Origin of the sequence: Streptomyces longwoodensis (assembly GCF_001514125.1) — a bacterium.
GTDB lineage: Bacteria > Actinomycetota > Actinomycetes > Streptomycetales > Streptomycetaceae > Streptomyces > Streptomyces longwoodensis.
The window spans coordinates 1,648-58,774 of the sequence record NZ_KQ948556.1; the positions used below are offsets into that span (position 1 = coordinate 1,648).

General features: G+C 72.6%; 51 protein-coding genes (1 of these 51 cut by a window edge). 35 read left to right on the plus strand and 16 right to left on the minus strand.

The annotated features are described in order from the left end of the window. Positions 1–265 precede the first annotated feature (265 nt). A complete protein-coding gene (locus tag AQJ30_RS21595; protein ID WP_245727012.1) occupies positions 266–1,873 on the minus strand; it encodes an ATP-binding protein in 1,608 nt (535 codons plus the stop codon). Between the two features lie 113 nt (positions 1,874–1,986). On the opposite strand from AQJ30_RS21595, the gene AQJ30_RS21600 reads away from it, so the two are divergent. Together AQJ30_RS21600 and AQJ30_RS21605 are read left to right on the plus strand one after the other, a co-directional pair. After that, the gene (locus AQJ30_RS21600) at positions 1,987–3,135 is read left to right on the plus strand and encodes a glycoside hydrolase family 18 protein (RefSeq protein ID WP_107119656.1); all 1,149 of its coding nucleotides are present in this window, start codon (positions 1,987–1,989) and stop codon (positions 3,133–3,135) included. Between the two features lie 43 nt (positions 3,136–3,178). After that, positions 3,179–4,156: a phosphotransferase family protein gene (locus tag AQJ30_RS21605; RefSeq protein ID WP_211279056.1), complete on the plus strand. Its 978-nt coding sequence runs from the start codon at positions 3,179–3,181 to the stop codon at positions 4,154–4,156. Here the strand turns inward: AQJ30_RS21605 and AQJ30_RS21610 are convergent. From AQJ30_RS21610 to AQJ30_RS21625, 4 genes are all read right to left on the minus strand, one after another. Then, entirely contained in the window at positions 4,131–4,907 is a 777-nt protein-coding gene (locus tag AQJ30_RS21610) for a succinate dehydrogenase/fumarate reductase iron-sulfur subunit (RefSeq protein WP_067236619.1), read from the minus strand. The genes AQJ30_RS21605 and AQJ30_RS21610 overlap by 26 nt on opposite strands. Beyond that, positions 4,904–6,916, minus strand: a complete 2,013-nt coding sequence (locus AQJ30_RS21615) for a fumarate reductase/succinate dehydrogenase flavoprotein subunit (protein ID WP_067236621.1) — start codon at positions 6,914–6,916, stop codon at positions 4,904–4,906. The genes AQJ30_RS21610 and AQJ30_RS21615 overlap by 4 nt, the downstream gene beginning before the upstream one ends. A gap of 80 nt (positions 6,917–6,996) precedes the next feature. Beyond that, positions 6,997–7,833, minus strand: a complete 837-nt coding sequence (locus AQJ30_RS21620) for a hypothetical protein (protein ID WP_067236623.1) — start codon at positions 7,831–7,833, stop codon at positions 6,997–6,999. 17 nt (positions 7,834–7,850) lie between these two features. Beyond that, entirely contained in the window at positions 7,851–8,141 is a 291-nt protein-coding gene (locus AQJ30_RS21625; protein ID WP_067236625.1) for a hypothetical protein, read from the minus strand. 359 nt (positions 8,142–8,500) lie between these two features. Here AQJ30_RS21625 and AQJ30_RS21630 point away from each other — a divergent pair, with 359 nt between their 5' ends. The 12 genes from AQJ30_RS21630 to AQJ30_RS21685 all read left to right on the plus strand — a co-directional run bounded on the left by AQJ30_RS21630 (position 8,501) and on the right by AQJ30_RS21685 (position 25,455). Next, positions 8,501–10,864 carry an ABC transporter family substrate-binding protein gene (locus AQJ30_RS21630; protein ID WP_067236627.1) on the plus strand — a complete coding sequence of 788 codons (2,364 nt, stop codon included), beginning with the start codon at positions 8,501–8,503 and terminating at the stop codon, positions 10,862–10,864. A 227-nt stretch (positions 10,865–11,091) separates the two neighbouring features. Continuing rightward, positions 11,092–13,008: a translational GTPase TypA gene (gene typA, locus AQJ30_RS21635; RefSeq protein WP_067236630.1), complete on the plus strand. Its 1,917-nt coding sequence runs from the start codon at positions 11,092–11,094 to the stop codon at positions 13,006–13,008. A gap of 397 nt (positions 13,009–13,405) precedes the next feature. After that, complete coding sequence (locus AQJ30_RS21640) at positions 13,406–14,446, plus strand: ABC transporter permease (protein WP_067236631.1); 1,041 nt, start codon at positions 13,406–13,408, stop codon at positions 14,444–14,446. Between the two features lie 111 nt (positions 14,447–14,557). After that, positions 14,558–16,366, plus strand: a complete 1,809-nt coding sequence (locus AQJ30_RS21645; protein ID WP_067236634.1) for an ABC transporter substrate-binding protein — start codon at positions 14,558–14,560, stop codon at positions 16,364–16,366. Between the two features lie 95 nt (positions 16,367–16,461). Next, positions 16,462–17,442, plus strand: a complete 981-nt coding sequence (locus AQJ30_RS21650; protein ID WP_067236636.1) for an ABC transporter permease — start codon at positions 16,462–16,464, stop codon at positions 17,440–17,442. A gap of 9 nt (positions 17,443–17,451) precedes the next feature. Next, positions 17,452–18,513 (plus strand): ABC transporter ATP-binding protein, encoded by a 1,062-nt coding sequence (locus AQJ30_RS21655; protein ID WP_067236639.1) that lies wholly within the window; start codon positions 17,452–17,454, stop codon positions 18,511–18,513. 13 nt (positions 18,514–18,526) lie between these two features. Next, a complete protein-coding gene (locus AQJ30_RS21660) occupies positions 18,527–19,651 on the plus strand; it encodes an ABC transporter ATP-binding protein (RefSeq protein ID WP_067236641.1) in 1,125 nt (374 codons plus the stop codon). A gap of 212 nt (positions 19,652–19,863) precedes the next feature. Continuing rightward, positions 19,864–21,492 carry a peptide ABC transporter substrate-binding protein gene (locus AQJ30_RS21665; protein ID WP_067236644.1) on the plus strand — a complete coding sequence of 543 codons (1,629 nt, stop codon included), beginning with the start codon at positions 19,864–19,866 and terminating at the stop codon, positions 21,490–21,492. A 6-nt stretch (positions 21,493–21,498) separates the two neighbouring features. Beyond that, positions 21,499–22,422, plus strand: a complete 924-nt coding sequence (locus tag AQJ30_RS21670; RefSeq protein WP_067236647.1) for an ABC transporter permease — start codon at positions 21,499–21,501, stop codon at positions 22,420–22,422. Further along, on the plus strand, positions 22,415–23,395 hold the full coding sequence (locus tag AQJ30_RS21675; protein ID WP_067236650.1) for an ABC transporter permease: 981 nt from the start codon (positions 22,415–22,417) through the stop codon (positions 23,393–23,395). Before AQJ30_RS21670 ends, AQJ30_RS21675 begins: the two co-directional genes overlap by 8 nt. Positions 23,396–23,402: 7 nt before the next feature. Continuing rightward, entirely contained in the window at positions 23,403–24,377 is a 975-nt protein-coding gene (locus AQJ30_RS21680; RefSeq protein ID WP_067236653.1) for an ABC transporter ATP-binding protein, read from the plus strand. Next, a complete protein-coding gene (locus AQJ30_RS21685; RefSeq protein WP_067236656.1) occupies positions 24,370–25,455 on the plus strand; it encodes an ABC transporter ATP-binding protein in 1,086 nt (361 codons plus the stop codon). Before AQJ30_RS21680 ends, AQJ30_RS21685 begins: the two co-directional genes overlap by 8 nt. Before the next feature lie 159 nt (positions 25,456–25,614). On the opposite strand, the gene AQJ30_RS21690 is transcribed toward AQJ30_RS21685, so the two are convergent. Next, positions 25,615–27,759 carry a S9 family peptidase gene (locus tag AQJ30_RS21690; RefSeq protein ID WP_067236658.1) on the minus strand — a complete coding sequence of 715 codons (2,145 nt, stop codon included), beginning with the start codon at positions 27,757–27,759 and terminating at the stop codon, positions 25,615–25,617. Positions 27,760–27,944: 185 nt separating this feature from the next. On the opposite strand from AQJ30_RS21690, the gene AQJ30_RS21695 reads away from it, so the two are divergent. The 8 genes from AQJ30_RS21695 (at position 27,945) to AQJ30_RS21730 (ending at position 35,655) form a co-directional block, all read left to right on the plus strand. Beyond that, a complete protein-coding gene (locus tag AQJ30_RS21695; protein WP_067236661.1) occupies positions 27,945–28,139 on the plus strand; it encodes a hypothetical protein in 195 nt (64 codons plus the stop codon). 72 nt (positions 28,140–28,211) lie between these two features. Beyond that, positions 28,212–29,078: an N-acetyl-1-D-myo-inositol-2-amino-2-deoxy-alpha-D-glucopyranoside deacetylase gene (gene mshB / locus AQJ30_RS21700; protein WP_067236662.1), complete on the plus strand. Its 867-nt coding sequence runs from the start codon at positions 28,212–28,214 to the stop codon at positions 29,076–29,078. After that, positions 29,075–29,485, plus strand: coding sequence for a DUF6113 family protein (locus AQJ30_RS21705; protein WP_067236665.1), 411 nt, complete (start codon positions 29,075–29,077; stop codon positions 29,483–29,485). Before mshB ends, AQJ30_RS21705 begins: the two co-directional genes overlap by 4 nt. 154 nt (positions 29,486–29,639) lie before the next feature. Further along, the gene (locus tag AQJ30_RS21710; RefSeq protein ID WP_067236668.1) at positions 29,640–32,081 is read left to right on the plus strand and encodes a hypothetical protein; all 2,442 of its coding nucleotides are present in this window, start codon (positions 29,640–29,642) and stop codon (positions 32,079–32,081) included. 97 nt (positions 32,082–32,178) lie between these two features. Next, on the plus strand, positions 32,179–33,150 hold the full coding sequence (locus AQJ30_RS21715) for an ABC transporter ATP-binding protein (protein ID WP_067236670.1): 972 nt from the start codon (positions 32,179–32,181) through the stop codon (positions 33,148–33,150). Then, the gene (locus AQJ30_RS21720) at positions 33,147–33,887 is read left to right on the plus strand and encodes an ABC transporter permease (protein ID WP_067236673.1); all 741 of its coding nucleotides are present in this window, start codon (positions 33,147–33,149) and stop codon (positions 33,885–33,887) included. The genes AQJ30_RS21715 and AQJ30_RS21720 overlap by 4 nt, the downstream gene beginning before the upstream one ends. Further along, positions 33,884–35,044, plus strand: a complete 1,161-nt coding sequence (locus tag AQJ30_RS21725) for a sensor histidine kinase (protein ID WP_067236675.1) — start codon at positions 33,884–33,886, stop codon at positions 35,042–35,044. Before AQJ30_RS21720 ends, AQJ30_RS21725 begins: the two co-directional genes overlap by 4 nt. After that, positions 35,041–35,655, plus strand: a complete 615-nt coding sequence (locus AQJ30_RS21730; RefSeq protein WP_067236677.1) for a response regulator transcription factor — start codon at positions 35,041–35,043, stop codon at positions 35,653–35,655. Before AQJ30_RS21725 ends, AQJ30_RS21730 begins: the two co-directional genes overlap by 4 nt. A gap of 60 nt (positions 35,656–35,715) precedes the next feature. On the opposite strand, the gene AQJ30_RS21735 is transcribed toward AQJ30_RS21730, so the two are convergent. Both AQJ30_RS21735 and AQJ30_RS21740 read right to left on the minus strand, forming a co-directional pair. Beyond that, positions 35,716–36,567, minus strand: coding sequence for a transglutaminase-like and tetratricopeptide repeat-containing protein (locus tag AQJ30_RS21735; protein WP_067236680.1), 852 nt, complete (start codon positions 36,565–36,567; stop codon positions 35,716–35,718). Beyond that, complete coding sequence (locus AQJ30_RS21740; protein ID WP_079084179.1) at positions 36,554–37,561, minus strand: GNAT family N-acetyltransferase; 1,008 nt, start codon at positions 37,559–37,561, stop codon at positions 36,554–36,556. The genes AQJ30_RS21735 and AQJ30_RS21740 overlap by 14 nt, the downstream gene beginning before the upstream one ends. Positions 37,562–37,702: 141 nt before the next feature. Between AQJ30_RS21740 and fdxA the strand changes: the two genes are divergently transcribed. Continuing rightward, a complete protein-coding gene (fdxA, locus tag AQJ30_RS21745; protein WP_067236684.1) occupies positions 37,703–38,023 on the plus strand; it encodes a ferredoxin in 321 nt (106 codons plus the stop codon). Between the two features lie 147 nt (positions 38,024–38,170). Beyond that, the gene (locus AQJ30_RS21750) at positions 38,171–39,271 is read left to right on the plus strand and encodes a bifunctional succinyldiaminopimelate transaminase/glutamate-prephenate aminotransferase (RefSeq protein ID WP_067236687.1); all 1,101 of its coding nucleotides are present in this window, start codon (positions 38,171–38,173) and stop codon (positions 39,269–39,271) included. A 143-nt stretch (positions 39,272–39,414) separates the two neighbouring features. Here AQJ30_RS21750 and AQJ30_RS21755 read toward each other — a convergent pair whose 3' ends face one another. Together AQJ30_RS21755 and AQJ30_RS21760 are read right to left on the minus strand one after the other, a co-directional pair. After that, positions 39,415–39,864, minus strand: a complete 450-nt coding sequence (locus AQJ30_RS21755) for an ATP-binding protein (RefSeq protein WP_067236688.1) — start codon at positions 39,862–39,864, stop codon at positions 39,415–39,417. 302 nt (positions 39,865–40,166) lie between these two features. Then, on the minus strand, positions 40,167–41,162 hold the full coding sequence (locus AQJ30_RS21760; RefSeq protein ID WP_079084180.1) for a VldE C-terminal domain-containing protein: 996 nt from the start codon (positions 41,160–41,162) through the stop codon (positions 40,167–40,169). A 92-nt stretch (positions 41,163–41,254) separates the two neighbouring features. Here AQJ30_RS21760 and dapE point away from each other — a divergent pair, with 92 nt between their 5' ends. Continuing rightward, positions 41,255–42,367 (plus strand): succinyl-diaminopimelate desuccinylase, encoded by a 1,113-nt coding sequence (dapE, locus tag AQJ30_RS21765; RefSeq protein ID WP_067236691.1) that lies wholly within the window; start codon positions 41,255–41,257, stop codon positions 42,365–42,367. Positions 42,368–42,458: 91 nt separating this feature from the next. Next, on the plus strand, positions 42,459–43,217 hold the full coding sequence (locus AQJ30_RS21770) for an LOG family protein (protein ID WP_067236693.1): 759 nt from the start codon (positions 42,459–42,461) through the stop codon (positions 43,215–43,217). A gap of 57 nt (positions 43,218–43,274) precedes the next feature. Here AQJ30_RS21770 and folP read toward each other — a convergent pair whose 3' ends face one another. After that, positions 43,275–44,135 carry a dihydropteroate synthase gene (folP, locus tag AQJ30_RS21775; RefSeq protein WP_067236696.1) on the minus strand — a complete coding sequence of 287 codons (861 nt, stop codon included), beginning with the start codon at positions 44,133–44,135 and terminating at the stop codon, positions 43,275–43,277. 144 nt (positions 44,136–44,279) lie between these two features. Between folP and AQJ30_RS21780 the strand changes: the two genes are divergently transcribed. Both AQJ30_RS21780 and AQJ30_RS21785 read left to right on the plus strand, forming a co-directional pair. After that, positions 44,280–44,642 carry a DivIVA domain-containing protein gene (locus AQJ30_RS21780; protein ID WP_211279064.1) on the plus strand — a complete coding sequence of 121 codons (363 nt, stop codon included), beginning with the start codon at positions 44,280–44,282 and terminating at the stop codon, positions 44,640–44,642. After that, positions 44,639–45,226, plus strand: a complete 588-nt coding sequence (locus AQJ30_RS21785) for a DNA-3-methyladenine glycosylase I (RefSeq protein ID WP_067236702.1) — start codon at positions 44,639–44,641, stop codon at positions 45,224–45,226. The genes AQJ30_RS21780 and AQJ30_RS21785 overlap by 4 nt, the downstream gene beginning before the upstream one ends. A gap of 30 nt (positions 45,227–45,256) precedes the next feature. Here AQJ30_RS21785 and chcB read toward each other — a convergent pair whose 3' ends face one another. After that, positions 45,257–46,060 carry a 2-cyclohexenylcarbonyl CoA isomerase gene (chcB, locus tag AQJ30_RS21790; protein ID WP_067236705.1) on the minus strand — a complete coding sequence of 268 codons (804 nt, stop codon included), beginning with the start codon at positions 46,058–46,060 and terminating at the stop codon, positions 45,257–45,259. Between the two features lie 384 nt (positions 46,061–46,444). Here chcB and AQJ30_RS37070 point away from each other — a divergent pair, with 384 nt between their 5' ends. Beyond that, entirely contained in the window at positions 46,445–46,612 is a 168-nt protein-coding gene (locus AQJ30_RS37070; RefSeq protein WP_003966491.1) for a DUF3117 domain-containing protein, read from the plus strand. Positions 46,613–46,732: 120 nt separating this feature from the next. Here the strand turns inward: AQJ30_RS37070 and AQJ30_RS21795 are convergent, their stop codons facing one another. After that, positions 46,733–47,431 (minus strand): O-methyltransferase, encoded by a 699-nt coding sequence (locus AQJ30_RS21795; protein WP_079084181.1) that lies wholly within the window; start codon positions 47,429–47,431, stop codon positions 46,733–46,735. Positions 47,432–47,594: 163 nt separating this feature from the next. Here AQJ30_RS21795 and sigE point away from each other — a divergent pair, with 163 nt between their 5' ends. The 5 genes from sigE to AQJ30_RS21820 all read left to right on the plus strand — a co-directional run bounded on the left by sigE (position 47,595) and on the right by AQJ30_RS21820 (position 53,105). Continuing rightward, on the plus strand, positions 47,595–48,389 hold the full coding sequence (gene sigE / locus AQJ30_RS21800; protein ID WP_211279058.1) for an RNA polymerase sigma factor SigE: 795 nt from the start codon (positions 47,595–47,597) through the stop codon (positions 48,387–48,389). Beyond that, positions 48,386–49,414 (plus strand): anti-sigma factor family protein, encoded by a 1,029-nt coding sequence (locus AQJ30_RS21805; protein ID WP_067236712.1) that lies wholly within the window; start codon positions 48,386–48,388, stop codon positions 49,412–49,414. Before sigE ends, AQJ30_RS21805 begins: the two co-directional genes overlap by 4 nt. A 127-nt stretch (positions 49,415–49,541) precedes the next feature. Beyond that, positions 49,542–51,527 (plus strand): S1C family serine protease, encoded by a 1,986-nt coding sequence (locus AQJ30_RS21810; protein ID WP_079084182.1) that lies wholly within the window; start codon positions 49,542–49,544, stop codon positions 51,525–51,527. A gap of 201 nt (positions 51,528–51,728) precedes the next feature. Continuing rightward, on the plus strand, positions 51,729–52,160 hold the full coding sequence (locus AQJ30_RS21815; protein WP_067236714.1) for a sec-independent translocase: 432 nt from the start codon (positions 51,729–51,731) through the stop codon (positions 52,158–52,160). 285 nt (positions 52,161–52,445) lie between these two features. Beyond that, complete coding sequence (locus AQJ30_RS21820; protein ID WP_067236716.1) at positions 52,446–53,105, plus strand: hypothetical protein; 660 nt, start codon at positions 52,446–52,448, stop codon at positions 53,103–53,105. Positions 53,106–53,204: 99 nt separating this feature from the next. On the opposite strand, the gene AQJ30_RS21825 is transcribed toward AQJ30_RS21820, so the two are convergent. From AQJ30_RS21825 to AQJ30_RS21835, 3 genes are read right to left on the minus strand one after another with little or no spacing between them, the layout of a single operon-like run. Continuing rightward, complete coding sequence (locus AQJ30_RS21825) at positions 53,205–54,338, minus strand: Mrp/NBP35 family ATP-binding protein (protein ID WP_067236718.1); 1,134 nt, start codon at positions 54,336–54,338, stop codon at positions 53,205–53,207. A gap of 43 nt (positions 54,339–54,381) precedes the next feature. Then, the gene (locus AQJ30_RS21830) at positions 54,382–55,002 is read right to left on the minus strand and encodes a DUF1003 domain-containing protein (RefSeq protein WP_067237296.1); all 621 of its coding nucleotides are present in this window, start codon (positions 55,000–55,002) and stop codon (positions 54,382–54,384) included. Further along, positions 54,992–56,362 carry a magnesium transporter MgtE N-terminal domain-containing protein gene (locus AQJ30_RS21835; RefSeq protein ID WP_079084183.1) on the minus strand — a complete coding sequence of 457 codons (1,371 nt, stop codon included), beginning with the start codon at positions 56,360–56,362 and terminating at the stop codon, positions 54,992–54,994. Before AQJ30_RS21835 ends, AQJ30_RS21830 begins: the two co-directional genes overlap by 11 nt. 276 nt (positions 56,363–56,638) lie before the next feature. Here AQJ30_RS21835 and AQJ30_RS21840 point away from each other — a divergent pair, with 276 nt between their 5' ends. Continuing rightward, a protein-coding gene (locus AQJ30_RS21840) for a hypothetical protein (protein WP_067236720.1) crosses the window boundary here: on the plus strand, positions 56,639–57,127 show its 5' portion. Its footprint extends 258 nt past the window's final position; 489 of the gene's 747 nt are visible here — the first part of the coding sequence; the start codon lies at positions 56,639–56,641; its stop codon lies beyond the right edge, outside the window.

Below are 57,127 nucleotides of genomic sequence, written 5' to 3' on the forward strand. Positions count from 1 at the left end.
CCGACAGCCCCTGGAACTGGGAGTGCACATCACTGCCCGTGTCCCGGACGTTTCCCGCGTCCTTCTTCAACGCGGCATGGTCGAGCTCCAGTTGGAACAGGTTCCCCGTGAACTGAGGGATCTCGTCGGGCTTGATCACGCGTTCTTCACCCCCGTGCGTCCGACTCGCCTCACCGGACAACTCGCGTCAAGATCAGATCATCATACAAAGAAGTGCACGGGGTGCCTCGGAGTCGTCACCACTTCGCTACAACGTGCGTGAGATTCACGCCATTTGACCGTCGGGGCGCTGCTGCGCCCCAGCCGACTGGTGGCCGCGCAGGCGTACGTCCTGCTCCGCCGACGCCCGCGCCTCCCGCGCCAGGTCGTCCGCGCGGACCCGGTCGGCCTGCGTCGCCGCGTTCCCGCGCGCGAACAGACGCCGGGCCTCCGCCAGACGCGTCCGGGCCGTGAGCCGCACGCCCTCCCGGTGCGTCACGAGGAACGCCTCCGCAGCGGCCAGGGAGTCGGCCGCCGTCAGGTGCGCCGCGGCCGCCAGCACCCCCGATTCGCCGGCGGACAGGGGCTCCGTCGCCCGTACGACGCGCCGCAGCAGCTCCAGGGGGTCGTACGGCCGTCCCGACGTCACCTCCGCGCGTACGGCGGCCAGGACCGCGTCGGCGTGCAGCAGCAGCGGAGCCGCGTGCGGGGCGCCCCCCGATGCAGCGGGCGCGCGGTGGGCCGCCAGTTCCGCTTCCGCTCCGGTCAGCGCCGCCGGGACCAGCCGGGCCGCCTCGGTCAGGTCCCGCGCCAACCGGTCGGTCTCGGCCAGGAACACCCCGGCCCGGGCGATCGCGCCCTCGGCCGCGCGCAGGTGCCCGGTGGCCTCGGCGGGGCGACCCAGGTCGCTCGCCTGCCGGGCGCCGTTGAGCTCGGTGGTCGCCAGCACCAACCGGTCCTTGGCGAGTTCCGGGTACCCGGTCACCGCGTCGAGGGCGGCCGGCGCGTACCGGGCGTGGAGCGCGGACAAGGTGGCCTCCACCGCCGGTGTACGGGCGGTCAGTTCACGGAACCGCGCCTCCGCGACCTCCAACGCCTCAGCCAGCCGCGCCGCTTGGACCGACCATGGCGCCGACCCCGCGTCCAGGGTCCGGACCACCTCCTGGCACCGGCCCGCGATCCCGGCCAGCGCGTGCCGCCGCTCCGCCGCGTCCGCCGGTACGCCCTCGTCGTACCGCTGCCGCATCGCGTACGCCGACGCCAGTTCCGCCTCGGCGTCGCGCACGGCCCGGGCCCAGGGGGCCACCGCCTCCGGGCCCCCGCGCGCCTCCGCGGAGGCGAGTTCCTCGCGGGCCGCGAGCAGCCGGTTCTCCGCGTCGACCAGCCCCGGTACGCCGTCCCCGTCGCCCTCTCCGCCCCCGTGCCCGGGTGCCGCCGCCTCGCCGTCCCCGTGTGCGGGTGCCGCAGCCTCCGCGTCCGCCGCCCGTGGGGCACCCGGCCTCCCCGCACCCGGTGCCGTACGACTCCGGGCCCGGCGCCTGCGGCGTACGTAGCCGTAGCCCGCCAGGGCGCCCGCCGCGCCCACCACCGCCACGGGCAGGACCAGGTCCGCCCCGGACGTCTCGTCACCGTCCGTCGCGTCTGTCGCGTCGGTCGCGTCTGTCGCGTCGGTCGCGTCGGTCGCGTCGGTCGCGTCGGTCGCGGCAGCCGTGCCCACCGTGCCGCCTGCAGGTGAGGGCGTAATGATCGCAACCGGAGCGTCCGCGGGCGGCGTCATCCCCGGCAACACCAGCCACACGAACCCGGCCGCACCACCGAGCGCGGCGTGCGCCGCCCGCACGGCCAGGTGCGGCCCGGCACGCCGCGGCCGGCCTCGGAACAGGGGCGACGTCACATTCGGGAGCGTAGGGCCGTGGCCACGGCCCCGCGACCGGGGTACGGCCGGGCGGCGGCGGGCCCGCGCACCCGGGCGGGACGGTGGACCGGGCGACAGGGGAGGGACACCGGGTGGAACGGCCGACGGAGACAGGGGCACCGGCGGAGGCGTCGGCAGCGGCAGCGACGGGAGCCGCAGCGGACGCCCCGGCAGCAGCGTCACCCCCTGCCGAGGGCCCCACCGGCACACCCACCGCCCCCCGCCGCGCCTGGCCCCGCCGGGCCCGTCGCACCGCCCTCGCCCTGCTCCTCCTCGTCCTGCTCCCCCTCGTCGCCTCCCAGATCGCCCTGCGCGTCACCTACGCCGGCGACCCCGCCGACGGCACCCGCACCCGGGGCCGGGACGCCCTCTGGCTCGGGCACGCCTGGGTCGACGGGCGCAAGGGCGACGCCGACGTGGCCGCGCTGGCCGAGCGGCTCGCGGGCACCGGGGTCAAGGACCTCTACGTGCACGCGGGACCGCTGGAACACGACGGCACGCTGCCCGCCTCGCTGTACCCGAAGGCCCGTTGGCTGGTGGGCGCGGTGCACCGGGAGATGCCCGGGGTGCGGGTGCAGGCCTGGCTCGGGGACGTGCTCGCCACCGAGGGGCCGACCGGGATGCGGCTGGCGGACGCCGGCACCCGCGCCCACGTCGTCCGGTCCACCCGGCAGGTCCTCGACGCCGGTTTCGAGGGCGCCCACTTCGACCTGGAGCCGCTGCACTCGGGGGACCGCCACTACCTAGGCCTGCTGGACCGGCTGCACGCCGTGACCCGCGCGCGGAACGTCCCGCTGTCCGTCGCCGCCCACCAGATCGACCCGCTGCCCGGCTTCCACTCCTTCTGGGGCACGGTCGCCGGGCACCCCAAGTGGTGGTCGCAGGCGTTCTTCGGCGAGGTCGCGCACCGTGTCGACCAGATCGCCGTCATGTCGTACGACACCCTGCAGCCGCTGCAGAGCACCTACGGCGGCTACGTCGCCCAGCAGACCTCGCTCGCCCTGGAGGTCACCCCGCCCGGCACCGACCTGCTGATGGGGCTGCCCTTCTACCACGAGAACCGCTTCGGCCACTGGAACCACGCGGAGACCGCCCGGGCCGCCGTCCGCGGCGCCCGCCTCGGCCTCTCCCGCACGGACGCCGGCCGCGCACGGTTCGGGGTGGCCCTGTACGTCGACTTCGCGGCCACGGACTCCGACTGGGCGGCGTACCGGGAAGGTTGGTGCGACCGGGCCGGGTGAAAACGAGGGGCGCGGCCGGGCCCGGGCCGTGAGACTCAGGGGCATGGACCGCGTACGACGCCACCTGACCGCCGCCGACCTGGCGCCCCTCGCCCGCACCGCCCTGGGGCCACGGCGCACCCTCGACGGCGTCGAGCGGCTGCGCGGCGGCAGCAGGAAGGGCGTGTACCGGCTGCGCTGCGACGACGGCGCGACGGCCGTCGCGTACGTGTGGTCGCCGGAGGAGGACTACTGGGACCACGGCGGACACCCGGACCCCCGGGACCCCTTCTCGGCGGCCTCCGGGCCCGCCCTGTTCGCTGCCGCCCACGACCGGCTGACCGCCGTGGGTGTGCGCACGCCCCGCCTGCTGCACCTCGGCACGGACGCGGCCGTCGTCGAGGACGTGACCGGCGGCAGCCTGGAGGAGGTACTCGCCCGCGACCCGGCCGCAGCCGCCGCCACGCTGGGCCGGCTCGGCGAGGCGGTCCGCGCCCTGGGCGCCCACGCGTCGGCGGCCTACGGGAAGGTCGCCGTCGTCGACGCCGGCGGCTCCTCGCACGGGACGTCCTGCGTCCAGGTCGTACGGGACCGGGCGCTGCGGGACGTCGAGGAGGCGGCCGGGCGCGACCCGCGGATCGCGGCCGTGCGGGAGGAGGCGGCCGAGCGGCTCGGGCACCTCGCCGCGGCGGTGCGCCCGCGCACCCGGCACGCACTGGTGCACGGCGAACTCGGGCCCGACCACGTACTCGTGGCCCCGGACGGCGCCCCGGTCCTCATCGACGTCGAGGGGCTGATGTACTTCGACGTCGAGCAGGAGCACGTGTTCCTGGAGCTGCGCTTCGGGCCCCACTATGACCGGCTGCGCGTCCCCGGGCTCGACGGGGACCGGCTGCGGCTGTACCGCCTCGCCCTGCACCTGTCGCTGGTCGCGGGCCCGTTGCGGCTGCTGGACGGCGACTTCCCGGACGCGGGGGCGATGCGGGGCATCGCGGAGTTCAACCTGCGCCGGGTGCTCAGCCTCCTGCGCCCCGTCTCCTGATCTTCGAGCCGAGCCAGACCAGGGGGTCGTACTTACGGTCGACGGCGCGTTCCTTGAGGGGGATCAGGGCGTTGTCGGTGATCTTGATGCCCTCGGGGCAGACCTCGGTGCAGCACTTGGTGATGTTGCAGTAGCCGAGGCCGTGGACCTCCTGGGCCGCGCGTTCGCGGTCCAGGCCGGTGTCCGCGGCCGCGTCCAGCGGGTGCATGTCGAGTTCGGCGACCCGCATCAGGAAGCGCGGGCCGGCGAAGGCCGTCTTGTTCTCCTCGTGGTCGCGCACCACGTGGCAGGTGTCCTGGCACAGGAAGCACTCGATGCACTTGCGGAACTCCTGCGGGCGGTCCACGTCCTCCTGCATCATGCGGTACTCGCCGGGGCCCAGCCCGGCGGGCGGCACGAACGCCGGGACCTCCCGCGCCTTCCGGTAGTTGAAGCCGACGTCCGTCACCAGGTCGCGGACCACGGGGAAGGCCCGCAAGGGGGTCACCGTGACCGTCTCGGCCCGGTCGAAGACCGACATGCGGGTCATGCACATCAGCCGCGGGCGCCCGTTGACCTCGGCCGAGCACGAACCGCACTTGCCGGCCTTGCAGTTCCAGCGGACGGCCAGGTCGGGGGCCTGGGTGGCCTGGATGCGGTGGATGACGTCCAGCACCACCTCGCCCTCGTCGACCTCGACCCGGTAGTCCTCCAGGCCGCCGCCGTCCACGTCCCCCCGCCACACCTTGAATCGAGCCTGGTAGCCGCTCACTCGTACAGCTCCTCCTCGGCGAGGTACTTGACCAGCTCCTCCTTGTCGAACAGGGCGAGCAGGTCCGGGCGGACGGGTTCGGTGGTCTCGCGGGTGAGGCGGATCCGGCCGCTCACCGGGTCGGCGGCGGTGAGTCCGCCCGTCGGGTCGGTGGCGGCGAGGCCGCCCGTGCCACCGGTGGCCGCGAGGCCGCCCGTCGGGTCGGTCAGCGTGCACAGCAGGTTGATCCGGCGCCAGGCGCGGTCCATGGCCGGGTGGTCCTCGCGGGTGTGCCCGCCGCGCGACTCGGTGCGCTCCAGCGCGGCCCGCGCCACGCACTCGCTGACCAGCAGCATGTTGCGCAGGTCCAGGGCGAGGTGCCAGCCCGGGTTGAACTGGCGGTGCCCCTCGACGCCGGCCCGGCGCGCCCGCACCCGCAGCTCGGCGAGCTTGACCAGGGCCTGCCGCATCTCGCCCTCCCGGCGGATGATGCCGACCAGGTCGTTCATGGTCTGCTGGAGCTCCTGGTGCAGGGTGTAGGGGTTCTCCGGGGGGCGCCCGCCGGCCCCGGCGTCCTCGTGCGCGGCGTCGGCCTCGGCCTCGGCGGAGAACGGCCGTAGGGCCTCGGCCGCCGCCGCGTCGACCTGCGCGTCGTCGGCCCGCGGACGGGCCCCGGCCAGTGCGGCCGCGTACTCGGCGGCGTGCCGGCCCGCCCGCCGGCCGAAGACCAGCAGGTCGGACAGGGAGTTGCCGCCGAGCCGGTTGGAGCCGTGCATGCCGCCCGCGACCTCACCGGCCGCGTACAGCCCCGGCACCCCGCGGGCCGCCGCCGAGTCGGAGTCGACCGCGATGCCGCCCATCACGTAGTGGCAGGTCGGCCCGACCTCCATCGCCTCGGCCGTGATGTCGACGTCGGCCAGCTCCTTGAACTGGTGGTACATCGACGGCAGCCGCCGCCTGATCACCTCGGCGGGCATCCGGGTGGACACGTCGAGGAAGACGCCGCCGTGCGGGGAGCCCCGCCCCGCCTTGACCTCGGCGTTGATGGCGCGGGCGACCTCGTCGCGGGGGAGCAGCTCGGGCGGCCGCCGGTGGTGGTCCGGGTCGTCGTACCAGCGGTCGGCCTCCTCCTCCGTCTCGGCGTACTTCTCCTTGAAGACGTCGGGGACGTACCGGAACATGAACCGGTCGCCCTCGGAGTTGCGCAGCACCCCGCCGTCGCCGCGCACGGACTCGGTGACGAGGATGCCCTTGACCGACGGCGGCCAGACCATGCCGGTCGGGTGGAACTGCACGAACTCCATGTTCAGCAGCGGGGCGCCCGCGAGCAGCGCCAGCGCGTGCCCGTCGCCGGTGTACTCCCAGGAGTTGGACGTCACCTTGAACGACTTGCCGATGCCGCCCGTGGCGATCACGACGGCCGGTGCCTCCAGGACGAAGAAGCGGCCGGACTCCCGCTCGTAGCCGAAGACGCCCGACACGCGGTCGCCGTCCTTGAGCACCCGGGTGACCGTGCACTCCTGGAAGACCTTCAGCCGGGCCTCGTGGTCGCCGGTCTCCCGGAAGTCCTCCTGCTGGAGGGCGACGACCTTCTGCTGAAGGGTGCGGATCAGTTCCAGGCCCGTGCGGTCGCCGACGTGCGCGAGGCGCGGGTACTCGTGCCCGCCGAAGTTGCGCTGGGAGATCCGCCCGTCCTTGGTGCGGTCGAACAGCGCGCCCCACGTCTCCAGTTCCCACACCCGGTCCGGGGCCTCCTGGGCGTGCAGTTCGGCCATCCGCCACTGGTTGAGGAACTTCCCGCCGCGCAGGGTGTCGCGGAAGTGCACCTGCCAGCTGTCGTGCTCGTTGGCGTTGGCCATGGCGGCGGCGATCCCGCCCTCGGCCATCACCGTGTGCGCCTTGCCGAACAGCGACTTGCAGACCACCGCCGTACGGCAGCCCCGCTCGCGGGCCTCGATGGCGGCCCGCAGACCGGCACCGCCGGCCCCGACCACGACGACGTCCCACTCCTGGCGGTCGACCACGGACATCAGCAGGCCCCACTCACTAGACGCACCGGACACACGGGTGACGGACGGGAACGCGCACTGTGCTCACGGGAAATTGCTCACTAGAAGAAACGCGGATCGTCGAACGCCCCGGACGCGACGAGCCAGACGTAGAGGTCGGCGAGCGCCACGCTGACCAGCGACGCCCAGGCGAGCAGCATGTGCCGGGCGTTCAGCCGGCCCACGAACTGCCACATCCGGTAGCGCACGGGGTGCCGGGAGAAGTGCTTGAGCTTGCCGCCGACGATGTGCCGGCAGGAGTGGCAGGACAGGGTGTACGCCCAGATCAGCACGATGTTGGCCAGGAACACCAGGGTGCCCAGGCCCATGTGGCCCCAGGCGTAGTGCTCGTCGCGGAAGGCGAGCGCGGTGTCGTAGGTGAGGATCCCGGCGACGACGACCGCCGCGTAGAAGAAGTACCGGTGCAGGTTCTGCAGGACCAGCGGGAAGCGGGTCTCGCCGGTGTACGTCCGGTGCGGCTCGGCCACCGCGCAGGCCGGGGGCGAGGCCCAGAAGCCCCGGTAGTAGGCCTTGCGGTAGTAGTAGCAGGTCAGGCGGAAGCCCAGCGGGAAGACCAGGATGATGATCGCCGGGGAGATCCCCCACCAGCCGCCGAACACCTCCCAGTTGGGCCCGGCGTGCATCGGCCTGCACCGCTCGGCCAGGCACGGCGAGTAGAACGGCGACACGTAGGGCGCCGCGTAGTAGTCCGAGTCCGCGAAGGCCCGCCAGGTCGAGTAGACGACGAAGGCGAGCAGACCGGCGGTGGTGGCGGCGGGCGCCAGCCACCACCGGTCGGTGCGCAAGTGGGGGGCGGCGATCGCGGCGCGCGTGGCGCCGCGGACACCGCCCCGCGCCCGGGCGGGTTCGGTGGCAGGGGGTTCCGTACCAGTGGCCACGGGTGACTCCGGTCGGCTCAGGGGGCGCGACGGTCGCGGGCGCCGAGTCCCTCGTCGTCCGAGTCCGTCCACAGGCTGACGTCGTAGGGGGTGTCGGAGATGGTCACGAGCTCCGGGACGGCGGCCACGACCGGGGTCGCGGCGGCCTGCCGGAGCAGGGCGACGCTCTCGCGCAGGTGCTGGGCGTCGGTGCGGACGCGGCGGATCTCCAGACCGCCGCCACCGACCTGTTTCTCGAGTCGGCCGACCGACCGGAGCAGCTCGTCCATGCAGCGCTGGATCGAAGCCAGGTCGTCGTTCACGGACATGACGTGCACCTCATTTCCGCGGGCCCGGGGCCCTGGACGGGGGGCGTTCATGCGCCTGAGAGTGTCGCGCGTCACACCGGCCGCTGGGAAGGGACGTGCAGCGAAATAGGGGGCGTACGGGTGTGCACCGGCTGGATACCGCGCCTGCGGGGCCGAAGGGTGTTGCGCCGCACGGGTGGCGTTCCGCCCCGCCCCGCCGTGTCGCCGCCGTCCGCTGAACCCTTTCCTCTTCACTCGCCGACGTACGCCGATAGATCTGATCAGCTCCATATACCGCCAAAAGTGATCACCCACTTGATCAAAAGACCCGGCAGCACGCCCGGGAAGTCCCGAACACCGCGGAGCCGGAGGTAGCAGAGATGTCCCACGACGGCCTCGGACCGCGCGCGGTCATGCGCTCGGTCACCTTTCTGACCGCGACCGTGCTCGCGGTCCCCCTGCTGGCCGCCTGCGGCTCCGACGACCAGGCCGGCAAGCCCCTCGCCGCCCAGGACATCGCCTCGGCCGCCCGCGCCCGGGTCGCCGACGGCGGCACGCTGCACTGGGCCGTCGACGACGTGCCCGAGACCTTCAACTCCTTCCAGGCCGACGCCGACGCCACCACCAACCGGGTCGCCCAGGCCGTGCTCCCGGCGATGTACCGCCTCGACGCGGCCGGACGGCCCCGGCGCGACGCCGACTACCTGGAGTCCGCCAAGGTCGTGGACACCGAGCCGAAGCAGGTCGTCCTGTACCGGCTCGACCAGCAGGCCGTCTGGAGCGACGGCCGCGAGATCGGCGCCGCCGACTTCGCCGCCCAGTGGCGCGCCCTGTCCGGCAAGGACAGCGCCTACTGGACCGCCCGCAACGCCGGCTACGACCGCATCGAGAAGGTCGAGCGCGGCCGCAACGACCTGGAGGTCCGGGTCACCTTCGCGCGCCCCTACGCCGACTGGCGCTCGCTGTTCTCGCCGCTGTACCCCAAGGACGTGATGGGCACGCCCGACGCGTTCAACGACGGGGCGCGCCGCACGCTGAAGGTGACGGCCGGGCCGTTCGCGCTCCGCAAGGTCGACCGCAAGGCCGAGACGGTCACCCTCGCGCGCAACCCGCGCTGGTGGGGGCGGCCGGCGAAGCTGTCCGAGATCGTCCTGACGGCCGTGCCCCGTGAGGACCGGGCGTCCGCCCTGGCCGCCGGGAAGCTGGACCTCGCCGAGGTCGACCCGGCCGACGCCCGCCGCATCGAGACGGCGGCGAAGGGATCGGCGGGCGCGGACGCGTCGGCGCCGGGAGCCGGCGGGGGGACGGGCGGGGCGAAGAAGAGCGACAAGAGCGAGAAGAGCGGGAAGAGCGGAAAGGCCGACCCGAGCGAGAAAAGCGGGAAGGCCGACGACGAGCAGCAGACGGACGACGAGCAGCAGTCCGACGAGAAGAAGACCGACGGCGAGAAGAAGTCCGACGGCGACAGGACCGACGGCGAGAAGAAGAGCGACGACGGCGACGACCAGGAGGGCTCCGACGGCAAGGCCTCCCGTGCGGCGGCCGCCCAGGACGCCTCGCGCGACCTGGAGGTGCGCCGCTCGCTGGAGCCGGCGTACACCCAGCTCGCCCTGAACGGCTCCGAGGGCCCGCTCGCCGACGAGCGGGTGCGCCGGGCCGTGGCCCGGGCACTGGACCGCAAGGAGCTGGCGAAGCTGGTGCTCAGGCCCCTGGGCCTGCCCGCCGAGCCGGTCGGCAGCCACCTCGCCCTGTCCGGCCAGTCGGTCTACGCCGACAACAGCGGCGCGCTCGGCGGCCAGGACACCGCCGAGGCGCGGGCCCTGCTCGGGGACGCCGGCTGGGTGCCGGGCGGCCCGGTCGACGAGGTGAAGACGGAGAAGGCGGCCGGGGGAGAGGGCGAGAAGTCCGACCGGGGCGCGAAGAGCAGCAGCTCCCCGAAGGCCGGCAAGAAGGACGACGCGGACGACGACGAGGGGACGTACATCGTCGGCGAGGACGACAAGGGGCACCGCGCGGGCGGCGGGGACGGCAAGGACCAGCGCAGCGGGAACGACGGGCGGCACCTCGCCCAGGACGGCCGGCAGTGGGTCGGCCGGGAGCTGCGGCAGGGCGGCGTGGCCGGCGCCTACGCCCCGAAGGGCACCGCCGCGCCGGCCGGCTCGGCTTCGGGGGTGCTCGCCAAGGACGGCAAGGCGCTGAACCTGCGATTCGTGCTGCCCTCGGGCGAGGGCTCCGAGACGCTGCGGGCGGTCGCCGAGCGGATCTCCTCGATGCTGGTGAAGGTCGGCATCCGCACCCAGATCACCAAGGTGTCCGAGGCGAGCTACTTCAAGGACCACATCGCGTCCGGGCAGTACGACCTCGCCCTGTACTCGTGGCCCGCGAGCGCCTTCCCCGCGACCGACGCGCGGCCGATCTACGCCAAGCCCGTGCCGGCCGCGGACGGGTCGCTGACCGTGGAGCAGAACTACACGCGGGTCGGCACCGACCAGGTGGACCAGCTGTTCGACCGGGCCGTCGCCACCCTGGACGAGGACGCGGCGCGGGACCTGCTGCGCAAGGCGGACAGCCGGATCTGGGCGGCGGCAGGATCGATTCCGCTGTATCAGCGGCCGCAGCTGGTGGCCGCCCGCAAGGGCCTGGTGAACGCGGGCGCCTTCGGGTTCGGGACGCCGGTGTACGAGGACATGGGCTTCCTGAAGAAGGGCGCGGTGCGGGACGTGGCGAGCCCGTCGCAGAAGTAGGCATCAGCGGGGAGCGCCCCAGGTCGAGGGGTGCTCGGGGCCGGTCGTACCGGCTCGGGCGGGGCCGTCCTGCGGGCGGCCCCGCCCCGGCGTCACCGGGCCAGGAAGCCCCTGGCGCGATCGCCCCGTACCATGGGGTGAGGCCGTGGCACGTTCAGCCCGGCAGGGCCCGCGCCCCACAGACGTACGCGCCGGGCTTTCCTCACACTCCGGGAGTACGCCACCTCATGGCAGTGACCGCAACACGTCACGACATCCGCAACGTCGCCATCGTCGCGCACGTCGACCACGGCAAGACGACCATCGTCGACGGCATGCTGAAGCAGGCCGGTGCCTTCGCCGCCCACCAGCTCGACTCGGTCGACGACCGGATGATGGACTCGAACGACCTGGAGCGTGAGAAGGGCATCACGATCCTCGCCAAGAACACGGCGGTGAAGTACCACCCCAAGGACGGCGGGGAGCCCATCACGATCAACATCATCGACACCCCCGGCCACGCCGACTTCGGTGGCGAGGTCGAGCGCGGTCTGTCGATGGTCGACGGCGTCGTGCTGCTCGTGGACGCGTCCGAGGGCCCGCTGCCGCAGACCCGCTTCGTGCTGCGCAAGGCGCTCAGCCAGCGGCTGCCGATCATCCTGTGCATCAACAAGACGGACCGTCCGGACGCCCGGATCGACGAGGTCGTCAACGAGACGTACGACCTCTTCCTCGACCTGGACGCCGACGAGGAGCAGATCGAGTTCCCGATCGTCTACGCGTGCGGCCGGGACGGCGTCGCCTCCCTGACCAAGCCCGCCGACGGCACCGTCCCCGGTGACTCGGACAGCCTGGAGCCGTTCTTCTCGACGATCCTGGAGCACATCCCCGCTCCCACGTACGAGGAGGACGCCCCGCTCCAGGCGCACGTCACCAACCTGGACGCCGACAACTTCCTCGGCCGCATCGCGCTGCTGCGCGTGCACCAGGGCGAGCTGAAGAAGGGGCAGACCGTCGCCTGGATGAAGCGCGACGGCTCCGTGCAGAACGTGCGGATCTCCGAGCTGATGATGACCGAGGCGCTCACCCGCAAGCCCGCCGAGAAGGCCGGCCCGGGTGACATCTGCGCCGTCGCCGGCATCCCGGAGATCATGATCGGCGAGACGCTGGCCGACCCCGAGAACCCGGTGGCCCTGCCGCTGATCACGGTGGACGAGCCCGCCATCTCGATGACCATCGGCACCAACACCTCCCCGCTGGTCGGCCGTGGCGGCACCGGCAAGGGCGCGGACGCCAAGGCGGCCGTCAAGGACCGCAAGGTCACCGCCCGCCAGGTCAAGGACCGGCTCGACCGCGAGCTGATCGGCAACGTCTCGCTGCGCGTGCTGGAGACCGACCGCCCGGACGCCTGGGAGGTCCAGGGCCGCGGTGAGCTGGCCCTCGCCATCCTGGTCGAGACGATGCGCCGGGAGGGCTACGAGCTGACGGTCGGCAAGCCGCAGGTCGTCACCAAGGACGTCGACGGCAAGGTCTACGAGCCGGTCGAGCGCATGACGATCGACGTGCCCGAGGAGCACATGGGCGCGGTCACGCAGCTCATGGGCGTGCGCAAGGGCCGGATGGACAACATGTCCAACCACGGCTCCGGCTGGGTCCGCATGGAGTTCGTGGTGCCCTCGCGCGGTCTGATCGGCTTCCGCACGGAGTTCCTGACCCAGACCCGCGGCACGGGCATCGCCCACTCCATCCACGAGGGCCACGAGCCCTGGTTCGGCACGCTGACCACCCGCAACAACGGCTCGCTGGTCGCGGACCGCTCGGGTGCCGTCACGGCGTTCGCGATGACGAACCTCCAGGAGCGCGGCGTGCTCTTCGTGGAGCCCGGCACCGAGGTGTACGAGGGCATGATCGTCGGTGAGAACTCGCGTGCCGACGACATGGACGTGAACATCACCAAGGAGAAGAAGCTCACCAACATGCGGTCGTCCACGGCCGACGTGGCCGAGTCGATCGTGCCGCCGCGCAAGCTGTCGCTGGAGCAGTCCCTGGAGTTCTGCCGCGACGACGAGTGCGTCGAGGTGACCCCGGAGGCCGTGCGCATCCGCAAGGTCGCGCTGGACCAGCGTGAGCGCGCCCGCGCGGCGAGCCGCGCCAAGCACGGCTGAGCCGAGCCCCCGCAACGAGTCGTACGACCCGGTTCTCTCCCTGGGAGAGGGCCGGGTCGTCGGCGTACCCCGGGGCGGGGCGGAGGGGGTCGACGGAGACGCGACGGACGACTGATGAGTAACCGTCCGGAAATCGGTGACCGGCCGATCGTGTTTCGGACATGTGAACGCAAATTGCCTCCGTTATGCCCGATTTGACGTTTGTTCATCTCGCATGTCAAGCGCGCGTAGGTGTCAGTCTCCGCAATTTTTGCTCAAAATGTGGACCGTAGGGAGATCCCTATGTCTTCCGCCCTTGACGCGCGTTGAACGTTTTGGCGACAGTTCCCCCAAACCACAGAACCTGCCGGTATCTGTGCTGCGCTCAACTCTCCTACCCCGCGGGGGAAGAACACACATGACCAGTCCAACCAAGGCCGAGGGCCCCGGGTCTGCGGTCGCCTTGGACCCCGAGGTGGCGTCGACGGCCGCCGAGACCGACAAGGGCAAGGAACTCGTCGGTCGTTCCCCCGGCCAGTTGATGTGGATCCGCTTCAAGCGGGACCGCGTCGGCGTGATCTCGGCCTGTGTCGTGGTCTTCTTCTTCGTGGTGGGCCTCCTGGCGCCCGTCATCTCGAAGCTCTACGGCAAGGACCCGTACACGGTGTTCGCCGACGAGCGCCCGGACCTGTTCGACAGCGCGGGTGTCCCGCTGCAGCCCAACGGCGGCATCAGCGGCGAGTTCTGGTTCGGTCTCGAACCCGGCAACGGGTACGACGTCTTCACCAAGCTGCTCTACGGCATCCGGAACTCGCTCGGCATCTCGGTGGCCGTCACCCTCGCGACGGTCCTCACCGGCGTCCTCCTCGGTGTCATGGCGGGCTACATGGGCGGCAAGGTCGACTTCGTCGTCAGCCGGGTCGTCGACTTCCTCCTCGCCTTCCCCGCGCAGCTGTTCTTCATCGCCAGCATGCCCGTCGTGGTCTCGCTCTTCGTCGACCCCAAGGACGAGACGCCGGTCTACGTCCGGGTGGTTGCGCTGATCGCCGTGCAGTGGGTCCTGGGCTGGATGAGCCTGGCCCGCATCCTGCGCGGCACCGCGCTCTCGCTGGCCGGCCGCGAGTTCATCGAGGCGGCCAGGGTGAGCGGGGCCTCGCCGTGGCGGATCATCCGCAAGGAAGTCCTGCCCAACGTGGTCACGCCGATCCTCGTGCAGTCCACGTACATGCTCCCGGCCTTCGTCACGGCCGAGGCCGGCCTCTCGTTCCTCGGCGTGGGTCTCGTCGAGCCGACGCCCGACTGGGGACAGATGTTCTCCAAGGCGTCCACCGAACTCGTGATGCAGAACGACATCACGTACATGTTCTTCCCGGGTATCTCCATGATCATCTTCATCGTGGCGTTCAACCTGCTCGGGGACTCGGTCCGCGACGCCTTCGACCCCAAGACGGCTCGCTGACCGACGGGATGGGCATCCTGCCCGAACCAGTTCGCGGCGGCGATCTCGCCGCCGCGGACGACGCTTCATTTCATCGCAGTTGTGACACATGGATGGGTGGGAAACCGAGTGATGGGTAAGGGTGGACGCCACACGTACGCCGCCATCTCCGTGCTCGCGGCCGGAGCGCTTGCGCTCACCGGCTGCAGCTCCGGTGGCAGCAAGGGCGGGGCCAGCAACGAGAAGGACACGGAGAACGCCAAGCGGCAGCAGTCCTCCATCGAGTTCGGCAAGGCGCAGGACTCGGTCGGTCCGGCTGCCGAGGTGCCCGGCGCCAAGGCGGGCGGCACGGTGACCGTCCTGCAGCGGGACTCCTACGCCCACCTCGACCCGGCGCAGATCTACGTCTCCGACGAGGGTTCCCTCTCCTCGATCATCCACCGCGGTCTGACCGGCTACAAGGCGACCAGCGACGACGGCGCCAAGCACGAGGTCGTCGGTGACCTCGCCACCGACAGCGGCACCACCACCGACGGCGGCAAGACCTGGACGTACAAGCTGAAGGACGGCGTCAAGTGGGCCGACGGCACGCCGATCACCTCGGCTGACGTCCGCCACACCTTCGAGCGCCTCTTCGCGCCGTTCATCTCCAACGGCCCGACGTACATCCAGCAGTGGATGGCCAACACCCCGGGCACCGAGTACCGCGGCCTCCTCAAGGGCGGCCCGTACGGCGGCAAGCACCTGCCGGACACCGTCCTCGCGACCCCGGACGACAAGACGATCGTCTTCAAGTTCCAGGAGCCGAAGCCGGACCTGCCGTACGCGCTCGCCATGGCGGGCTACTCCGTGGTGTCGCAGAAGAAGGACACCAAGGAGAAGTACGACAAGGCCCCGATGACCGCCGGTCCCTACAAGATCGCGGACTTCAAGTCGGGCAAGTCCATGACGCTGGTCAAGAACACGAACTGGGACCCGAAGACGGACCCGATCCGCCACCAGTACGTCGACCAGTTCAACTTCCTCTTCAACAAGCAGTACGAGGACTCCACCAAGACGCTGCTCGACGACTCGGGCGTCAACGCGACCTCGATCAGCTTCAACAACCAGGTCGACGCGGGCAACCTGTCCAAGGTCCTGGCCGACCCGAAGCTGAAGTCCCGCGTGGTCTCCGGCTACCAGCCCTACGTCGGCCAGATGGACATCAACATGTCCCAGCCGGAGATGAAGGACAAGAAGGTCCGCGAGGCCATCGCCTACGCGCTGCCCATCTCGCCCTTCGTCCGCGCCTACGGCGGTGCCCAGGCCATGGAGGTCGCCGGCGGTCTGATCAGCCCGACCGTCTCCGGCTACAACCCGAGCTTCGACCCGTTCGGCAAGAAGAAGAAGCCGGCCGGTGACCCGGTGAAGGCCAAGGCGCTCCTGAAGGAGGCCGGCAAGGTCGGCATGAAGCTGACCTTCGGCTACATCAACACCCCGGAGGGCCAGCAGTACTCCACCGCCATGGCGGCGGGTCTGCAGAAGGCCGGCTTCAACGTCCAGCGCCAGGAGATCCCGGCCGAGACGTACTACGACCAGATCGGCAAGGTCAAGAACAACTTCGACATCTACCACACCGCGTGGGGTGCCGACTGGCCGAGCGCCTCGACGGTCGTCCCGCCGCTGTACGACGGCCGCGTCATCCAGGACGGCGCCGCCAACTACGCGCACATCAACGACCCGAAGGTCAACGCGGACATCGACCGGGTCAACAAGATCACGGACCCGGTCAAGGCCGCTGAGGAGTGGAACAAGGTCAGCGAGTACATCGTCAAGGATGTCGTCTCCAACATCCCGACGGGCTACTACAAGCAGACCCAGATCGCCGGTTCGAAGGTCGGCGGCCTCGTGTACGACGACGTCCTCGGTGGCGTCGACCCGCGCAGGCTGTTCGTGAAGTAACCGACTCCACCTCCCACGGTGCCTGTGGGCGCCCCGCCGTCCGGCGGGGCGCCCCCTGACCGCACAGCCTTCCCACGCCCGAAAGCTGCCTCCTGATGCTGCGCTTCATCTTCCGCCGGACACTCGGCGCCGTCGTGATCCTGGTCCTGTTGACCGTGGTCGCGTTCCTGCTCTTCTTCGGCATGCCACGCGATCCGGCGCTGCTGATGTGCGGCAAGACCTGTACACCGGACGCCCTGGCCAACATCCACAAGACGCTGGGGATCGACAAGTCGATCCCGGAGCAGTTCTGGATCTTCCTCCAGGGCCTCTTCGTGGGCCGGGACGACTTCGCCCAGGGCCCCTGCCCCGCCCCGTGCTTCGGCTACTCGTACCACACCAACGAGAACGTCTGGACGACCCTCATCGACCGCCTGCCGACCACGGTCTCGCTGGCCATCGGCTCCGCCGTCCTCTTCCTGCTCGTCGGTCTCGGCTCGGGTCTGCTCGCGGCCTGGAAGCGCGGCACGGTCGTCGACAAGACCTTCACGGCCGGCGCGATGGTCCTCAGCTCCATGCAGATCTACTTCCTCGGCCCGCTCGTCCTGGCCCTGCTGGTCTTCCAGATGCACCTGTTCGACCAGCCGACGTACACGCCCTTCACGGACAACCCCGCGGACTGGTTCACCGGGCTGATCATCCCCTGGGCCGTGCTCTCGACGATCTTCGCCGCTCAGTACACTCGTATGGCGCGCTCGTCGATGATCGAGCAGCTCCAGGAGGAGCACGTGCGGACCGCCCGCGCCAAGGGCATGTCCCGCGGCTACGTGTTCTTCCGCTACGCCTGGCGGGGTTCGCTCATCCCGATCGTGACCATCTTCGGCATCGACATCGGCTCGCTGCTGGGCGGAGCGATCATCACCGAGTTCACCTTCGGCCTGCCGGGCCTCGGGCGGCTGGCCGTGGAGGCGGTGAACTTCAGCGACCTCCCCCTGCTGCTGGGAGTGATGCTGTTCTCGGCCGCCATGATCCTTCTGTTCAACATCATCGTCGATGCGTGCTACGCGTTCATCGACCCGCGCGTGCGGCTGTCCTAGGAGCTCTCTGTGACCACTCTCACCAAGGAATCGGGGGCTCCCACCTCGGCCGACGCCGGGGCCTTCCTCTCCGTGCGCGACCTGCGCGTCCAGTTCAGGACCGAGGACGGCATCGTCAAGGCGGTCGACGGGCTCTCCTTCGACCTGGAGCGGGGCAGGACCCTCGGCATCGTCGGCGAGTCGGGCTCCGGCAAGTCGGTGACGAACCTGACCATCCTCGGTCTGCACAACCCGCAGTTCGCCACCATCGACGGTGAGATCGTGCTGGACGGCCAGGAGCTCATCACCGCCCGCGAGCGGGAGCTGGAGAAGCTCCGCGGCAACAAGATGGCGATGATCTTCCAGGACCCGCTGACCGCGCTGTCCCCGTACTACACGGTGGGCCGGCAGCTGTCCGAGCCCTTCATGAAGCACAAGGGCGCCTCCAAGAAGGAGGCGAGGGACCGCGCGATCGAGATGCTGACCAAGGTCGGCATCCCGCAGCCCAAGGTCCGCTTCGACGACTACCCGCACCAGTTCTCCGGCGGCATGCGCCAGCGCGCCATGATCGCCATGGCGCTGATGTGCGACCCCGACCTGCTGATCGCCGACGAGCCGACCACCGCGCTCGACGTGACCGTGCAGGCGCAGATCCTCGACCTGCTCAAGGACCTCCAGCAGGAGTTCGGCTCCGCGATCGTCTTCATCACCCACGACCTCGGCGTCATCTCCAAGATGGCCGACGACCTGCTGGTGATGTACGCGGGCCGGGCCGTGGAGCGGGGCAGCGTGAAGGAGGTGCTGGGCGCGCCCCGGCACCCGTACACCTGGGGCCTGCTCAGCTCGATGCCGCGGCTGAACAGCGACATCCACCAGGCGCTCACCCCCATCCCGGGCTCGCCGCCCTCGCTGCTCAACCCGCCGTCGGGCTGCCCCTTCCACCCGCGCTGCGCCTTCCGGTCGGAGGTCCCGGGCACCCTGTGCACCGACAGCCGGCCGCCGCTCGGCGAGGGGCGGGCCGCCGCGTGCCACCTGACGGCGGAGCAGAAGCAGTCCATCTTCATCGACAAGATCCAGCCCCGGCTGCGCTAGGGAGATCCGAGACATGAGCGACAACCTCACCCTCCCCGCACAGCAGGGCTCCGCCGACGCCGGTTCTCCGTCGACCGAGACGCTGCTGAAGGTCGAGGGGCTGACCAAACACTTCCCCATCTACGGCGGCTTCCCGATCCGGCGCAAGGTCGGCGCGGTCCAGGCCGTCGACGGCGTGGACCTCTCGGTCGGCGTCGGCGAGAGCGTCGGCCTGGTGGGCGAGTCCGGCTGCGGCAAGTCGACGACGGGCCGGCTGATCACCCGGCTCCTGGAGCCGACCGCCGGCCGGATCACCTACGCCGGACAGGACATCACGCACGCCTCGCGGCGGGAGCTGGCGCCGGTGCGGTCCGAGATCCAGATGATCTTCCAGGACCCGTACTCCTCGCTGAACCCGCGGCAGACCGTCGGCACGATCATCAAGTCGCCGATGGAGGTCAACGGGATCGACCCGGCCGGCGGGCGCGAGAAGAGGGTCCGCGAGCTGCTGGAGCTGGTGGGCCTCAACCCCGAGCACTACAACCGCTTCCCGCACGAGTTCTCCGGCGGCCAGCGGCAGCGCATCGGGGTCGCGCGGGCGCTCGCCCTCAACCCCAAGCTGATCATCGCCGACGAGCCGGTCTCCGCGCTGGACGTGTCGATCCAGGCGCAGGTCGTGAACCTGCTGCAGAAGGTCCAGGACGAGCTGGGCATCGCCTTCGTGTTCATCGCGCACGACCTGGCGATCGTCCGGCACTTCTCGCAGCGCATCGCGGTCATGTACCTGGGCAAGGTGGTCGAGGTCGGCGACCGGGACTCCATCTACAACCGCCCCCGGCACCCCTACACCCACGCCCTGCTGTCCGCGGTCCCCGAGGTCGAGATCGACGGCGAGGACGACGGCCGTGAGCGCATCCGGCTCTCGGGCGACGTGCCCTCCCCGATCCAGCCGCCGTCCGGCTGCCGCTTCCGCACCCGGTGCTGGAAGGCGCAGGACAAGTGCGCGACGGAGGAGCCCCCGCTGGTCCAGCTGTCCGGCAACCGGGGCGGCCACCTGACGGCGTGCCACTTCCCGGAGGACCCGACGACCGAGGACCGCGGCGAGGACATCGTCCTGGACCCGGCCCTCGCGGCCCTCGAGGACGACGCGACGCAGTAACGCACCGGACCGCGCGCGGGGCGCGCGGACGGCACACGTGGGGCCGGGGAACACTCCCCGGCCCCACGTCGTGTTCTGCGGGCCTTCCCGCTTCCCCTGGTTCCTCCCCGTGACCGCCGAATGGCCGAGGCGCGCATGCGAGGCACCCCCTTTGCGCCGATATTGGCCGATAAGGCAACGGTGGAGATCGGTGGACCCAAGAGGAGGCATCCATGCGCGGAGCCAGGCACGCCAGGTGGGCCGCGGGCGCGGCGGCGGTCGCCCTGGTGGCGACGGGTTGCGGGGGCGGGGGTGGCTCCGGCGGCAGCGACAGCGGCGCGGTGCTCAGCGCCTCCTGGGGCGACCCGCAGAACCCGCTGGAGCCGGCCAACACCAACGAGGTGCAGGGCGGCAAGGTGCTCGACATGCTCTTCCGCGGGCTGAAGCGGTACAACCCGGAGACCGGGGCGGCCGAGGACATGCTCGCCGAGAAGATCGACACCACCGACTCGCAGAACTTCACCATCACCGTCAGGGACGGCTGGACGTTCAGCAACGGCGAGAAGGTCACCGCCAAGTCCTTCGTCGACGCCTGGAACTACGGCGCCAGCCTGAAGAACAACCAGAAGAACGCCTACTTCTTCGGCTACATCGAGGGCTACGACAAGGTCCACCCGGACAGCGGCAAGCAGACCGCCACCACGCTCTCCGGGCTGAAGGTCACCGGTGACCGCACCTTCACCGTCAAGCTGACCCAGAAGTTCTCGACGTTCCCCGACACCCTCGGCTACGTCGCCTTCGCCCCGCTGCCCCAGGCGTTCTTCTCCGACCACTCCGGCTGGCTGTCCAAGCCCGTGGGCAACGGGCCGTACACCATCCAGTCGTACACCAAGGGCTCCCAGATGGAGCTGCGCACGTGGGCGGACTACCCCGGCGACGACAAGGCCGACAACGGCGGCGTCACCCTCAAGGTGTACACCGACAACAACACCGCCTACACCGACCTGCTCGCCGGCAACCTCGACCTCGTCGACGACGTGCCCGCCGCCCAGCTGAAGAACGCCAAGAACGACCTGGGCGACCGCTACCTCAACACCCCGGCCGGCATCATCCAGACCCTGGCCTTCCCGTTCTACGACCCGCAGTGGAACAAGGCGGACTCGGACAAGGTCCGCAAGGGCCTGTCGATGGCGATCAACCGCAAGCAGATCACCGAGACGATCTTCCAGAAGACCCGCACCCCGGCCACCGACTGGACCTCACCGGTGCTCGGCAAGGACGGCGGCTTCCAGGACGGCCTGTGCGGCGACGCCTGCGACTACAACCCCAGCGAGGCCAAGAAGCTCATCCAGGAGGGCGGCGGCCTACCCGGCGGCCAGGTCAAGATCTCGTACAACGCCGACACCGGCTCCCACCAGCAGTGGGTGGACGCCGTCTGCAACTCCATCAACAACGCGCTCGGCAACACCAAGGCGTGCGTCGGCAACCCGATCGGCACCTTCGCCGACTTCCGCAACCAGATCACCGAGCGCAAGATGAGCGGCCCGTTCCGGGCCGGCTGGCAGATGGACTACCCGCTGATCCAGAACTTCCTCCAGCCGCTCTACTACACCAACGCCTCGTCCAACGACGGCAAGTGGTCCAACAAGCAGTTCGACCAGCTCGTCAACCAGGCGAACTCCGAGACCGACACGGGCAAGGCCGTGCAGACCTTCCAGAAGGCCGAGGAGGTCGTCCGCGACAACATGGCCGCCATCCCGCTCTGGTACCAGAACGGCAGCGCCGGCTACTCGCAGCGGCTGTCCAACGTCAAGCTCAACCCGTTCTCGGTCCCCGTCTACAACGAGATCAAGGTCGGCTGATCCGCCATGGGGCGCTACGTCGTCCGGCGGCTGCTCCAGATGATCCCCGTGTTCATCGGGGCCACGCTGCTGATCTTCCTGATGGTCAACGTGATGGGCGACCCCATCGCGGGCCTGTGCGGCGAGCGGCAGTGCGACCCCGCCACCGCCGCCCAGCTCAAGAAGGAGTTCGGCCTCGACAAGCCCGTGTGGCAGCAATACCTGACCTACATGGGCAACGTCTTCACCGGCGACTTCGGCACGGCCTTCAACGGCCAGGAGGTCACCGAGCTGATGGCGTCGGCGTTCCCGGTCACCATCCGGCTGACCATCGTGGCGATCCTCTTCGAGATCGTCATCGGGATCACCCTGGGCGTCATCACCGGGCTGCGCCGCGGCAGCCCGGAGGACACCGGCGTCCTGCTGCTGACCCTGGTCGTCATCTCCGTGCCCACCTTCGTCACCGGCCTGCTGCTCCAGCTGCTGCTGGGGGTGAAGTGGGGCTGGATCAAACCGTCGGTCTCACCGGAGGCGACGTTCAGCGAGCTGATCGTGCCCGGCCTGGTCCTCGCCTCCGTCTCCCTCGCCTACGTCACCCGCCTGACCCGCACCTCCATCGCGGAGAACAAGCGGTCCGACTACGTGCGCACGGCCATCGCCAAGGGCCTGCCGCGCCACCGGGTCGTCACCCGGCACCTGCTGCGCAACTCCCTGATCCCGGTGGTCACGTTCATCGGCACCGACGTGGGCGCGCTCATGGGCGGCGCGATCGTCACCGAGCGCATCTTCAACATCCACGGCGTCGGCTACCAGCTCTACCAGGGCATCCTCCGCCAGAACACCCAGACGGTCGTGGGCTTCGTGACCGTCCTGGTGCTGGTCTTCCTGGTGGCGAACCTGGTCGTCGACCTCCTGTACGCCGTTCTCGATCCGAGGATCCGCTATGCCTGAGCAGCCGTACGAGCCGGAGGGCGCGATCGCCGGGACCGGCATGGGCGGCGCCATGGACCTGGGCGCCAGCGAGGCCGTCAGCCTGGAGAAGACCCCCGGCGGACCGGACGGCACCGGGCCGGCCGACAAGCCGCGCTCGCTGTGGTCCGACGCCTGGCGCGACCTGCGGCGCAACCCCGTCTTCATCATCTCCGTCCTCGTCATCCTCTTCCTGGTCTTCATCTCCCTGTGGCCCGGGGCCATCACCTCCGGCAGCCCGCTGAAGTGCGACCTCGCCAAGGCCCAGCAGGGCTCCGGGCCGGGCGCGCCCTTCGGGTACAACGGCCAGGGCTGCAACGTCTACACGCGCACCGTGTACGGCGCCCGCACGTCCGTCACGGTCGGCGTCCTGGCGACGCTGGGCGTGGCGGTGCTGGGCAGCGTGCTGGGCGGGCTCGCCGGGTTCTTCAGCGGGTCCTGGGACTCGCTGCTGTCCCGGATCACCGACATCTTCTTCGCGATCCCGGTCGTCCTCGGCGGCCTGGTGCTGCTGTCGGTGGTCACCAGCAACACCGTCTGGCCGGTCATCGGGTTCATGGTGCTGCTCGGCTGGCCGCAGATCTCCCGCATCGCCCGCGGCTCGGTCATCACCGCCCAGCAGAACGACTACGTCCAGGCCGCCCGTGCCCTCGGCGCCTCCAACTCCCGGCTGCTGCTGCGGCACATCGCGCCCAACGCCGTGGCCCCCGTGATCGTCGTGGCGACCATCGCGCTCGGCACCTACATCGCGCTGGAGGCGACCCTGTCGTACCTCGGCGTCGGCCTGAAGCCGCCCAGCGTCTCCTGGGGCATCGACATCTCGGCGGCCTCGCCCTACGTCCGCAACGCCCCGCACGCCCTGCTGTGGCCCTCGGGCGCCCTGGCCGTCACCGTCCTGGCGTTCATCATGCTCGGCGACGCGGTGCGCGACGCCCTCGACCCGAAGCTGAGGTGACGGCGCCATGCTGCTCGAAGTGCGCGACCTGCACGTGGAGTTCCGCACCCGGGACGGGATCGCCAAGGCCGTCAACGGGGTCACCTACGCGGTCGACGAGGGCGAGACCCTGGCCGTGCTCGGCGAGTCCGGCTCCGGCAAGTCGGTCACCGCGCAGGCCGTGATGGGCATCCTCGACATGCCGCCGGGGCGGATCACCGGCGGCGAGATCCTGTTCAAGGGCCGCGACCTGCTCACGCTGAAGAAGGACGAGCGGCGCGCGGTGCGCGGCGCCGAGATGGCGATGATCTTCCAGGACGCGCTGTCCTCGCTCAACCCCGTGCTGTCGGTGGGCGACCAACTCGGCGAGATGTTCGTCGTGCACCGGGGCATGTCCCGCAAGGACGCCCGCGCCAAGGCCGTCGAGCTGATGGACCGGGTGCGCATCCCGGCGGCCAGGGAGCGGGTCAAGCAGTACCCGCACCAGTTCTCCGGCGGCATGCGCCAGCGCATCATGATCGCCATGGCGCTGGCCCTGGAGCCCGCGCTGATCATCGCCGACGAACCGACCACCGCGCTCGACGTCACCGTCCAGGCCCAGGTCATGGACCTGCTCGCGGAGTTGCAGCGCGAGTACCGGATGGGGCTCATCCTCATCACCCACGACCTCGGCGTCGTCGCGGACGTCGCCGACCGCATCGCCGTGATGTACGCGGGCCGGATCGTGGAGTCGGCGCCGGTCCACGACATCTACAAGGCGCCGGCCCACCCCTACACCCGGGGCCTGCTCGACTCCATCCCGCGCCTGGACCAGAAGGGCCAGGAGCTGTACGCCATCAAGGGCCTGCCGCCCAACCTGATGCGCATCCCGCCGGGCTGCCCCTTCCACCCGCGCTGCCCGATGGCGCAGGACGTGTGCCGCACGGACGTGCCGCCGCTGTACGAGGTCTCCGGGACGCGGGGCAGCGCCTGCCACTTCTGGAGGGAGTGCCTGCATGCCTGAGCCGATTCTGGAGGTCGACGGGCTCGTCAAGCACTACCCGCTGACGCAGGGCGTCCTGTTCAAGAAGCAGATCGGCGCGGTCAAGGCCGTCGACGGCGTCGACTTCGCCCTCGGCCGGGGCGAGACGCTCGGCATCGTCGGCGAGTCGGGCTGCGGCAAGTCCACGGTCGCCAAGATGCTGGTCCACCTGGAGCGGCCGACGGCCGGGGTGATCCGGTACAAGGGCGAGGACGTCACCAAGCTGTCCGGCCGCGCCCTGAAGGCCGTCCGCCGCAACATCCAGATGGTCTTCCAGGACCCGTACACCTCCCTCAACCCCCGGATGACCGTGGGCGACATCATCGGGGAGCCCTACGAGATCCACCCCGAGGTGGCGCCCAAGGGCGACCGGCGCCGGCGGGTGCAGGAGCTGCTCGACGTCGTCGGGCTCAACCCCGAGTACATCAACCGCTACCCGCACCAGTTCTCCGGCGGCCAGCGCCAGCGCATCGGCATCGCCCGGGGCCTCGCCCTGCGCCCCGAGGTGATCGTCGCCGACGAGCCGGTCTCCGCGCTGGACGTCTCGGTGCAGGCGCAGGTGATCAACCTGCTGGCCGGTCTGCAGAAGGAGTTCGACCTCTCCTACGTCTTCATCGCGCACGACCTGTCGATCGTCCGGCACATCTCGGACCGGGTCGGGGTGATGTACCTCGGCCGGATCGTGGAGATCGGCACCGACGAGCAGATCTACGACCACCCCACCCACCCCTACACCCAGGCGCTGCTGTCCGCGGTGCCGGTGCCCGACCCCGAGGCGCGCGAGCACCGGGAGCGGATCATCCTCGCCGGTGACGTGCCGTCACCGACCAACATCCCGTCCGGCTGCCGCTTCCGCACCCGCTGCTTCAAGGCGCGGGAACGGTGCGCCCAGGAGGTGCCGCTGCTCGCGGTGCCGGAGGCGTTCCGCGGGGCGGCGGGGCCCGCGGTCCACCCCTCGGCGTGCCACTTCGCCGAGGAGAAGCAGGTGGTGCCCCCGGAGACGGACCCGGGGGGCGACCGCTTCCTGCCCCCGGCGGACGGGCCCGGGCGGTCTGCGTAGCTGGTGGCCCGGGGTGCGCCCGGTGCTTAACACGCAGGCAACTCCGCCGACCCGGCACCGATATGTGCACGCGTCACGCTGGACGGCGTACGGCCGTGCGGGTGCCGTAACGGGCCGGGGACGCAGCCATGTCGTCCCCGGCCCGTGCCGTGCCGGGGCTCAGCCCGCCGACAGGCCCAGCGCGCGCCTGAGGAAGTCCACCTGGAGCAGCAGCAGGTTCTCGGCGACCTGTTCCTGCGGGGTCATGTGGGTGACGCCGGACAGCGGGAGCACCTCGTGCGGGCGGCCCGCGGCGAGCAGGGCCGAGGACAGCCGCAGGGAGTGCGCGACCACCACGTTGTCGTCCGCCAGGCCGTGCACGATCATCAGCGGGCGGTGCGGCTCGGCCGCCTCGGACAGCCCGTCGTCGGTCACCAGCGAACTGCGCGCGTACGCCGCCGCGTCGGTGGCCGGGTCGCCCAGGTACCGCTCGGTGTAGTGGGTGTCGTACAGCCGCCAGTCGGTCACCGGGGCGCCCGCGACGCCGGCGTGGAAGACGTCGGGGCGGCGCAGGACCGCGAGGGCGGCCAGGTAACCGCCGTACGACCAGCCGCGAACGGCCACCCGGGAGAGGTCCAGAGGGTAGTGCTTCGCGAGGTCCTGGAGGGCCTCGACCTGGTCGTCCAGGGACACCGTGAAGTCGCGGTGCACCGCCTTCTCCCAGCCGGGGGAGCGGCCCGGGGTGCCCCGGCCGTCGGCGACGACCACCGCGAAGCCCTGGTCGGCGAACCACTGCGAGGTCAGGTGGGCGTTGTGCGCCGCGACGACGCGCGGGCCGTGGGGTCCGCCGTACGGGTCGAGCAGAACCGGCAGGGAGGTGTCACCGGGGTAGTCCGTAGGCATAAGCACGGCGCACGGGACGCGGCGTGCGCCCCCCTCGGTCAGCGTCACGCGCGGAGTGAGGCCGGGATCCACCGCTTGGGAGGCCACCGTGGCGACCGGCTCGCCGTCCCGCAGCACCCGCGCCCGGCTGCCGGGCCGGTCCAGCGTCGCCGACACCAGGACCGTGACCCGCCCGGAACGCACCGCCGCGTGCACGCCCGGCTCCTGCGACACGCGCTCCCAGCCGAGCTCGTTCACGCGGTACACGTGCACCTCGCCGGTCTCCGGCCGCTCCGCGTCCTGCCCGGCCGAGGCCGTGACCAGCACGTCGTCGGCGCCCACGTCCAGCACGGCGCGCACGTGCAACTGCGCACCGGTCAGCGGCCGTTCGCCCACCGCGAGGACCCGCGCGCCCCCCTCGTCGGCGATCCGCACCAGATTCCCCGAAGGGCTCCAGCAGGGCACCCCCGCGAAAAGATCAAGCCAAACTGGATCTTCGTCGGCGTGCACCATCCGGGTCGCCCCCGTGTCAGGGTCCACCGCCAGGTACAACTGGCTGCGCTGGTCACGCGCCTGCACGAGCAGCAGCGGCGCACCCGCCGCTGACCAGTGCACTCGCGCCAGGTACGGGTAGCGCTGCCGGTCCCAGACGACCTCCGTGCGCGCCCCGTCGAGCCCGACGACGAGCAGCCGCACGTCCGCGTTCGGGGTGCCCGCCGCCGGATACGGGACGTGCTGTGGGTCACGTTCCGGGTGGGCCGGGTCCGCGATCCACCACCGGCGCACCGGCGTGTCGTCCACCCGCGCCACCAGCAGCCGGTCGGACTGCGGGGACCACCAGAAGCCGCGCGAACGGTCCATCTCCTCGGCCGCGACGAACTCCGCCAGGCCGTAGGAGACCGTGCCGTCACCCGCCGGGCCGGCCTCCTCGTCCGGCCCCGCCAGCACCCGGTCGCCGTCCCCGTCGGCACCCACCACGCGCAGCGCGCCGCCGGAGACGTACGCCACGTGCCGCCCGTCGGGGGAGGGACGGGGGTCGATCACCGGGGCGGCGACGGGCAGTTCACGGGCCGTGCCGGCCCGCAGGTCGGCGGCGAACAGCCGCCCCGACAGGGCGAAGGAGGCCAGCTCCACGGCACTGTCGGTGGCGTACGCGACGATGCCGGCGCCCCCCTCGCGGCTGCGCTCGCGGCGCGCCCGCTCCTCGGCGGAGAGGTCCTCCGCGGCCCCGCCGAGCAGGGCGTACGGGTCGGCGGCCAGGCGCTCGGCGCCGTCCGCGGGGTCCAGGACCCACAGGGCGTTCGCCCGGTCCGTACCGGAGTGCGAGCGCAGGAACACGACACGGGAGCCGTCGGGGGCGACGGTGAACGAACGCGGCGCGCCGAGGGTGAAACGCTGGGTGCGGGCGTGCCGTCGGGGGAAGGAGTCGGACTCGGTCGTCATGCCCCGACCCTATTGGCCATGATTGGCCATGCGCCCCCTTGCGCGTCCGTGCGCCGACCGATGCGCGCGCACCCGTAGTTATGATCAATAGCGCTGCGTGGGTATGAACCTGCCGGCTGCTGTATGGATGTACAAGGTCCCTCGCTCTGTCCCCCACGTACCCGGGTTCTTGGAGGTGAGCCGCCGTGGCACTCTCGATTTCGGCGGTGGTGCTGCTGGCGATCATCGTCTTCTTGCTGGTCAAGAAGTCCGGCCTGAAGGGCGGTCACGCGGTCGTCTGCATCCTGCTCGGCTTCTACCTCGCCTCGTCGACGGTCGCGCCCACGATCAGCGACCTGACGACCAGCGTGGCCAGCATGATCGGCAGCATCAAGTTCTGACCCCGGCCGGCGGGCACGTCGTTCCGTCTGCCCCTGCGCGGCGGGAGCATGCCCGGCTCGTAGGGTGGCTCCATGACGGAACTGCCCGCGCGTCGTCTGCTGCTGGTGCACGCGCACCCGGACGACGAGTCGATCAACAACGGCGCGACCATGGCGCGGTACGCCGCCGAGGGTGCCCAGGTGACCCTGGTCACCTGCACCCTGGGCGAGCGCGGCGAGGTGATCCCGCCCGCGCTGCGGCACCTGACCGGTGCCGCGCTGGGGGAGCACCGGCTGGGTGAACTGACCGCCGCCCTGCGCGAACTCGGCGTCACCGACTCGGGCCTGCTGGGCGGCGCCGGGCGCTACGGCGACTCCGGGATGATGGGCCTGCCCGACAACGACGACCCCGGCTGCTTCTGGCAGGCCGACGTCGACACCGCCGCCGCCTCCCTCGCCGAGGTCGTCCTGCGCACCCGCCCCCAGGTCGTCGTCACCTACGACGACCACGGCGGCTACGGCCACCCCGACCACATCCAGGCCCACCGCGTCGCCATGCGCGCCGTCGAACTGGCCGCCGATGCCGGCTGGACCGTCCCCAAGGTCTACTGGAACCGCGTCCCCCGCTCCGTCGCCGAGGACGCCTTCGCCCGGCTGCGCGCGGACCTGCCCGGGCTCCCCTTCGACCGGGTGGCCGCCGTGGACGACCTCCCCGGCGTCGTCGACGACGACCGGATCACCACCGCGATCGACGGCACCGCGTACGCCGGGGCCAAGGCCGCCGCGATGCGCGCGCACGCGACCCAGATCGACGTCGCCCCCGACGCACCGTACTTCGCGCTCTCCAACGAGCTCGCCCAACCCCTGTTCACCACCGAGTACTACGAGCTGGTGCGCGGCGAGCGCCCCCGGGAGCGCGAGAGCGACCTCTTCGCCGGCGTCGAGGCGGTGGCCCGGTGACCGGCCGCGGTTCCCTGCTCGCCCAGCCCCTGCGGCCCCCCTCCGCCGGCCGGGCGGCCGGCTACCTGGGGCTGCTGCTGCTCGGCGCGGTCACCGGCGCCGCCGGTTCGCTGGTGCAGGCCGGGTGGTTCCCCGGCGGTCTGCTGCTCGCCCTCGCGGGCGCGGCCGGCCTGTTCCTCGGCGGCGCCCGGCTGGCCCGCAGCCGCGGCGGGGCCGTCGCCCCGGCGGCCGGCTGGATGGTCGCCGTCATCCTGCTCACCACCGCGCGGCCGGAAGGGGACTTCCTGTTCGGCGCGGGCGGCGGCTCCTACCTCTTCCTGCTCGGAGGCATGGCGCTGGCTGTGATCTGTGCCACCCTCGCCCCCCTGGGGCAACCGGCCGACCAGGACGTCCGACTTGGCAAGTGACGTACCACTTCGCCACCGCGTGGGCGTGCGTATCCGGTGATGGTTTCCCCGGCGGTCGTGGGATACACGCCAGAAGTGGCCAGTATGGTGGTGCGCGCCGCCGAGCTGCCCGTGAGGTCGTGGCGGGCGGCGGAGCCAATCTGGAGAACCTGCCTTGAGTCGTGAAACTGACACTCCGTCCTCCGGGCCCAACGGGCGCGGCGGAGCCGCATACCCCTCGGGTACGCCGCCGTACGGGACCCCCGTGGTCCCCGCCGGCGGTACGGACGCGGGGCGCTCGGCGACGCAGCCGGAGGAACGCAAGACCGAGACCACGCTGACGACCCGGATCCGCATCAACATCCCCGGATCCCGGCCGATTCCGCCGGTCGTCGTGCGCAAGCCCGTCACGGAGGCGGAGGCCACGGCGGAGGACACCGTCGCCCAGGCGCAGCCCGCGCCCGCCACGGCTCCCGCCGGCCAGGACCGGCCCGCCCCGCAGGCACCGGCGCCTGCCGAGGGCGCCCCGGCGGGCGAGGAGAAGACCAGCGACTGGTTCGCCCCCCGCAAGTCGGCCCCCGCCAAGGGCGGTCCGGGCGGTGCCGCGGCCAACGGCGCCGGGACGCCGGGCGGTTCGCCCGCCGGCTCCGGCACGGCCGCGACGGGGCCGGGCGCGGGCAGCGGCGCACCCACCGGTGCGGCTCCTGGTGCCCCCGCGGCGCCGGGCGGTCCCGGCGCGTCCACGCGGCCCGGTGCCGGACGGCCGGGTGGCGTGGTCGGCTCCATGGCAGCACCGGGCGCGCCGCGCCCCGGCGCCACCAACGGCGCGGGCCTGCCCGGCGCCACCGGCGGCCCCGTGGCTCCCGGGCACGGCGGTGGCACCGGCTCCTTCGACGTCACCGAGGCGCTCAACGCCGCCGCGCAGAACGGCCCCCGCCCCGGCCAGGACGGCGGCGAGGCACGCCCGGACGGGCTGCCGTACTTCGCCGACGGCACCGCGCAGGGCGGCGCACCGGGCGGACAGCCGCCGCAGGGCGGCCCGTTCGCCGACGCCGCCGGGCAGGGCTTCGGCGCCCCGGACGGCGTCCAGGGCGTCCAGGGCACCCAGGGCACCCAGGGCGGTCCGACCGGCCCGAACGGCCAGGGCGGCCCCCAGGGCCAGGGCCCGCACGGCTACGAGAACTTCAGCGACTACGGCGACCAGGGCAGCCCCTACGGCACCGGCCCGGCCGGTCCCACCACCGGCCCCATGACCGGCCCCATGAACGGCGACGCCACGGCTGCGCTGCCGGTCGTCGGCGGCCCGCACGGCGCCGGCGTGCCCGGCGCCCCCGGTGCCGGCCCGAACGGCGCGCACGGCCTCGCGGGCCCCGGCACCCACCCCGGCGCCCCGGCCGCCCCCGGCGCCCGGCTGCCCGGCGGCGGGCTGAGCGACGACACGGCGGTCCTCACCCCGCAGAAGCCGGCCGACCCCGGCGCCACCGGCAGCTTCCCGCGCCCCGACAACGTCTCCGGCCAGACCGTCACCAGCGGCATCCCGGTCGTGCCCCCGGCCGACCGCAACGGTCCCTTCCCGCCCGGCGGGTCCGCCGACGGGCCGGTGCCGCACACCCCGTCGCAGCGCACCGAGCCGTCCGCGCAGGGCAAGTCCGCGCCCGCGGCGAAGAAGGCGAAGAAGAAGGGCCGCAGCAAGCTGGTCCTGCTCGGCGGGCTGGTCGTGCTCGCGGCGGTCGGCGCCTATGGCGCGGGCCTGCTGATGAACCACTCCGACGTGCCCAAGGGCACCACCGTGCTGGGCGTCGACATCGGCGGCGGCACCCGCGACGACGCCGTCAAGAAGCTCGGCGACGCCTTCGACCAGCGGGTCAACCAGGCGCTGAAGCTGTCCGTCGACGGGCAGACGGTCACCCTCAAGCCGGACCAGGCCGGCCTCCAGTTCGACCTGCAGGCCACGGTGGACGACGCGGCCCGCAGCGACTACAACCCGGTCTCGGTGATCGGCACGCTGTTCGGCCAGAAGCGCGAGGTCGAGCCCGAGATGCCGGTCGACGAGGAGAAGCTCGACGCGGCCCTGGAGACCGCCGCGGGCGGCGCGGGCAGCGCGAGCGACGGCACGATCAGGTTCGAGTCGGGCAAGGCCGTCCCGGTCTACGGCAAGGCCGGCCAGGGCATCGACACCACGCGGGCCGCCTCGGCGGTCGAGGAGGCCTACCGCACCCAGGTGGAGACCGGCGCCCCCACCACCGTGCGGGTCCCGACCACCAGCAAGCAGCCGACGGTGTCCAACGCCGAGGTCGACCGCATGATGAAGGAGTTCGCCGAGCCGGCCATGTCCGCGAAGGTCACGGTCAAGAGCGGCTCGCACGAGATCGCCTTCAGCCCCGAGAAGTCCCTGTGGAAGTTCCTCCGGGTCAAGGCGGTCAACGGCAAGCTCGTCGACAGCTACGACGAGGCCGCCCTGAAGGAGCTGTACGGCAGCACCTTCGACGGCGTGCTCGTCACCCGGGGCACCGGGCAGAAGACGCCCGTCACGGTCCAGGACGTGATCAGCGCCCTGCGCCCGGCACTGAAGAGCACCACGAACCGGGTCGCGGTCATCGAGACCGACCCCAGCTGATCCGGTCCGTCCGCTGATCGCCGCATGACATCCGTCATGCGGCGATCAGGACCGCCGACACTGCCGCGACACCGTCCCGCCCGGCCACGATGGCCGCATGACGACGACACAGGCGACCACAGCGGCCGCGGGGGACACGGCACGGCCCGCGGTCGCCTTCGACCAGGTGACGAAGCACTACGGCGACGTACGCGCCGTCGACGGACTGAGCCTCACCCTGCACCCCGGGGAGACCGTGGCGCTGCTCGGCCCGAACGGCGCCGGCAAGTCCACCACCCTCGACCTGCTGCTCGGGCTGCGCCCCGCCGACACCGGCACGGTGCGCGTCTTCGGCACCAGCCCCCGCGAGGCGATCGTCGCCGGGCGGGTGGGCGCCATGCTGCAGAGCGGCGGGCTGATGGACGAGGTGACGGTCGGCGAACTGGTCCGGCTCGCCTGCGCCCTGCACCCGCGGCCCCACCCGGTGTCCGACGTCCTCGCCCGGGCCGGCGTCGCGCAGATCGCCGACCGCAAGGTCGACAAGCTCTCCGGCGGCCAGGCGCAGCGGGTCCGCTTCGCGCTCGCCACCGCGGGGGACAGCGACTTGATCGTCCTGGACGAGCCGACCACCGGCATGGACGTGACCACCCGCCAGGCGTTCTGGGCCACGATGCGCGAACAGGCCGAGCAGGGCCGCACGGTGCTGTTCGCGACCCACTACCTGGAGGAGGCCGACGCGGTCGCCGACCGGGTGCTGGTGCTGCACCGGGGCCGGCTGCTCGCCGACGGCACCGCCGCCGAGATCAAGGCCAAGGCGGGCGCGCGCCGCGTCTCCTTCGACCTGGAGGGCGCCGTCGACGAGGCCACCCTGCGCGACCTGCCGTTCCTGACCTCCCTGACCGTGTCCCACGCCGGCCCCGCCGCGGCCCCCGGCCACCACACGGTCCGCATCCAGTCCTCCGACGCCGACGCGACCGTCCACGCCCTCTACGGCCTCGGCCTCTACCCCCGCAACCTCGAGGTCGCCGGGCTCGGTCTGGAGCAGGCCTTCGTCGCCATCACCGCCGCCGAGGAGGCGAAGCAGAAGTGAACAGCCTGATCAAGCTGGAACTGACCCGCGCCCTGCGCAACCGCAAGTTCCTGTTCTTCTCGGTGATCTACCCGTCCGTGCTGTTCCTGCTGATCGCGGGCAGCGCCGACGCCACGGAGAAGATCGACGGGACGGGCCTGACCCTGCCGACCTACATGATGGTCTCCATGGCCTCCTTCGGCGCCCTGACGGCCGTCCTGATGGGCAACAGCGAGCGCATCGCCAAGGAGCGCGAGAGCGGCTGGGTGCGGCAGCTGCGGCTGACCACCCTGCCGGGCCGCGGCTACGTCCTCGCGAAGACCGCGAGCGCGGCCGTGGTGAGCCTGCCGTCCATCGTGGTGGTGTTCGCGGTCGCCGCGACCGTCAAGGACGTACGGCTGGACGCCTGGCAGTGGCTCGCGCTCACCGGGTCGATCTGGGCGGGCAGCCTGGTGTTCGCCGCGCTGGGCGTGGCGCTCGGCTACCTCGCCGGCGGCGACGCGGTCCGCCCGATCACCATGATCACCTACTTCGGCCTGTCCATCCTGGGCGGCCTGTGGATGCCCACCACCACCTTCCCGGGCTGGCTCCAGGACATCGCCAGGTGGGTGCCCACGCACGCGTACGCTGCCCTGGGGCAGGCCATCGAACAGAGCCGGGCCCCGCACATGACGGACATCGCCCTCCTCGCCGTGTTCTTCGTCCTGTTCACGGGCGGCGCGGCCTGGCTGTACCGGAAGGACACGCTGAAGGCGTGAGCGGCATCGGCATCGGGCAGCGCCCCCGCAACCACAGGCAGCGCATGATGAAGCTGCTGTGGACGGGCATCTGGCTCGCCTACCTCAGCGCACCCGTGGGCGACCTGCTGCACGGCGGTCACTCCGACCCGGTCCGCGTGCTCGGCGCACTGGGCCTGCTGGCCTTCGTGGCCTGGTACTTCGCGCTGGTGTTCCGCGCGGGGCGCGGGGAGACCAACACGGTGGTGCTGGCCTCGCTGGCCGTCCTCGCCGCCCAGTCCGCCCTGCTCAGCCTCACCCTGGGCCGGGAGTGGCTGGTGCTGTTCGTGTACGTCTCCGTGGCCTCCGGCGCCGCCCTGCCGATGCGGTACGCGCGCTGGACCGTGCCCGGCACCTCCCTGCTGCTGACCGGGCTCGCCCTGGTCGTGCCCGACGGCACGGAGTACCTGGCCGGGCTGCTGCTGCCGGCGCTGCTGGCCGGGTTCTCCATGACCGGCGTGCGCGAACTGATCCGGACCACGATCGAGTTGCGCGAGGCCCGCGCGACCGTCGCCTACCTCGCCGCCAACGAGGAGCGGCTGCGGCTGGCCCGGGACCTGCACGACCTGCTGGGCCACTCCCTGTCGCTGATCACGCTCAAGAGCGAGCTGGCGGGCCGGATGCTCCCCGACCACCCCGACAGGGCGGCCCAGCAGGTCGCCGACATCGAACAGGTCAGCCGGCAGGCCCTGGTGGACGTGCGCGAGGCCGTGACCGGCTACCGGCGCGCCCGCCTCGCCGCCGAACTCGCCGGTGCGCAGGTCGCCCTGACCGCGGCCGGGGTCACCGCAGAACTTCCCGTCGAACCCGACCTCGACGGCGTCCCCGAGGACAGCGAGGCCGCCCTGGCCTGGGCGCTGCGCGAGGCCGTCACCAACGTCGTACGGCACAGCGGGGCCCGCCGCTGCGTGGTCGGACTGGTCCGGCGCCAGACCCTGGACGGGCCGGTGCTGGAGCTGTCCGTCGAGGACGACGGCTCCGGGGGCTCCGGCACCGGGCCCGGGAACGGCCTCACGGGCCTCACCGAGCGCCTGGAGAAGGCGGGCGGCACCCTGGAGGCGGGCGGGACCCGGAAGGGCTTCCGGGTCGTCGCCCGCGTCCCGGCGGGCAGTCCGGCGCGCGTAGGATCCGCCCCATGACGCGCACGATCAAGGTCCTGCTGGCGGAGGACCAGTCGATGGTCCGCGAGGCGCTCGCCGCGCTGCTCGGCCTGGAGGACGACATCGAGGTGGTCGCCCAGGTGGCCCGCGGTGACGAGGTCCTCGCGGTGGCGCGGGAGCACGACCTGGACGTGGCCCTGCTGGACATCGAGATGCCGGGCGCGACGGGCATCGAGGCGGCGGCGCAACTGCACCGCGCGTTCCCCTCGTTGAAGCTGGTCGTGCTCACCACCTTCGGCCGCCCCGGCTACCTGCGCAGCGCGATGGAGTCCGGCGCCGACGCCTTCCTGGTCAAGGACGCCCCCGCCGCCGAACTCGCGCAGGCCGTGCGCAAGGTGCTGGCCGGCGAACGCGTCATCGACCCCACCCTGGCCGCGGCCGCCCTCGCCGAGGGCGCCAACCCGCTGACCGACCGCGAGCGCGAGGTGCTGCGCGCGGCGGCGGACGGCTCCACCAACGCCGAACTGGCCGCGTCCCTGCACCTGTCCCAGGGCACGGTCCGCAACTACCTGTCCACGGCGATCCAGAAGCTCGCGGCCCGCAACCGGGCGGAGGCGGTCCGGATAGCGCGGGAGAAGGGCTGGCTGTAGCCGGCCGCACGAGCGCCGAAGCGTCGACATGGTGCGCGGGCGGGGGCGTCGGCCCGCCGCTCAGTTCATCAGCGCCCGCGCCGCCAGCGCCTCCGTCCGCACCCGGTCCGCCAGGCCCTCGTCCACCACCTCGACCAGCTGCGCGTACTCCTCCATCTCCTCGGCGCCCGTGACGAAGGCGCCCCGCTGCACCAGCAACTGCCCCCGCTCGTACCGCAGCCGGGCCGGGTGCGACGGCACCAGCAGCGCCAGCTCCACCGCCCACAGCGCCACGTCCGAGCGCTCGGGCCGGGCCGCCGCCCACGCCCGGATGTTGTTCAGCACCCGCAGCACCACCTCCAGCGGTGCGGCGGGCACCAGCATCGACGGCTCCAGCGGCGCCCCCGTCGCCCCGACCACCAGCACGTCCGCGTCCGCCCCGGACAGCACCCGGCCCCCGTCGAACGGGTCGGCCAGCACCTGCTCCTCCCGCGGTCCGAACCCCACGACGAAGTGGCCGGGCAGCGCGACCCCGTACACCGGGGCCCCGGCCCGCCGGGCGACCTCCAGCCACACCACCGACAGCAGGATCGGCAGCCCCCGCCGCCGCAGCAGCACCGAGTGCAGCAGCGACGACTCCAGCCGCTGGTAGTCCGCGGCGGTACCCCGGTACCCGTACCGCTCGCCGAGCAGGTTCCGCAGGGCCACCGCCCAGGAACGCGGATCGCCCGGCCGGAACGGCACCTCACCGGCCAGCCGGTCCAGCTCCAGTTGGGCCGCGTCCAGGCCGGCCTCGTCCAGCGTCCCGTCGGCCTGCGCGCCGATCAGCAGGCACAGCACGGACAGGTCGGGCCGCTCGGCGCGCGCCTCCTCGGCGAACCGGCGCCGCAGCTCCGCGGCGCGCTCGGGCGACGGCGGCTCAGGGGAGTGCATGACCGGGCTCCCGGTAGTGGTGGTAGGCGTGGTGCGCGGCGAAGCCGGTCCGGGCGTACAGTGCCCGCGCCCCGGCGTTGTCCGTCTCGACCTGGAGCCAGGCCGCCGAGGCGCCCTCCTGGAGGGCCCGCCCGGCCAGCGCGGCCATCACCGCCGTGGCCAGTCCGCGGCGCCGCTGCGCGGGGTCGACCTCGACCGCGGCGAACCCGGCCCACCGACCGTCCACGACGCACCGCCCGATCGCGGCCGGCGCGGCGCCCTGGGCGCCCGGCACCGAGGCGAACCACACCGACGGCCCGCCGCTCAGCACCCGCAGGGCCACCTCGCTCACCCCCTTGCGCCCGTAGCGCGACAGCCAGGCCTCGTCGGCCGTCCGGGACAGCACGACACCCCCAGCGTCGCCCGTGTCGGCCACCGGTGCCAGGGCCCCGACCCACAGTTCGGCCGTCACCTCGCGCACCCACCCGCGCCGCTCCAGCTCCGCGCACAGCAGCTCCTGGGTGCCCTCGGCGCCGGTCGCGGTCTGCACGTGGGCGGGCAGCCCGCGCGCGCCGTACCACCGCCGCACGGCGTCCAGCGCCTCGTCCAGCGGCACACCGGGGTCACCCAGCGGCAGCACCGAGTTGGCCCGCCTGGTGAACCCGGAGGCGGCCCGCAGCTCCCACTCGCCGAGCCGCTCGCGCTCCACGGGCGGCCAGGCGCGCGCGGAGACCCGCGCCAGCTCCTCGTACGAGGCGGCCGGCCCGCGGCGACGCGCCGGGGCGGCCGGGACGACCTTCCCGGCGACCAGCGAGCGTTCCGGCACGCGGACCACTTCCCCGTCCCGGCGTGTGATCACCAGCACACCGTTGTCCCATGATGTGAGAACACCCACCGTGTCGGTGAATTTCGCGTCATCGGCGCCCCCGTCGTCCAGTCGCCGAACGGAGACACGTTTGCCCACGTCAGCGGCGGTGATGCGGACTTCGAGGCGCCCGGCGGCCGAGATTTCCACAGGTCGGTCCACCCCTCCTGTTCGGATCATGCCCAGGAACGGAGATACTAGGGGCGGGCATCGACGACGCCGCGCTCCCGCGCGCCAGGCGGCGGAGCCTGTGGGAGGCCCGCCAGCGCCCTATCGAGGAGGAACGACAGCGTGACCTACGTCATCGCGCAGCCTTGTGTCGACGTCAAGGACAAGGCGTGCATCGAGGAGTGCCCGGTCGACTGCATCTACGAGGGCCAGCGGTCCTTGTACATCCACCCGGACGAATGCGTCGACTGCGGTGCCTGTGAGCCGGTCTGCCCGGTCGAGGCGATCTTCTACGAGGACGACGTGCCGGAGGAGTGGAAGGACTACTACAAGGCGAACGTCGAGTTCTTCGACGACCTCGGCTCCCCGGGCGGCGCCAGCAAGCTCGGACTGATCGAGCGGGACCACCCGTTCGTCGCCGCGCTGCCGCCCCAGGCCGAGTAACACCGCGTCAGCGGTCCGCATCCGGCGCCGCCTCGGTCCCGTACGGCCTGATCCTCCGCGATCACCCGCCGCACGGGACCGAGGCGTTTGCCGTACCGGCGCCGTAGCGGCGGCGCACCGGCCGTACCAGAAAGTGAGCCAGATCCCGTGTCCGCAGTCTCCGACCGCCTCCCGGCCTTCCCCTGGGACAAGCTCGAGCCCTACAAGAGGAAGGCCGCCGCGCACCACGACGGCATCGTCGACCTCTCCGTCGGCACGCCCGTCGACCCGGTCCCCGACCTGATCCAGAAGGCGCTGGTCGACGCCGCGGACTCCCCGGGCTACCCGACGGTCTGGGGCACCCCGGCGCTGCGCGACGCGATCACGGGCTGGGCGGAGCGCCGCCTGGGCGCCCGGGACCTCACCCACCGGCACGTACTGCCCGTCGTGGGCTCCAAGGAACTGGTCGCCTGGCTCCCGACCCAGCTGGGCCTCGGCCCCGGTGACACGGTCGCCTACCCGCGGCTGGCCTACCCGACGTACGAGGTCGGCGCACGGCTGGCCCGCGCGGGGTACGTGGCCTACGACGAGCCGACCGGGCTCGACCCGGCCGGGCTGAAGCTGCTGTGGCTCAACTCGCCGTCCAACCCCACGGGCCGGGTGCTGGGCAAGGAAGAGCTGACCCGGACGGTGGCCTGGGCCCGGGAGCACGGGGTGCTGGTGGTCGCCGACGAGTGCTACATCGAGCTGGGCTGGGAGACCGACCCGGCCTCCGTCCTGCACCCCGACGTCAACGGCGGCTCCCTCGACGGCCTCGTGGCCGTCCACTCGCTCTCCAAGCGCTCGAACCTGGCCGGCTACCGGGCCGCGTTCCTGGTGGGCGACCCGGCCGTGCTCGGTCCGCTGCTGGAGATCCGCAAGCACGGCGGCATGATGACCTCGGCGCCCACCCAGGCGGCCGTCGTCGCGGCCCTGTCCGACGACACCCACGTGCACGAGCAGCGCGAGCGCTACGCCGCCCGCCGCACCGCCCTGCGCGAGGCGCTCCTGGCCCACGGCTTCCGCATCGAGCACAGCGAGGCCAGCCTCTACCTGTGGGCCACCCGGGACGAGTCCTGCTGGGACACGGTCGACCACCTCGCGGACCTGGGCATCCTCGTGGCCCCGGGCGACTTCTACGGCCCGGCGGGCGAGCGGTTCGTCCGCGTGGCCCTGACGGCTACGGACGAGCGGGTCGGCGCCGCCACCGCCCGCCTGGTCGGGCGGTAGGGGGTGTCTCGTCGATCAGGCCGCGAGCCCGGCCTGATCGACGAGCACCCCCTAGGACGCGCGGCCCGGCGGCAGGATGCGCGACGGGGCCCGGGGGAGACGTCGTCCCCCGGGCCCCGTCGCGCGTCAGCGGCCGGCGCGGATCAGCCGAGCGGCAGGCCCTGCACCGGCAGCGTGCCCGCGCCGGGCAGCCCGCCGTGGGTGAGGGCGTCGGTGGGCAGACCGCCCTTGGTGGCGCCGGACGCGGTGTCGCCGAGGACCTCGCCCGCGGACCCGGCGGCTTCACCGGCCGCCTTCTGCGCGGCCGGGGCCGCCTTCTTCACGGCCTTGCCGCCCGTCTTGCCGACGGCCGGCACCGCCTGCTTCACGGCCTTGCTGCCGGTCTCGCCGGCGAGCCCGGTGACGTTCTGCGCCGCTCCGTCCACCGTGTTGCCGGCGCTCGCCGCGTCCAGCGCGGTCAGCCCGCCCAGGTTCGGCGTCGCGGGCAGGTCCGGCGCCGCACTGGCGGAACCGGCCGCACCGACCCCGGCGGCCGCTCCCGCAGCGACGAGCAGCGCGGCACGGGCGATCCGGCGGGTCAGGGGGAGGGACATAGTGCTCCTTCGACGGGAGAAAACGGTGAGTCGTGCGCCGTGACTACCGCTCGACGCCCCGCGAAGGTTGCGGACGGGCGACGTAAAGAGTTGGCAATGCGTCGCATTATCGCCTGCGGATAAAAAGGGGCAAAGGGCATCCGGTGTGAAAGTCCGCCGAGCCCCTGCGGCCCTTTGCCCGCAAGGGTTTCGGGGTTTACGGGTGCCCGGCCGGGAAAAGCTCCGCGGGAGTGCTGGTAAAACGCCGGCCGACACCCCGGAGGGGGACGGTCCGCACGCCTGCACGGGTCCTCGGACGCGCCCTATTCGCCGGTGACGATCCGCACCGAGTCGGCGCCCGAGCCCCGCGCCCCGCCGGTCCCGCTCGCCTCGTTGCCCCCGGTCGTGCGCCACCGGCTGTCGGTGTTCCCGGCGACCCACTCCCGCCCGGCGTACGACACCCGCTCGATGTGCAGCGCCGAGGCGTTGGCCACCGCCCAGTGGGCCAACTGCCAGCCCCGCTCCCGGACGCCGCGCCCGTCGCCGCCGGCCGCGGTCACCGGCAGGGTCACCGTCCGCCCCCCGCCGTGCGCGCGGGGCCCGTCCGCCCGGGCCGAGGGCGCAGCGGACACGTCCCCGGCCGGGTCGACCTCGGCGCCCGCCTGCTGGATCACCGCGCGCCCGAAGTCCCGCACGAGTGCGGCGCGTACCGCGTCGGGGCCGGTGGCCGTCGTCGTCCCCGGGCGGCCCGCGCAGGTCAGGCTGGCCGCCGACCGCCCGGTGAGCGCGGCGGCCAGCAGCGTGGCGTCCGGCTCGTGCTTGGCGTACGCCTCCGGGAAGCCGCTGCGCTGCACGCGCTGCGCGGCGACGGTCAGGGGCAGCCCGGTGTAGTCCGGCACCTTCGCCAGGTGCGCGTAGAAGACGTTCGCCGCGTACGCCGGGTCGGTGACCTGCCGCGCGGTGCCCCAGCCCTGCGAGGGCCGCTGCTGGAACAGGCCGAGCGAATCCCGGTCGCCGTGCGCGAGGTTGCGCAGGCCCGACTCCTGCAGGGCGGTGGCGAGCGCGATGGTCACGGCCCGCTCTGGCATGCCCCGGTCGGTGCCGACGGCGGAGATCGTGGCCGCGTTCACCGCCTGCTCCGGGGTGAACTCGTACGACGCGTTCCCGCTGTTCGAAACGACTCTGCACCCGGGTGCGCCGGTACCGGCGGTGACGTACTGCACCACGAGGTACCCCGCGACGGCGAGCAGGACGACCAGGCCCGCCCCGAAGCGGAGGGGGCGGCCACGACGCTGGGAGGAGGGGGACGGCGCTGGCACGCGTACAAGGTACTGGAGAGTAAGGGGAAGGAGGAGTCCCCGGAGGCGGGTGGGACGGCACGGCGGGCGCCCCGCGCGTTAGGGTCGGCGGCATGGCCGACACCCCGCTTGACCTCACGCTGGACGCCGCCGCCCTCACCGCGCGGCTCGTCGACTTCCCGTCGGAGAGCGGCACCGAGAAGCCGCTCGCGGACGCGATCGAGACCGCCCTGCGCGCCCTGCCGCACCTCACGGTCGACCGGTACGGCAACAACGTCGTCGCCCGCACCACGCTGGGGCGGGCGCAGCGGGTCATCCTCGCCGGCCACATCGACACCGTCCCCATCGCGGACAACGTCCCCTCGCGGCTCGACGAGGACGGCGTCCTGTGGGGCTGCGGCACCTGCGACATGAAGTCCGGCGTCGCCGTCCAGCTGCGCATCGCGGCCACCGTCCCCGCCCCCGACCGCGACCTGACCTTCGTCTTCTACGACAACGAGGAGGTCGCCGCCGAGCTGAACGGCCTGCGGCACGTCGCCGAGGCCCGCCCCGAGTGGCTGGCCGGCGACTTCGCGGTGCTCCTCGAACCCTCCGACGGCCAGGTGGAGGGCGGCTGCCAGGGCACCCTGCGGGTCAAGCTGCGCACCCAGGGCGAGCGCGCCCACTCCGCGCGCGGCTGGATGGGCTCCAACGCCGTCCACGCCGCCGCCCCGATCCTCGCCCGCCTCGCCTCCTACGAGCCGCGCCGGCCCGTCATCGACGGCCTGGAGTACCGCGAGGGCCTCAACGCCGTCGGCATCTCCGGCGGCGTGGCCGGCAACGTCATCCCGGACGAGTGCGTCGTCACCGTCAACTTCCGCTACGCGCCCGACCGCAGCGAGGAGGAGGCCGTCCGGCACGTGCGCGAGGTGTTCGCCGACTGCGGCGTCGAGGAGTTCACCGTCGACGACCACAGCCCCGGCGCGCTGCCCGGCCTGTCCCACCCGGCCGCGGCCGCGTTCATCGAGGCCGTCGGCGGCACCCCGCAGCCCAAGTTCGGCTGGACGGACGTCTCCCGCTTCTCCGCGCTCGGCGTCCCGGCGGTCAACTACGGTCCCGGCAACCCGCACCTGGCGCACAAGCGGGACGAACGCGTCGACACGGCGAAGATCCTCGCCGCGGAGGAGCGCCTGCGGCACTGGCTGACCGGGGCCCGGGCCCGACACGCCGAAGTCCCCCGCCCGTAACCCGGCGCGATCTACGCTGAGGCGGAACAGCCTTCCCCGCCCGTCGGCCCCACCGAAGGGCGGGGAGACCCCGAGAGCGGAGGGAGCGGACATGCCTACCGGCAATCCCGAGGGGAAGAAGCAGCCGCCGGACGAGCAGCGCCTCGGACCGGTCCTCCGACGGCGGAGCCAGGTGACCGCCAGTACGACGGACCAGCGGCTGCTGGACGAGCGCGCCCCCACCGACTGGGTGCACACCGACCCCTGGCGCGTGCTGCGCATCCAGTCGGAGTTCATCGAGGGCTTCGGCACGCTCGCCGAACTCCCGCCCGCGATCAGCGTCTTCGGCTCCGCCCGGACCCCGGCCGACTCACCGGAGTACGAGGCCGGCGTCCGTCTCGGCCGGGGGCTGGTCGAGGCGGGCTGGGCCGTGATCACCGGCGGCGGCCCCGGCGCCATGGAGGCCGCCAACAAGGGCGCCTCCGAGGCCGGCGGCACCTCCGTGGGCCTCGGCATCGAGCTCCCCTTCGAGCAGGGCCTCAACCCCTACGTCGACATCGGGCTCAACTTCCGCTACTTCTTCGTGCGCAAGATGATGTTCGTCAAGTACGCGCAGGGCTTCGTGGTCCTGCCCGGCGGACTCGGCACGCTCGACGAGCTCTTCGAGGCGCTGACCCTGGTCCAGACCCAGAAGGTCACCCGCTTCCCGATCGTGCTGTTCGGCAGCGCCTACTGGGGCGGGCTGGTGGACTGGCTGAAGAACACCCTGGTCGCCCAGGGCAAGGCCTCGGACAAGGACCTGCTGCTCTTCCACGTCACGGACGACGTGGAGGAGGCGGTGGCCCTGGTCTCGAAGGAGGCGGGCCGCTAGGTCTTTCGGACCACCCCGGCGTCACGGGGTCGGCGCTCGTCCCCGTCGCGGCCCGGATCAGGCCAGGCCGCGGCGGGCCACGGCGGGTGCGCGGTGGCCCGCGATCGACGCCACCATGTCCAGCACCTGCCGGGTCTCGGCGACCTCGTGCACCCGGTACACCTGCGCGCCGAGCCAGGCCGACACCGCCGTGGTCGCCAGCGTCCCGATCACCCGCTCCTTCACCGGCCGGTCCAGCGTCTCCCCGACGAAGTCCTTGTTGGACAGCGACACCAGCACCGGCCAGCCGGTCTCCACCATCTCGCCGAGCCGACGCGTCGCCTCCAGGCTGTGCCGGGTGTTCTTCCCGAAGTCGTGCCCGGGGTCGATCAGCACGGACTCCCGCGGCACCCCGAGGGCCACCGCCCGCTCCGCCAGCCCCACGGTCACCCGCAGCACGTCGGCCATGACGTCCTCGTACGTCACCCGGTGCGGCCGGGTCCGCGGCTGCGCGCCGCCCGCGTGCGTGCACACCAGCCCCACCCCGTGGCGCGCGGCGACCTCGGCGAGGCCCGGGTCCACCCCGCCCCACGCGTCGTTCAGCAGGTCGGCCCCGGCCGCGCAGACCGCCTCGCCGACCGACGCCCGCCAGGTGTCCACGCTGATCACCACGTCCGGGAACCTGCGCCGCACCTCCGCCACGAAGCCGACCGTGCGTCGCGCCTCCTCCTCGGCGGAGACCTCCTCGCCCGGCCCCGCCTTCACCCCGCCGATGTCGATGATCGCCGCGCCCTCCGCCACGGCCTGCTCCACGCGCGCGAGGGCCGGCTCGTCGTGGAACGTGGCACCCCGGTCGTAGAAGGAGTCCGGCGTCCGGTTCACGATGGCCATGACGACCGGCTCGTGGGTGCCGAATTCCCGCCTGCCCAGCCTGAGCATCCGCTGTGACCCCTCCCGGTACGTGCCTGACTTCCGCCGCCTGCGACCCTAACCGTCACACCCGCATGGCACGATCGGACCCTCAAGACTTCCGTCTTCGGACACATCGTTCGAGCAACCGAGCGTGGGGACGCACCGATGGTTATGTTCTTCTTCCTGGTCGTCGCGCTCGCCGTCGTGGTCGCCGCGGTCACCCTCGCCGTGGTGGGCGGCGGCGAGGGCAGCGGACCGCTGCCGGAGAGCGCGCCGCAGCGGCTGCACGACCCCCTGCCGCCCGAGCGCCCGGTCACGCGCGCGGACGTCGACGCCCTGCGCTTCCCGCTCGCCGCCCGCGGCTACCGCATGGCGGACGTCGACGACGCCCTCAACCGCCTCGCCGCGGAACTCGCCGAGCGCGACGCCCGGATCGCCGACCTGGAGTCCGCCCTGGCGGGCGCGCAGGCCCCGGCGTCCCACGCCGCGCCCGGGGTGTCCGTCGAGAAGCCCGCCCCGCAGGAGGACCGGTGAGTGAGGGAGCCGCCCTGACCGGCCCGGACGGTGCGGCCCGCTGCCCGTGGGCGCTGTCCACGCCCGACTACGTGACGTACCACGACGAGGAGTGGGGCCGCCCGGTCCACGGCGACGACGCCCTGTTCGAGCGGGTCAGTCTGGAGGCCTTCCAGTCCGGCCTGTCCTGGATCACCATCCTGCGCCGCCGCGCCGGGTTCCGCGCCGCCTTCGCCGACTTCAAGATCGCGGCGGTGGCCGCCTTCACCGACGAGGACCGCGCGCGGCTCCTCGCCGACCCGGGCATCATCCGCAACGGCGCCAAGATCGACGCCACGCTCGCCAACGCGCGCGTGCTCGCCGACTGGGCCCCGGGCGAGCTGGACGAGCTGATCTGGTCCCACGCGCCCGACCCCTCGGGCCGTCCGGTCCCGAAGACCCTGGCGGACGTCCCCGCGATCACCCCGGAGTCCACGGCCCTGTCCAAGGCCCTGAAGAAACGCGGCCTGCGCTTCGTCGGCCCCACCACGGCCTACGCCCTGATGCAGGCGTGCGGCCTGGTGGACGACCACCTGGAGACCTGCGTGGCCCGCGGGCGCGGCTAGCGGCGCCCGCGGGAGGGCAGGGAGGGCGGGCTAGCGGCCCAGGTACTTCGGCTTCTCCTTGTTCACGAAGGCCTGGACGGCGATCGCGTGGTCCTCGGAGCGCCCGGCGCGGGTCTGGAGCTCGTCCTCCTTCTCCAGCGTCTCGGCGAGGGAGTGCGACAGGCCGAAGCGCACCGACTCCTTCAGCGCCGCGTACGCCACCGTCGGCCCCTCGGCCAGCTTCCGCGCGACCTTCTCGGCCTCCGCGCGCAGCTCCGCGGCCGGCACCAGCCGGTTGGCGATGCCCAGCTCGTACGCCTCCTGCGCGGTGATCGAGCGCGGGAACAGCAGCAGGTCGGTCGCGCGCGAGGGACCCACGACCCGGGGCAGCGTCCAGGAGACGCCCGAGTCGGCGGTCAGGGCCACCCCGGCGAACGAGGTGGTGAAGGCCGCCGTGTCCGCGACCACCCGGTAGTCCGCGGCCAGCGCGAACCCGAACCCGGCCCCGGCGGCCACGCCGTTCACCGCCGCGACCACGGGCTTGGCCATCTCGGTCACGGCCCGCACGATCGGGTTGTAGTGCTCGCGCACCGTGCTCATCGTCTGCCCCGACCCGGTCTCCCGGTCGGCCGCCAGCAGCCCGATGTGCTCCTTGAGGTCCTGGCCCACGCAGAACGCCCGGTCCCCGGCCGCGGTCAGCAGCACGGCCCGTACGGAGCTGTCCTCCGCGGCGGAGCGCAGCGCGTCCCGCAGGGCCACCTTGGCCGCGACGTTCAGCGCGTTCATCGCCTCGGGGCGGTTCAGGGTGATCGTCGCGAGTCCGTCGCTCACCTCGTGGAGCACGGTGTCGGCCATGGGAGTCCCTCCGTGTGGCGGCACTGACGTACCGCTCAGTACGTCGTCGTCTGAAGGACAGCATGACGGAGTTCCCGGCCCCGGGACCGGACCGGACGTGTGAGCTGCGTCAAAGAAGCCGGCGGGGTCCGGCACCGGTTCCCGAACGGCGTATCTCGGTGCCGGGCGCGAAGTATCGCAGTCACATCGCCGAATTGAGTGGTTTTGCTCGCGCGCGTTGCCCAAGCGATGCCGACCGATGTTGGTCATCGGGTCCTGAGATGCGGGATAATGGCTGGGAAGCAATGTGTTCGATGCCGGTGTCGCGGGTCCCGCTGGACTGCGCGTGCCCTTCAAGGGGCCGTCGGCTTTGGCGATGAGCTGGTTTCAGGAAGGGGAACGAGCATGGCGGCCATGAAGCCGCGGACGGGCGACGGCCCGCTCGAGGTGACCAAGGAGGGGCGGGGCATCGTCATGCGCGTTCCGCTCGAAGGCGGCGGTCGGCTCGTCGTAGAGCTGACCCCGGACGAGGCCGACGCCCTCGGCGACGCCCTCAAGAAGGTCGTCGGCTGACGCGGGAGCGACCCTACCCTTCCAGTCCCCCCGGCATCGCAGTGCGGTGCCGGGGGGACTGCTTTTCCCCTTTTCCCGCTGCTCGGCTTTCCCGCGACTGCTCGGCTTTTCCCCGGCTGCTCAGCGCTTGACCGCGCACAGCAGGCCGTCGCCGACCGGCAGCAGCGACGGCACCAGCTCCTGGCTCTCGCGCACCGCGCGCAGCAGCTCCCGGATGCGTATGACCTCGGTGGGCTGGGGTCCCGAGTCCACCGTGCGCCCGTTGGCGAAGACGCCCTCGAACACCACCAGGCCGCCCGGCCGCAGCAGGCGCAACGATTCAGCGAGGTAGTCCAGGAGCTCCAGCCGGTCGCCGTCGCAGAAGACGAGGTCGTAGCCGGCGTCGGCGAGACGGGGCAGCACGTCCAGCGCGCGGCCCGGGATGAAGCGGGCCCGGTTGCTGGCGAAGCCCGAGGCGCGGAACGCCTGCCGGGCGAACTGCTGGTGCTCCGGCTCGGGGTCCACGGTCGTCAGCACGCCGTCCGGGCGCATCCCGTGCAGCAGGTGGATGCCGGAGACACCGGTGCCCGTACCGATCTCCGCGACGGCCTTGGCGTCCACGGAGGCGGCGAGCAGACGCAGCGCGGCGCCCGTGCCGGGCGTCACCGAGCGCAGCCCCGCCTCACGGGCCCGGTCGCGGGCCCAGCGCAGTGCGTCGTCCTCGGCGACATAGGCGTCGGCGAACGCCCAGCTCGTCTGCCGGTTGCCGGTAATGACCCTCTCCTGTCCCCGCGGTTGCCTCGGCGTGACTGTATCCGTTGGCGTCGGGAACCCGCAGATGGGACCGGGCGTTTGAAGGGGTGGGAACGACCGCGGGGGGACACAGTTGGATCACGACGGGGAGCGGGCCGGCGAGCAACTGCTGACGCAGCCGCATGAGCCGTGTCAGCCCAGATCAAATTCTCGTAAAACCGCTTATCCGGTCCTAACGGGCGAGGTGGCTATGGTAGGGGCTCCACTGGACACCACCAGAGCTGACAGGGGAGGTGCGGCCACGCCTGTGGATCGCGGAGGAGCGCTGCGGCGCCTCCTCGGATCGGCGGGCAGGCCGAGATCCGTGACCGACACCGCTGCTGACCCGAGCCACGCCGCCGGCCCCGCCGGCCCTGCCTCCGGCAGGCTCCCGACCGCGACCTTCGCCACCGACGCGGACGGGCAGGCCTGGACTCCGCCCACCTGGGAGGAGATCGTCAGCACGCACAGCGCCCGTGTCTACCGCCTCGCCTACCGGCTGACGGGCAACCAGCACGACGCCGAGGACCTCACCCAGGAGGTCTTCGTCCGGGTCTTTCGCTCCCTGTCGACCTACTCGCCCGGCACCTTCGAGGGCTGGCTGCACCGGATCACCACCAACCTCTTCCTGGACATGGTCCGCCGCAAGCAGCGCATCCGCTTCGACGCCCTCGGCGAGGACGCCGCCGAGCGGCTCGCCAGCAAGGAGCCGACCCCGCAGCAGGTCTTCAACGACGCGCACTTCGACGCCGACGTCCAGCAGGCCCTGGACACCCTCGCGCCCGAGTTCCGCGCGGCCGTCGTCCTGTGCGACATCGAGGGCCTGTCCTACGAGGAGATCGCCGCGACCCTCGGCGTCAAGCTCGGCACGGTCCGCTCGCGGATCCACCGCGGGCGCTCCCAGCTGCGCAAGGCCCTCGCGCACCGCTCGCCCGAGGCCCGCGCCGGGCGCCGCTCCTTCGTGCCCCGCGTGCCCGCTCTGAGGGGAGGGGGCGCGCCCGCGTGAGTGGAACACGGCCGGACCCTGCCGAGGGACACCTCGCAGAGCAGCACCTGGGAGACCGACTCTCCGCCCTGGTGGACGGCGAGCTCGGTCATGACGCGCGCGAGCGCGTACTGGCGCACGTGGCCACCTGCCCGAAGTGCAAGGCGGAGGTGGACGCGCAGCGCCGTCTGAAGGACGTCTTCGCGGCCGTCGCCCCGCCGGCGCCCTCCGAGAGCTTCCTGGCCCGCCTCCAGGGCCTCCCCGCGGGAGGTGACCCGGACGGCGACGGCACCCCCTTCGGCGGGGGAGGGCTCGGCGCCCGCCTCCCCGGCGCCGGCTCCTCCCCGGCCCTCGGGGTCTTCGGCGTGAGGCGGGGTGAGCCCTTCGGCCTCGCCTACGCCGCGCGCGACCACGGCTCCGTGCTGGGCTCCGACCCCGGCGGGCGCGGCTTCCGCATCCACCCCGTGGGCCGCGGCGAGACCGAGCGCTCCCGGGGCATGCGGATCGCCTTCGTGGCCGCCGGAGCGGTCTCGCTGGCCGCGATCGCCCTGGGCGGCATGACCGGCGGCAGCCCCTTCGACACGACCGCGGACGCCCGCGGCGGCTCCGGCACCGGCAGCAACGTCACACCGGCCCGCACCGCGGCGTCCGGCACGGCCACGGCCCCCGAGGGCCAGCGCCGCCGCAGCGCCGGCCCGCTGTTCGCCCAGACCGGGCAGGGCCTGCTCGGCGACGCCCCGGTCGCCCCGACCGAGGTGTCCGCGCCGCTGCTCCCCGGTGTGCCGGCCCCGTCGACCCCCCGGCAGCGGTTCACCACGCCCGTGGTGGCCGGCGCGGCGGCCATGTCCCCGCTGATACGTCCGCTGGGCGTGGCCACGCCCGTCACGCTGACGTCCTGGACGCCCGCAACGCCGCAGCCGGCGACGTCCGACCTGTTCGCCGCGACCGTCGGCCCCGACGTGCCGTCCCCGACGTCCTCGCCGTCGTCCCCGGTCCCCACCTCCCCCGGTGCCACGCCGCCCGCCTCCGCGCGGACCGCGCGCTGACCTCGCGGACCTGATGTAATCCACGGTGGACCGCGCCCACGCCGTTCCGGCCGGGCGCGGAGTCGGCTGTCGACGAGCCGCGGCCACCGCCCCGAGGAGCGCCGCCGCGGCCGGCTGCGGGGAGAGCATGGACGAGGGCGAGCGGCGCAACGGACCGGAGCAGGGGGAGGGCGGCGAGCCGGTGGGGGCTGAGCGGGGGCCGGGCACGGGGATCCGGGACGCCCGCGAGGGTGACGCCGAGGGCGCGGACTTCGGGGACTCCGAGGGCGGTTCGGGGGACAGCGCGCCGGGCGGGTTCGCGGATGACGCGCGGAGCGGCTCGGACGACGGCTCCGCGGGCCGCTCCGACGGCCCGGACGCGGGGGACTTCGAGCTGGCGCGGCCCGCGGGGAGTGGTGGGAGCGCTGCCGGTGCGGACGACGACTTCGCGCTTCCCGAGCCGCAGCCCCGGGAGCGGGCTCAGCCGCAGCACCCGTCCGACGCGCAGTCCGACCCCGAGCGGCCCCAGCCCCTGCACGACCCCGACGCCTACAGCACCCCGCCCTACGGCCAGCCGGGGCCCTGGGCGCCCGCGCCGCCGGTCCAGCACCCGGCGGCCCCCGCCGTGGCCCCCGACGCGGGAGACAGCGCCGTAGCGGCGCCAGGGCCCGCCTTGCCGGCCGAGTCTCCCGTGGTAGCCGGACCCGCCTCCGCCGCCGAGCCCGCCGTGACACCGGCCGCCGTGTCCGACCCCCTCGCGGCACCTGTCTCCGCGGCCGAACGCCTCTCGACAGGGGCCTCCGCGGCCGCGCCTCACGCGGCGTCGGGCCTCGCCTCTCCGTCCGAGCCTCCCGTGACCCCCGGCCCCGCCTCCGCCTCCCCGCCACCCCCCGTCCCCGACCCCACCTCCCCGGCCGATCCGCCCGCACCCCCCGCCGACCCCTGGCACCGCTACGACCCCTGGGCCAGGGCTGCCGCCGGCCCCCTCCAGCAGGCCGGGGCCGGGGTGGTCGGTGACGTGCAGCGGCGCCGGCGGGTGCGGCGGGGGCTGGCCGGCGGGGCGCTGCTGCTCGCGCTGGTCTCCGGGCTCGCCGGGGGTGTCGTCGGGGCGCAGCTGGAGCGCAACGGCGGTATCGGCGCGGTCGAGCTGCCGCAGCCCAGCGCCGCGCCCAGCGGACGCGCCCCCGACAGCGTCGCGGGGATCGCCGCTCGGGCCCTGCCCAGCGTGGTGACCCTGCACGTCACCGGCAGCGAGGAGTCCGGCACCGGCACCGGCTTCGTGCTCGACGAGCAGGGCCACATCCTCACCAACAACCACGTCGTCCAGCCCGCCGGCGGCGACGGCGCCATAACGGTGGTCTTCAACGGCGGCCAGACCGCCACGGCGGAGGTCGTCGGCCGGGACAGCGGCTACGACCTCGCCGTCGTCCGGGTCACCGGGGTCAAGGGCCTCACCCCGCTGCCCCTGGGCAACTCCGACGACGTCCAGGTCGGCGACCCGGTCGTCGCCATCGGCGCCCCCTTCGACCTGGAGGGCACGGTCACCTCCGGCATCATCAGCGCCAAGGAGCGGCCCATCACCGCCGGCGGCGACGGTGCCGACGCGAGCGACGTGTCGTACGTGGACGCGCTGCAGACCGACGCGCCCATCAACCCCGGCAACTCCGGCGGCCCCCTGCTGGACCGGCGGGGCCGGGTCATCGGCATCAACTCCGCCATCCGGTCGGCCGGGGCCGGCACCGGCGCGGACACGGGCCAGGCGGGGTCCATCGGACTGGGCTTCGCCATCCCCGTGAACCAGGGCAAGCGCGTCGCCGAGGAGCTGATCAACACCGGCCGGGCCACCCACCCCGTCATCGGGATCACCCTCGACATGGGCTGGTCGGGCGACGGCGCCCGCGTCGGCACCGCCGCCGACGGCGACGCCTCCCCGGTCACCCCGGGCGGCCCCGGTGCCCGGGCCGGTCTGCGCGCCGGGGACGTCATCACCGAGGTCGACGGGCAGCGCGTCCACTCGGGTGAGGAGCTGATCGTCAGGACCCGCGCCCACCGTCCCGGCGACCGCCTGGAGCTCACGGTCGAGCGCGGCGGCGCGGAGCGGACCCTCTCGCTGGTCCTGGGTTCCTCGAAGTGACGGCAACCTCACAGGCCGGTGGTCGCCACGCGGCCCGCCGGGCAAACAACGCGGAAATCCGCCCGGACCGGCGCACGCGGAGCCCCCGGGGCAGTACCGGTCGGACAGGTGCGACAGGTACCGTGGACCCGGCCCGGACCCACGGACGACCCGCAGCACACCCCGAGGGCCGAGGACCGCGGACTTCGCAAGGAGCTTCAGGTGTTCAATGACATAGGACCGCTCGAGCTGGTGACGATCGTCGTCCTGGCCGTGCTCGTCTTCGGTCCGGACAAGCTCCCCAAGGTCATCCAGGACGTGATGCGCACGATCCGGAAGATCCGTGAGTTCTCCGAGAGCGCCAAGCAGGACATCCGGCAGGAACTCGGGCCGGAGTTCAAGGACTTCGAGTTCGAGGACCTCAACCCCAAGACGTTCCTGCGCAAGCAGCTGGACAACGAAGAGCTGGGGCTGAAGGAGATCCGCAACGGCTTCGACCTGAAGAAGGAGATGGCCGAGGTCACGGACGCCGTGCACAGCCGGGACGCCGACCCGGGCACCTCCGGGTCCTCCGGTGGCCGCCTCGACATGACCAAGAAGCCCGAGGACCCGGGCCGCGACGAGCGCCCGGCGTTCGACCCCGACGCCACCTGACGCCGCCGACACCGGCCGCGCCCGACGCGCCCGCGCACTTCCCTCGTACGCCCCCTCCCGGACACCGGGTCAGGGGGCGTACGTGACGCGTTTCATACCCCCGGGACCCCTCGCAGGGCCCCCAGCGGGCATCCGGAAGGCCCACGCGCCGGGCGCTTTCCCGGCTGTCCGGGGCGAGGTGGATATGCTGCCGAGTTGTTGTGCGGACCGTACTTCAAGGAGTAGAGCCGCCCGAAGGGGGGCGGGCCGGACCGGTCCGCCCGGAGCAAGGAGGCGTCGGGGCACATGGAGACGACGAGTCGGGCAGTCGCACAGGCGCCGGCCGCGGAGGGCGCACAGCACGTCCCCTCCGCCCGGCGCACGGTCGACGGCTACCTCGAGGCGCCCTTCCCCTGGTACGGCCTCGACGAGGCCTTCACGGGGCCGCGCTGGCTGATGCAGGTGGGGACGGCGGCCGACGGGGCCGTCGAGCACGGGTCCGTCGGACACGGCGACGAGCCCTCGGTGCGGCACGAGACGGCGGGGGAGGACCGGGGGAAGTTCGCGGTGGTCGTGACCGTCGCGGCGAACCCGTCCCGGCGCAGCGCGGACGGCACGGGCCTGCTGGAGGCCACCACCGTGTCGTCGGCGGCCTGGCTGGCGGGCGTGGGGCTGCTGTCCTACACCTGGCCCGGCCAGATGGACCACAGCCTGCGGGACGACTGGCTGGACCAGCAGACGGAGACGGCGTGGGAGCTGGCCGACGACCTCGGCGGCCCGGAGTGGTCCACGCTCTCCCTGCCGGTGGACGGGGTGCCGACGCCGTTCCACTACCGCGAGTCGGAGTTCGGCTGGGTGCTCGCCGGTTCCACGCAGGAGGGCGTGCACGTGGGGGCGTACGGGCGGGGCATGAGCGCGTACGGCCTCGGCTTCGCGATGATCAAGGACATCACGGCGTACGCCTGAGAGCCGGGCGGCGCACGGGAAGCCTGAGAGCCGGGCAGGGCACGAGAAAGGGGCGCCGGTCGAATCCGGCGCCCCTTCGTCGGCCGCGGTGCGTGGCGGCTAGAACTTGTTCCTCGGGGTGATCCCCAACGACAGGCCGGACAGGCCGCGTTGGCGGCCGCCCAGCTTGCCGGCGATGCCGCGCAGGGCCGCGCCCGCCGGGCTGTCCGGGTCGGTCAGGACGACCGGCTTGCCCTCGTCGCCGCCCTCGCGCAGGCGGACGTCGATGGGGATGCTGCCGAGGACCGGGACCGTGGCGCCCGTGGTGCGGGTGAGGCCGTCCGCGACCGTCTGGCCGCCGCCCGTGCCGAAGACGTCGACCATCTCGCCGCAGTGCGGACACGGCAGGCCGGACATGTTCTCGACCACGCCGACGATCTTCTGGTGGGTCTGCACGGCGATGGAACCGGCCCGCTCGGCCACCTCGGCCGCCGCCTGCTGGGGCGTCGTGACGACCAGGATCTCGGCGTTCGGGACGAGCTGCGCGACGGAGATCGCGATGTCGCCGGTGCCGGGCGGCAGGTCCAGCAGCAGCACGTCCAGGTCGCCCCAGTACACGTCCGCCAGGAACTGCTGGAGCGCGCGGTGCAGCATCGGGCCGCGCCAGACGACCGGCGCGTTGCCCGGGGTGAACATGCCGATCGAGATGACCTTCACGCCGTTCGCCGACGGCGGCATGATCATGTTCTCGACCTGGGTCGGGCGGCCGTCGGCGCCCAGCATCCGCGGCACCGAGTGGCCGTAGATGTCGGCGTCGACGACGCCCACCTTCAGGCCGTCGGCCGCCATGGCCGCCGCGAGGTTCACCGTGACCGAGGACTTGCCGACGCCGCCCTTGCCGGAGGCGACGGCGTAGACGCGGGTGAGGCTGCCGGGCTTGGCGAAGGGCACCTCGCGCTCGGTCTGGCCGCCGCGCAGGGCCGCCGCCAGCTCCTTGCGCTGCTCGTCGCTCATCACGTCGAGCGTGACGTCGACGCGGGTGACGCCCTCGACGCGGGAGACCGCCTCGGTCACGCGCTGGGTGATCGTGTCGCGCATGGGGCAGCCGGAGACCGTCAGGTACACGGTGACCGCGACCGCCCCGTCCGCGCCGATCTCCACCGATTTGACCATCCCGAGCTCGGTGATGGGCCGGTTGATCTCGGGGTCGTTCACCGTCGCCAGTGCTTCGCGCACCGCGTCTTCGCTAGCCATAGGGACGATGGTACGGCGACCGGAGGGGCCTTAGGGATGCCCCTCAGCGGTCGTCTGCGTCACGTACGGCCGACCGTTCTGCCGGGAATACGGCATGTCCGTGGCCGTCGCGCCGGTCCTCCAGTTCCTTCAGCAGGTCCTGCAGTTCCGAGCGCATCCAGTCGCGCGTCGCCACCTCGCCCAGTCCGATGCGCAGGGCGGCGATCTCGCGGGTGAGGTACTCGGTGTCCGCGATCGACCGCTCGTTCTGCTTGCGGTCCTGTTCGAGGTTGACCCGGTCGCGGTCGTCCTGCCGGTTCTGCGCGAGCAGGATCAGCGGCGCCGCGTAGGACGCCTGCAGGGACAGCATCAGCGTCAGGAAGATGAACGGGTACTGGTCGAAGCGCAGGGACTGCGGGGCGAACACGTTCCACACGACCCACAGGATGATCACCACCGTCATCCAGACGATGAACCGCCCTGTGCCCAGGAAGCGGGCGATGCGCTCCGAGAGCCGCCCGAACGCCTCCGGGTCCCACTCGGGCAGCAGCCGCCGCCGCGGCGGGCGCGGCTGGTCCAGCCGGGCCCGCGGACGCGTGGTGGCGGTCGCCCCGGACGGCGCACGCTCGCGGCCGCCGGACGCCGTCGCGCGCCCCTCGCGCCCGCCCTCGCGCTCAGGCACCACGCGGACCACCCCCTTCGCCACGCTCCACGCCCATCCGCTCCTCGTCGGCCGGGTCCCGCCCGTCCCCGGTGTCCGCGGGGTTCCCGGGGTCCGCGGGGTCCTCCTCCAGGTGGAACTCCGTCTCCCGCCAGTCCTCCGGCAGCATGTGGTCCAGCACGTCGTCCACCGTCACCGCGCCCAGCAGCGAGCCCGCCTCGTCGACGACGGGCGCCGCGACCATGTCGTACGTCGCGAAGAACCCGGCGACGACGGGCAGCGCCGCGTCCGGGTCCAGCGGCTGGAGGTCGTCGTCGATGATCGAGCCGACCAGGGTGTACGGCGGGTCCCGCAGCAGCCGCTGGAAGTGCACCGTGCCGAGGTACTTGCCGGTCGGCGTCTCGTCGGGCGGCCGGCACACGTAGACCTGGGCGGCGAGCGCGGGGGACAGGTCGCGGTTGCGCACCCGGGCCAGGGCGTCGGCGACGGTGGCGTCCGGGCGCAGCACGATCGGCTCGGTCGTCATCAGACCGCCGGCCGTGTGCTCCTCGTACGACATCAGACGCCGCATGTCGGCCGCGTCGTCGGGCTGCATCAGGCTCAGCAGCCGCTCCTGGTCGTCCTCCGGGAGCTCGGCGAGCAGGTCGGCCGCGTCGTCCGGGTCCATCGCCTCCAGGACGTCCGCCGCGCGCTCCTCCTTCAGCTTGCCGAGGATCTCGATCTGGTCGTCCTCCGGCAGCTCCTCCAGGACGTCGGCCAGCCGGTCGTCGTCGAGGGCCGCGGCGACCTCGGCGCGGCGCTTGGCGGACAGGTGGTGCAGGACGTTGGCCAGGTCGGCGGGGCGCAGCTGCTCGAAGGTGGCGAGCAGGTTCTCCGCGCCCTGTCCGTGCTCGTCCACGGAGAAGCCCGTGACGGCCGACCACTCCACGGTCAGCGTCTCGCCCTTGGCGCGGCGGAAGGCGCCGCCCTTGCGGCCCTTGCGCACGAACACCCGGTCGATCTCCCAGTCCCGGCGGGCGGGCAGTTGCTGCACCGACAGGTCGAGCACGGTGACCTCCTCGCCGGTGTCGGCGAGGGTCACGCGCCGGTCCAGCAGTTCGCCGAAGACCAGCCGTTCCGTGGGCCGTTGCTCGAAGCGGCGGACGTTGAGCACGCCGGTGGTGATGACCTGGCCGGACTCGATGCCGGTCACGCGGGTCATGGGCAGGAAGATCCGGCGGCGCGTGGCCAGTTCGACGACCAGCCCGAGCACCCTGGGCGGCCGGCGGCCGACGCGGAGCATGACGACCAGGTCGCGCACCCGTCCCACCTGGTCGCCGGTGGGGTCGAAGACGGCGACACCGGAGAGGTGCGAGACGAAGATCCGGGGGGCGCCGGCTGCCATGACGATGCTTCCTTCGCTTGCCGGGGTGAGGGGGCGGGGGCGGGACGGTGGGGGACGGGGGGGCGGGTGCGGGAGGGGGTGGGGGGTCGGGTGCGGACGAGGGGGCCGTTATCCCAAATGCCCGTTCGTGCGGGCTTCAGGCTAGCCCGTCCCGATCGGATACGCCCTGGTGAGGGGTCCGGACGGACCGGCTCCGTCGGGGCCCCGCGACCCCGGTACGCTGCCGTACGCCGCTGAGGAGATCCCCATGGAAAGGCAGCTGCGTCTGTGACTGCGATGCGCCACGGCCGTACCCGTCGGACCGCGCTGGTGGGCGCCGTGTGCGTCCTGGTCGCGGCAGGCCCGCTGGTGGCGGGGTGCAGCGAGGACCCGGACGCGGGCACCAACGGGGTCGGCAAGCTGCCGGCCGAGCGGATCCAGGCGAGGACCAAGGCGGCCGCCGGCTCGGCCGACGCGGTGCGGCTCGCGGGGACGGTGGTCACCAGCGGGCGCACGTACCGGCTCGACATGCGCCTGAAGTCCGGCGGCGGCACCGGCTCGGTCACCTCCCAAGGGGCCACCTTTCAGCTGCTGCGCATCGGCGAACAGCTGTACCTGAAGGCCGACGCGGGCTTCTGGAAGCACGAGGACGGCAAGGGCGACGACCAGGGCACCGACGCGGCCGCCGCGGACAAGCTCGACGGCAAGTACGTGAAGGTGCCGACGGGTGACCCCTCGTACAAGAAGTTCAGCGGGTTCACGGACAAGGACGTCCTCCTCGACGGT

Bases quoted from the DNA above. Each gene is read 5' to 3' on its own strand.
- AQJ30_RS21810 (WP_079084182.1), top strand. From the start codon at position 49,542: ATGGACGAGGGCGAGCGGCGCAACGGACCGGAGCAGGGGGAGGGCGGC.
- AQJ30_RS21675 (WP_067236650.1), top strand. From the start codon at position 22,415: ATGCCTGAGCAGCCGTACGAGCCGGAGGGCGCGATCGCCGGGACCGGC.
- AQJ30_RS21680 (WP_067236653.1), top strand. From the start codon at position 23,403: ATGCTGCTCGAAGTGCGCGACCTGCACGTGGAGTTCCGCACCCGGGAC.
- AQJ30_RS21730 (WP_067236677.1), top strand. From the start codon at position 35,041: ATGACGCGCACGATCAAGGTCCTGCTGGCGGAGGACCAGTCGATGGTC.
- chcB (WP_067236705.1), bottom strand. From the start codon at position 46,060: ATGGCCGACACCGTGCTCCACGAGGTGAGCGACGGACTCGCGACGATC.
- folP (WP_067236696.1), bottom strand. From the start codon at position 44,135: ATGCTCAGGCTGGGCAGGCGGGAATTCGGCACCCACGAGCCGGTCGTC.
- AQJ30_RS21820 (WP_067236716.1), top strand. From the start codon at position 52,446: ATGGAGACGACGAGTCGGGCAGTCGCACAGGCGCCGGCCGCGGAGGGC.
- typA (WP_067236630.1), top strand. From the start codon at position 11,092: ATGGCAGTGACCGCAACACGTCACGACATCCGCAACGTCGCCATCGTC.
- AQJ30_RS21640 (WP_067236631.1), top strand. From the start codon at position 13,406: ATGACCAGTCCAACCAAGGCCGAGGGCCCCGGGTCTGCGGTCGCCTTG.
- AQJ30_RS21630 (WP_067236627.1), top strand. From the start codon at position 8,501: ATGTCCCACGACGGCCTCGGACCGCGCGCGGTCATGCGCTCGGTCACC.
- mshB (WP_067236662.1), top strand. From the start codon at position 28,212: ATGACGGAACTGCCCGCGCGTCGTCTGCTGCTGGTGCACGCGCACCCG.
- sigE (WP_211279058.1), top strand. From the start codon at position 47,595: ATGGTAGGGGCTCCACTGGACACCACCAGAGCTGACAGGGGAGGTGCG.
- AQJ30_RS37070 (WP_003966491.1), top strand. From the start codon at position 46,445: ATGGCGGCCATGAAGCCGCGGACGGGCGACGGCCCGCTCGAGGTGACC.
- AQJ30_RS21770 (WP_067236693.1), top strand. From the start codon at position 42,459: ATGCCTACCGGCAATCCCGAGGGGAAGAAGCAGCCGCCGGACGAGCAG.
- AQJ30_RS21825 (WP_067236718.1), bottom strand. From the start codon at position 54,338: ATGGCTAGCGAAGACGCGGTGCGCGAAGCACTGGCGACGGTGAACGAC.
- AQJ30_RS21835 (WP_079084183.1), bottom strand. From the start codon at position 56,362: ATGGCAGCCGGCGCCCCCCGGATCTTCGTCTCGCACCTCTCCGGTGTC.
- AQJ30_RS21715 (WP_067236670.1), top strand. From the start codon at position 32,179: ATGACGACGACACAGGCGACCACAGCGGCCGCGGGGGACACGGCACGG.
- dapE (WP_067236691.1), top strand. From the start codon at position 41,255: ATGGCCGACACCCCGCTTGACCTCACGCTGGACGCCGCCGCCCTCACC.
- AQJ30_RS21615 (WP_067236621.1), bottom strand. From the start codon at position 6,916: ATGTCCGTGGTCGACCGCCAGGAGTGGGACGTCGTCGTGGTCGGGGCC.
- AQJ30_RS21690 (WP_067236658.1), bottom strand. From the start codon at position 27,759: ATGACGACCGAGTCCGACTCCTTCCCCCGACGGCACGCCCGCACCCAG.
- AQJ30_RS21755 (WP_067236688.1), bottom strand. From the start codon at position 39,864: ATGTCCCTCCCCCTGACCCGCCGGATCGCCCGTGCCGCGCTGCTCGTC.
- AQJ30_RS21665 (WP_067236644.1), top strand. From the start codon at position 19,864: ATGCGCGGAGCCAGGCACGCCAGGTGGGCCGCGGGCGCGGCGGCGGTC.
- AQJ30_RS21645 (WP_067236634.1), top strand. From the start codon at position 14,558: ATGGGTAAGGGTGGACGCCACACGTACGCCGCCATCTCCGTGCTCGCG.
- AQJ30_RS21735 (WP_067236680.1), bottom strand. From the start codon at position 36,567: ATGCACTCCCCTGAGCCGCCGTCGCCCGAGCGCGCCGCGGAGCTGCGG.
- AQJ30_RS21605 (WP_211279056.1), top strand. From the start codon at position 3,179: ATGGACCGCGTACGACGCCACCTGACCGCCGCCGACCTGGCGCCCCTC.
- AQJ30_RS21670 (WP_067236647.1), top strand. From the start codon at position 21,499: ATGGGGCGCTACGTCGTCCGGCGGCTGCTCCAGATGATCCCCGTGTTC.
- AQJ30_RS21780 (WP_211279064.1), top strand. From the start codon at position 44,280: ATGTTCTTCTTCCTGGTCGTCGCGCTCGCCGTCGTGGTCGCCGCGGTC.
- AQJ30_RS21660 (WP_067236641.1), top strand. From the start codon at position 18,527: ATGAGCGACAACCTCACCCTCCCCGCACAGCAGGGCTCCGCCGACGCC.
- AQJ30_RS21650 (WP_067236636.1), top strand. From the start codon at position 16,462: ATGCTGCGCTTCATCTTCCGCCGGACACTCGGCGCCGTCGTGATCCTG.
- AQJ30_RS21685 (WP_067236656.1), top strand. From the start codon at position 24,370: ATGCCTGAGCCGATTCTGGAGGTCGACGGGCTCGTCAAGCACTACCCG.
- AQJ30_RS21625 (WP_067236625.1), bottom strand. From the start codon at position 8,141: ATGTCCGTGAACGACGACCTGGCTTCGATCCAGCGCTGCATGGACGAG.